Below are 53,793 nucleotides of genomic sequence, written 5' to 3' on the forward strand. Positions count from 1 at the left end.
CGTCGTCGGCTCATCCTTGAGGCGACGCTCGATCAGGATGTGCCGCTCGCGCTCGTTGAGCGAGCGAAGCGCGGTGTTCAGCAGGTCGCGGCGGTTGGACATGTCCTCCCGGTCCGCGAGCTCGCTTTCCTGCGACTCGCCCTCATCCACCAGCCAGTCCTGCCACTCGCCCTCGCTATCGGCGCGGACGGGGGCGTTCAGGCTGTGATCGGGCGAGGCGAGGCGGCGGTTCATCGACACCACGTCCTGCTCCGGCACCTGGAGCACGCGCGCGATCTTCTCCACCTGCTCACCCTGCAGGTCGCCTTCCTCCAGCGCCGACATCTGGGCCTTCAGCCGGCGCAGGTTGAAGAACAGCTTCTTCTGCGCGGCGGTGGTGCCCATCTTCACCAGCGACCAAGAGTGCAGGATGTACTCTTGGATCGCGGCGCGGATCCACCACATGGCATAGGTGGCCAGACGGAAGCCACGGTCCGGGTCGAAGCGCTTCACCGCCTGCATCATGCCGACGTTGCCCTCCGAGATCAGCTCACCGACCGGCAGGCCGTAGCCGCGGTAGCCCATGGCGATCTTGGCCACGAGACGCAGGTGCGAGGTGACGAGCTTGTGGGCCGCGTTGTCGTCGGCGGAGTCCTTCCAGCGCTTGGCGAGGTTGTATTCCTCCTCGGGCGCCAGCATCGGGAACTTGCGGATTTCCTGAAGGTAGCGCGACAGGTTGCCTTCAGGGGCGATCGGAATAATGGAACTGGAAGCCATGGTCGTTAACTGCCTCCTCGCTGGCTCGGAGACCCCCGTGACGGCGGATCTGAGTCAGGGCTTTTCCTGATTCCCGTTCGAAGCTCGGGCCCGGCGTCTCGCGGTTGCTCCGGTCACGTCGGAGCGGTTCGATGCGATAACGCCTGCAAGCGGCACCCGGCTGCGGGATTGGCTGTTCTTTTATACCGTACCTGCGAAGTACGCAAGGAAAACCCGACTGTCACAGTCGGGAAACGTTACATGGCATCGAGCAACATCAACAACTTGGCCATGTCTGGCGGTAGCTCCGAGCGGAAGCTCAGCGTTTCGCCGGTGCGCGGGTGCCGGAAGCTCAGGGTCGCCGCGTGCAGCGCCTGCCGCGGAAAAGCCAGCAGGGCCTCGCGCACCTCCGCGCTCAGCGTCCGTGCCCCGGCCGGCGTCCGGCGCAGGTAGACCGGGTCGCCCACCACCGGGTGCCCGTTGTGCGACAGGTGGACGCGGATCTGGTGCGTCCGCCCGGTCGCCAGCTTGCAGCGCAGCAGCGAGCAGGCCGTTCCCCAGCTCCGCTCCGTGGCGTAGCGCGTCAGCGCCGTCTTGCCGTTGCGCGTCACCACCGCCATGCGCTTGCGGTCCATCGGGTGCCGCCCGATGTCGCCCTCGATCTCGCCCGCGGTGGGGGAGGGCGTTCCCCAGACCAGCGCCAGGTACTGCCGGTCGAGGTCACGGGTCGCGAAAGCCTCCGACAGGGCGTGGTGCGCCGCCTCGGACTTCGCCACCACCATGACCCCGCTGGTGTCCTTGTCGAGGCGGTGGACGATGCCTGGGCGACGCTCGCCGCCGATGCCGGTCAGTTCCTCACCCGCATGGGCCAGCAGGGCGTTGACCAGCGTGCCGTCCTCGTTGCCCGGCGCCGGGTGCACCACCAGCCCGGCCGGCTTGTCCAGCACGATCAGGTCGCGGTCCTCGAACAGGATGGTCAGCGGGATGTCCTGCGCCATCGGCGTGGCCGGCGCCGGCGGCGGCACCTCCAGCGCGTAGCACAGCCCCGCGCGCACCAACTCCGACGGATCGCGCGTCACCGCGCCGTTGCGGCTGGCATGGCCCGCCTCGATCAGCGCCTTGACACGCGAGCGCGAGAGTGTGCCTGACGCCTCCGCCAGCACGCGGTCGAGCCGGGTGCCGGCCTGCGCCTCCGCGGCGGTGAAGTTCAGGGAAGAGTCGGGGGTCGGATTGCGCGCGCTCAAGGTGCTCGTCGTTGTTATGGGTGTGCTGATCGTGGTGGCCACCGTCGGCCTGGTGGCGGTGCTGGTTCAGCGCATCTCCGCCGCCGGGGGCAATACCACGATGTCGCGTATCGAGGGATCGCTGCAACAGCCGGAGGGCACGCGCGTGCTGGGCATCGCCGGCGCGGGCGACCGCCTCAGCGTCTGGGTGTCACGATCGGATGGGGACCACATCCTGCTGGTGGATCCCCGCAGCGGCCGCACGCTCGGCGACCTACGCGTCACCCCGTGAGCCGCCGGCCGTCTGAAAAGCCCGCCAAGACCTGCGTGACCTGCGGTCGGCCGTTCACCTGGCGGAAAAAGTGGGCGGCCAACTGGGAAGCCGTCCGCCATTGCTCCGACGCCTGCCGCAGCGGTCGTTACGCCCGTGCGAAAAAAGAAAAAGAAAGCAGTGGGGTGGCTTGATCACCCGGGAAACCTCCCGTAGAAGCCGCTTCACCGATGGCCACGTCCCCTTCGTCTAGAGGCCTAGGACACCGCCCTCTCACGGCGGTAACAGGGGTTCGAATCCCCTAGGGGACGCCATTCCTGCAGGTTGCTGCGGGTTTGAGCTCCACCAAGCCGAACCACACCATGATCAGCCCTGCACCGGTGGCAAGCTGCCTGTACCCGCCCGGGTGCGCGCTTTGGTGGCAGGTGTTCCCGATCACCTTCGTGATGGCCGCTGGCTGGCCTGAACGGCTGTTCGGGACGGCACGGAAGCTCCCGCCGCGGCGGTCCTGTCCCCGGCGCTTGTGGGTCCTTCCGCCGCTTTGTAGCTTGCGTGGAGAACATTGCAGCTGCTGTCGGGAACGGGGAGCCGCAGAAGCCATGAGCGGCCACCTCATCCACAACGAGAAAACCAAGCTTACCGGGACCTGGCTCAACACCCTGGCTGGCGGCAGCATCCTGGTCGGCGTGATCACCCCCACGGCGGCGGTGATCTACGGAACCGTCCGTCCCGGCGTCGGCATGAGCGTCGCCGCTCTCGCAAGTTTGGTGTTTATCGTGTTCGGAATCGGCCTACATCTGCTGGCACGAGCGGTGCTGGAGGGGTTGAAGGAATGAGCACGCCTGAACTGTTCACGTTCCTGGTCGGTCCGGTTGGTCTGCTGGCGGCTGCACTGACGGGCTATCTCGTCACCCGGCGCTCCCACTAGCTCCCGGCGCGGCCTGGACTGGCAGACGAGAACCGGTACGCCGGTCGAAGCACGGAATTCCAGGTCGGACACCGGCCCGCGCCATCCAGCCATCACACGGCACAATCGCCGACGGGCACCGGTTCCCACTCCGGGACGCTGGAGCGGCGGCACGGCTCGGGCCAGGTCAGGGCGCCGGACGCAGCCCGAGGGCGGTCCAGCCCTGTTCCATGATCTTCCGCACGGCTTCGGCCTTGAGCTCCATCTCCCGACGCGCCTGACCGAGCCGGAAGGCGAAATCGGCATCGCCGTGGTCATGGGCCACGCCCTGCATGACCTGGCAGAGAAGCGCTCTCTCGTTGATCATGCGCGCCGCAGTTTCCAGGGTTCGGTCGACCTGCTGCATCTGGGCCTGGTCCAGTTCCGCGGCGGAAAAGCCGTGTCCCATGTGGCAGATGAAGTTGTTCTTGGGACTCCTGCCCTCGGGGCCGTCGTCGGCGCGCATCGCCCCGCCGCAATGAGGGCAGACCAAGCCGAAGGCCGAGTCGTTCGGGCGTTCGCGATACATTGTGGCCAATCCAAACAATCTGGGTCGCCAGACAGAATGTAGGCGGTTCCGAGGGGAAAGCTACAGAGGGCCGGCCGGAAGACATGCCCCTGGACTTGGAAGCGCACCGAGTTGCGCCCCGTGCGGCCTGCAATGCTCCCGGCGACCCGTCGCTTCCGCCAAGCGGGTGAGCGGCGCCGGCAACAGTGATCATCCGGGCCCTTCCGGCACGTGTCGCAGGGGCGCAGCTTCTTCCCGGCCGGTGAGCGCTGCCAGGTGGCAGCGGCCGGCCTCGACCGGAGATGATCTTGGACCGACGACGTTTGCTGCTGGGCCTGCTCACCGCACTGGGTGCCGCACCGGTGCTGATTGGGGCGGGTGAAGCCGAGGCCCAACCCTTCGACCGCGGCCCGCCGCCTCCGCCGCGTCGTCGGCCGCCCCCGCCGCCACGCCGCCCACCGCCGCGTCGCCGCCGGCGCTACCGCCGGCCGCCCCCGCACCGCTGAACCCGGACGATTATTCGCTGGTGGCCGCCGACCGTGCCGTGCGTGGCGGCCACCCGACGAGGCGTCTCACGCTGCCGGGCACATGGCCTGCCGGTGGCCGTTGCGGCCTCGCGACATCCCCTCAGAACCGCGTGAGTCCCGGCCTTCGACCCTATCATTGCAGTGCAGCATGGGACCAAACAGCCTCTCCGCCGATCAGGAGAGACCATGAGAAAGCCCTTCCTCCTCGCCACGCTGTTGACGCTCGCGGGATGCGGCTACTCGGACTCACGCATGGCGCACCAGGCGCAGATCAACATGGAGGGGATGACGGCCGTTGACCTCCAGAGCTGTGCGGGCGTTCCCGACAAGACCAAGAAGATCGACGACCACACCGAGATCTTCACCTACAACCTGAAGAACGACAGCAGCGGCGGCGTCGAGGTCACGCTGCCGATCGTCGGTGGCGGCTACACCATCGGCGGCAGCGGCTCGCAGTGCGCGGCGAACTTCCGCATGGTCGACAACAAGGTGGCGGCGCTGTTCTACAGCGGCAACAACGATCGCACCGTGGGCGAGGACGGCATCTGCGCGCCGATCATCCGCGGCTGCATGCGCCGCCCGCAGTCGAGCATGATCCCGCTCGACGACGAGACGCGCGCCCTGTCTTCGGGCTTCCACCAACCGCCCGCACCGCCCCCGCCGCCGGTCACGGCCGCCCCGGTGCTCAGCGACACGACGGTGCGGATGCCAACCGTCGGTCGGTAACAACGCCACCGCCGGAGCGATGGGTGGTGCGCCTTGCCGGCATGATCCATCGCGCACGGCAGGCGTTGAAAGGCTGTGAAACGTCCTGTCCTCAGGAGGAGCGAAGATGTCGAAACGGAACAGATCCCGCGTTTTCGCGGTGCTGGCACTGATCCTCACCGCCGGCAGCCTCGCCGGCTGCGGCTGCGGCCCGCTCGGCCTCAGCTGGTGCGGCGGCGGTCCGGGTGGCGGGCCCGGTGGTGGTCGGGGCGGTGGCTGGGGCGGTGGTCCGGGTGGCCCTGGTGGTGGATGGGGCGGCGGACCGGGTGGTGGTCCCGGCAGTGGTCCTGGCGGCGGCTGGCGCTGATCCCGGGACGCGGCGCGGATGACGCGCGAAGCACGGCGCGCCGGAGCACCGAGTCGCCCGGCCGTGTAACGCCGCATGCACCGGCCGCGGGAGGCCGGCGCAACCTTGGGCGTTGTTGCCCGGCGGGTGGCGCAGCAACCTCGCGCCATCCGGACCGGCTACTCCCCACACCGACCGTTCCGGCCGAGCCCAGGACAGAACACGGCTCACACCTGTCCTGGGCTCCCCCTGTCGGGGCGCGCCTCAGGCGGTGACCCTGGATCGAGGTTCCGGGCCGCTTAGTCCCGTTGTTCCCAGCTCCGCCGGCCCTGGTAGCTCGCTTCCAGCCTTTGCCGCAGCCGTCTGATCTGCCGCTGGAGGTCGTCGTTCTCGCGCTGCGCCTGTCGCAGGCGGGACGACGTGGCCTTCAGGGCTTCGGCAGGGTCCTCCGCCGGGCGACGCGAGGCCGCCGGCCCGCGGCTGGCCGCCTGGGCCGGGCCGAGCAATTGCTGCCAGCTCAGGCCCGAGCGCTTGATCAGCCGGTGCGCCGCCATGGCCGCCGCCGCGCGCTCCCCATCGTGTTCGGAGCCGAGGAGCCCCAGCACCCGCACCAGCTTCGCCAAGTCGGATGCCTGCACGCCACCGGCCCTTCCATGCTTCCCCAGGAGAACATCGGGGCGCCCCGCTGATTTTCCCCTGTGCGCCGCCCGCCGTCCTCACATCGCGGGGAGGCGGGTGCCGCCCCGCGATGTGAGAACACGGCTCACCGGACCGCGCCGTCCTCCGCCCCCGGCAGCAAACCGCCATCGCCGCCGCCGAGGCTGTTGGCGGCATCCTCCTTGAGCGCCACGCCCGTCAGGCGCCGCAGGAGGCCCTCCCGCACCAGCCAGGCGATCCGGTCCGCCGCGGCCTCGGTGCCCAGCCCGCCCTGGGGGTGGATGTTGGACACGCAGTTCCGCTCTGAATCCCGCCGGCCCACCCGCGGCGCGTGAGTGACGTAGGCGCCGAGGCTGTGCGCGACGCTCAGGCCCGGCCGCTCGCCGATCAGCATCACCACCATCCGGGCGCCGAGCCCTTCGCCGATCTCGTCGCCCAGCGCCACGCGTGCCTGTTCCGCCAGCACCACCGGCTCCGCCACCAGCGCGCCCAGCCGGGCCCGGCAAGCCTGCAGCAGCGGCACCGCCTGGGCTTCCACCGCCGCGGCGGACAGCCCGTCGGCCAGCACGAACACCACCTGCCTTTCGGCGAGGGACAGCAGCGCCGCCGCTTCCGGCGCGAGACGCCGGCCGAGGTCGGGCCGACGGAGATAGGTGGCCCGGTCCGGCGCGGCGCTGTGCACCCGCAGGAGCGGGGCAGGGGAGAGTGCCGCCTCGACAGCCGCCCAATCCATGGCCCGGTGCACCGCGTCGCGCGCCCGCGCATGCGCCAGCTGCAGCGCCAGGACCTCCGCCACCGGCGGCGCGTCGCCACGGCGCCCCAGCCCGATGCGCGCGCCGGTGGCCTCGCGTAGCCGGGCCCAGATCTCCGCCGCCGGCTCAGCCATGGGGCGCTTCCCCGGACGCCTCGATCACCCCGGCAAGCAGAGCGCTGCGCCCGGGCGGGGTTCGCAGCCGCCGCTGCCCGTCCAGCATCCCGAGCCCTTCCAGCCACGCCTCGAACTCCGGCGCGGCGCGCAGGCCGGTGGTGGCGCGCAGCTGCAGCACGTCGTGGAAGCTCAGGCTCTGGTAGTTCAGCATGATGTCGTCGGTGCCCGGCACGGCGATCAGGAAATTCGCCCCCGCCGCGGCGAGCAGGATCGCCAGGTTGTCCATGTCGTCGGCATCGGCCTCGGCATGGTTGGTGTAGCAGACATCCACCCCCATCGGCAGGCCGAGCAGCTTGCCGCAGAAATGATCCTCGAGCCCCGCCCGGGTGATCTGCTTGGCGTCGAACAGGTATTCCGGCCCGATGAAGCCCACCACCGTGTTCACCAGCAGCGGCCGGAAAGCGCGCGCCACGGCGTAGGCGCGCGCTTCCACCGTCTGCTGGTCGACGCCGTGATGCGCCTCGGCCGAGAGCGCGGCGCCCTGGCCAGTCTCGAAATACATGCAGTTGTCGCCGATTGTTCCGCGCTTGAGCGACAGCGCCGCCTCGTGCGCTTCCCGCAGCACCGCCAGGTCCACGCCGAAGCCACGGTTGGCGGCCTCGGTCCCGGCGACCGACTGGAACACGAGGTCCACCGGCGCGCCGCGCTCCATCATCGCGATCGTGTTGGTGACGTGCGTCAGCACGCAGCTCTGCGTCGGGATGGCGTGGCGCTGCCGCAGATCGTCGAGCATCCGCAGCAGCGTGATCCCGTTCGGAACATTATCACCCGCCGGGTTCACCCCGATCACCGCGTCGCCCGCGCCCAGCAGCAGCCCGTCCAGCGTGGAGGCGGCGATGCCGCGCAGGTCGTCGGTCGGGTGGTTGGGCTGGAGGCGCGAGGCCAAACGGCCCGGCAGCCCGACCGTGCTGCGGAAACGCGTCACCACCGACACCTTGCGCGCCGCGGCAACGAGGTCCTGGTTGCGCATCAGCTTCGACACGGCCGCCACCATTTCAGGCGTCAGCCCTGGCGAGGCGGCCGCGATCGCCGCGCCGTCGGTCTCGTGCCGCAGCAGCCAGTCGCGGAAGCCGCCCACCGTCAGGTGCGACACCGCGGCGAAGGCGGCTTGGTCATGCGTGTCCAGGATCAGCCGCGTGACCTCATCCGCCTCGTAGGGAACCAGCGCCTCATCGAGAAAGCGGGCGAGGGGCACCTCCGCCAGGGCGTAGCGCGCGGCGACCCTTTGCGTGTCGCTTTCCGCCGCCAACCCCGCCAGCTCATCGCCGGAGCGGCGGGGCGAGGCCCTGGCCAGCAGTTCCCGCAAGTCCTCGAAGCGGAAGCTTTCGCCCGCCAGCGTGACGCCGTAGCCCAAGAACAGGACCCTCCCTGGCAAGGGCCGGGGCAAGGGCGCCCGGGCCGGTCGAAGACGGAGCCGGGGCCGCCGCACGGTCCCCGCGTCACCCCGCGGAAAGCTTGGCACGCCCGCAGTGGAAATGCCTCCCCCTGATCGCCCGCTGCCCCGCATCCGGTCCGGGTGGGAACGCGCCCGGCCCTGGTGCCCCGTCCGGGACGCGGGCGCGGGGCGGGGCTTGACGGCCGGGGGCGAGGGCGGGAGGAACGCCGCAGTTTTTCCGCCCGGCACCGCTGCTGTTTCCACGGCGTGGCGCTTCCGCGACGCGGGGCGGGACGGCTTCCATCGGCCGACATGCCGCCAGCACCCGAAGGGCTCCCGCTCGTGCCTCGTTCCCTCGCCGCCGGGCGTGATCCATCCGTGCCTGCCCCGCCCGAACGTGCTGCCGCTTCCCCCACCGGCCCCGGCACCGGGCTCAACGCGGCCGGCCGCCTCGTTCTCGCCTGCTGCCGGCGCCCCTGGCTGGTGGTGTTCGCCTCGCTGATCCTGTGCGCGGCCGCGCTGTTCCAGGTGACGCACCACTTCGCGATGACCACAGACATCGACGCGCTGATCTCGCCCAAGCTGCCCTACCGGCAGCGCCAGATCGCGCTCGATGCCGTGTTCCCGCAAAACAGGAATACCACGGTGGTGGTGGTGGACGGCGCCACGCCCGAGATCGCGGAAACCGCCGCCGCCCGGCTGTTCGAGCGCCTCCAGGCACGTGGCGCCCTGTTCCGCAGCCTGCGCCGGCCCGATGGCGGCCCCTTCTTCGACCGCTACGGGTTGATGCTGCTGCCGCTGGACGAGGTGCAGCGGAACACCGAGCAGCTGATCGCCGCCCAGCCCTTCCTGGGGCCGCTCGCGGCCGACCCCAGCCTGCGCGGCGTTACGGGCGCGATCTCCACGGTTCTCACCGGCGTCGAGCGGGGGCAGGCCAGCCTCGACGACATCCGCCGCCCGCTGGAGTCGCTGGGTGAGACGCTGCAGGCGGTGTCGATGGCGCACCCCGCCTTCTTTTCCTGGCGCGCGCTGTTCTCGTCGACGCCGCCGGGACCGCGCGAAACCCGGCGCTTCATCCTGGTGCAGCCGGTGCTCGACTATAATTCGCTCGCCCCCGGCGCGGCGGCCGACGCCGCCATCCGGGAGGACGCGGCCGCGCTGTCGCTCGACCCGTCGCACGGCGTCACGGTCCGGCTGACCGGCGCCGTGCCCCTGGCCGACGAGGAGGTCGGCACCCTGGCCGAGGGCGCGTCGCTGATGGGCCTGTCGATGCTGGGCTGCCTCGTGCTGATGCTCTGGCTGGCGGTGCGTTCCTGGCGAACCGTGCTCGCCATCCTCGCGACCACGGTGCTGGGCCTGGTGCTGACCGCGGGGCTGGGCCTCCTCACGATCGGCCGCTTCAACCTGATCTCGGTGGCCTTTATCCCGCTCTTCGTCGGGCTGGGCGTGGACTTCGCCATCCAGCTCGCGGTGCGGGCGCGCGCCGAGCGGCGGCTCCATCCCACCCTGCCGGCAGCGCTGGCGGCCGCGGGCAACGGCGTCGGCGGCGCGCTGGCCCTGGCGGCGGCGGCCATCGCGGTAGGCTTCTTCGCCTTTCTGCCCACCAGCTACATCGGCGTGTCGGAACTGGGCACCATCGCCGGCGCCGGCATGGTGATCGCCTTCGCGCTCAGCCTGACGCTGCTGCCGGCGCTGCTCACGATCCTGCGCCCGCCGGGCGAGGCGGAGGAGGTCGGCTTCCGTAGCCTGGCACCGGTGGACCGCCGGCTGGTCCGTCACCGTCGCGCGGTGTTCGCCGGCACCGCCGTGCTGACGGTGCTGGCGCTGGCGCTGCTGCCGCGGCTGAGCTTCGACTTCAACCCGCTGCACCTGCGCGACGAGCGCACGGAGTCCGTTTCCACCCTGGCGGACCTGACCTCCGACCCAGACCGCTCGCCCTACACGGTGGAGGCGCTGGAGCCCTCGCTGGCCGAGGCCGAGGCGGCGGCGCGCAAGGTCTCGGCACTGCCCGAGGTCGCCCAGGCCGTCACGCTCGCGAGCTTCATCCCCACCGACCAGGACGCCAAGCTCGCCGTGATCCGCGATGCCGCCGACCTGCTGTCGCTGACGCTCGATCCGGTAACGACCCGCCCGGCGCCTACGGATGCGGAAACGATCGCGGCGTTGCGGGGCCTGGCGGCGAAGCTGCGCGACGTGGCGGCCCGCGGCGCCGGGCTGGCCACCACGCCGATCGCGACGCCCGCGCCGACACCCGCCTCCGAGGCCGCCCGCCACCTGGCCACGGCGCTGGAAAGCCTGGCCGCGGCATCGCCCGCCACGCGCGCCGCGGCCAGCGACGCGGTGATCGCGCCGCTCGAAACGCTGCTGACCCAGATCCGGACCACTCTGACGGCGGGGCCGGTCACGCGCGACACCCTGCCAGCGACGCTGGTGCAGGACTGGGTCGGCCCGGACGGCCGCGCCCGCATGCAGGCCTTCCCGCGCGCCGGCACGGTCAGCAACGAGGCACTGGCCCGCTTCGGCAACGCCGTGCAGGCCGTGTTGCCCGAGGCCGTCGGCCCGCCGATCTCGCTGCGCGACGCGGGCGAAGCGATCACCGGCGCCTTCCTGCAGGCGGGCGTGCTGTCGGCGCTGGCGATCACGGTGCTGCTGGCCTTCGTGCTGCGTCGGGTGCGCGACGTGGCGCTGGCGGTGGGGCCGGTGATCCTGGCCGGGTTGCTGACGCTGGCCTCCTGCGTGGTGCTGGGGGAGCCGCTGAACTTCGCCAACATCATCGCCCTGCCGCTGCTCTTCGGCATCGGCGTCGCCTTCAACATCTACTTCGTGATGGCCTGGCGGCACGGGGAGCACGGGCTGCTCGCCTCGCCGCTGACCCGCGCCATCGTGTTCAGCGCACTCGCCACCGCCACCGGCTTCGGCAGCCTGTGGCTGTCCAGCCATCCCGGCACCGCCAGCATGGGGCGGCTGCTGATGCTGTCGCTGTTCTGGGTGCTGGCGGTGATCCTGGTTCTCCAGCCGGCCCTGCTGGGCAGGCCGGCGGCACCGCGCGCCCCGGGTCACTGAGGCAGGGGCGGCTGAGGCGAGGGGCTGAGGCCGGGTTGCCGCGACCTCGGCGCCACCAGCCACCTGCCGCGGCGGCGTCAGCCCGGCTGCATCAGCCGGTCCGACAGTTCCTTCAGCCGCTGCACCAGCGTGGGCGCGCCCTGCCGCACCGAGGCCGCGAACTCGGACCGGCGGATGCCGAGCTCACTGATGCTGTCGTGCAGCACGTCGGTGATCCGCCAGCTCCCGTTCGCCTGGTGCATGCGGTAGGTCAGGTCCACCGACTCCTTGCCCGGGTTGAGCAGGCGCGTCGCCACGATCCGCTCCTCGCCGCGCGGCTCCACCCGGTCGGTCACGAAGCTCTGCCCGCTGAAGCCGTTGAAATTGTGGGCGTAGCTTGCCACGGTCATGCGGGTGAAGGCTTCCACCACCTGCGCCTGCTCGGCGGGCGAGAAGCTGCTCCAGCGCGATCCCACGGCAAAGGCCGTCATGGCGGGCAGGTCGAAGGCGGCCTCCACCGCCGGGGCGATCTGACGGTAGCGGCCCTCGATGCCCAGCGCCTGGGCGTTCTTCATGATGCCCAGCACGGCCTCATGGAGGCGCTCGATCTGGGCCGCGGCCGGATCGGCTGCTCCCTGTGCCTGGCCACGGCGCGCGGTCCCGGGCAGGAGGGGCAGGGAAAGCAGGAGGCCGAGGCCGGCGCGGCGTGTGATGGACATGCGGCAAGTTCTTCGTCACCCCCGCCCGCCGCGACAAGGGGTTGTAGCCGTGGCAGGGGGGACACAGCTTCGTGGGCGCCGTCTTCCCCGCCGGCCTATCTCCCGCGAACGTGGCTCCCCGGCGCGTCTTGCGTGGCGCGCGCGGCTTCCGGACGTGCTAGGGCAGGGATCGACTGCCCTTTGTTGCGCCGCGGGAGGGCCCGCGCGAATCGCAACCGGGGCTGCGCGGATCGCTGATCCGCGTCGACAGAACACCGTTTCCGCCCGCCGGAAGCGTCACAGTGCGGATCACGCCGGCGGGCCCAGCGGGCCCCGGCAGGAAAGAACGAGGAGCGTGCCCCTTGGGTATCCCGATGCTGCAGGCGGCCCGGATCGGAGCCTATATCTTCAAGCAGCACGTCACTCGGCGGAAGCGCTACCCGCTGGTGCTGATGCTGGAGCCGTTGTTCCGCTGCAACCTGGCCTGCGCCGGCTGCGGCAAGATCGATTACCCGGCCGAGATCCTGAACCAGCGCCTGACGGTGGATCAGTGCATGGAAGCGATCGACGAGTGCGGCGCCCCCGTGGTCTCGATCGCGGGCGGTGAGCCGCTGCTGCACAAGGAGATGCCGCAGATCGTCGAAGGCTATCTCAAGCGCAAGAAGTTCGTGATCCTGTGCACGAACGCCCTGCTGCTGATGAAGAAGATCGACGACTACAAGCCGCACCCGGGCTTCACCTGGTCGATCCACCTCGACGGCAACCAGGTCATGCACGACAAGTCGGTGTGCCAGGACGGCGTCTACGAGAAGGCGGTGGAGGCCATCAAGCTCGCCAAGAGCCGCGGCTTCCAGGTCAGCATCAACTGCACGCTGTTCAACGACGCCGACCCCGAGCAGACGGCGGACTTCTTCGACGAGATGAAGACGCTGGGCCTCAACGGCATCACCGTGTCGCCCGGCTACGCCTATGAGCGCGCGCCGGACCAGCAGCACTTCCTGAACCGCACCAAGACCAAGGAACTGTTCCGCGGCATCCTGCGTCGCGGCCGGGGCGGGCGGGACTGGCCCTTCACGCAGTCCACGATGTTCCTGAACTTCCTGGCCGGCAACGAGGCTTATGCCTGCACGCCCTGGGGCAACCCGACGCGCAACGTCTTCGGCTGGCAGAAGCCCTGCTACCTGCTGGGCGAGGGCTACGCCAAGACCTTCCGGGAGCTGATGGACGACACCGAGTGGGACAAGTACGGCGTCGGCAACTACGAGAAATGCGCCGACTGCATGGTCCATTCCGGCTTCGAGGCCTCGGCCGTGGCGCACACGGTGCGCAACCCGATCAAGGCGGCCTCGGTGTTCCTGCGCGGCGTGCGGACCGAGGGGCCGATGGCGCCCGACATCTCGATCGCGAACCAGCGCCCGGCGCAGTACGTCTTCTCGTCCCATGTTGAGAAGAAGCTGACCGAGATCCGCCGCACCAAGTCCGCCAAGCACGGGCCGTCGGCCCGCCCGGCCGCCTCAGCCGGGACAGGCGAGGCGGGGTCCCAGCCCACGGTGGCCGCGGAGTAGCGCCCGGAAGGCGCGGCCCGCTTCCATCCCGGTGCGGATCAGCGCCGGGATCTGCAGCGGGTCGCGGATCACCGAACCGAACACGGCCGGCAGGCTCACCCCGCCATCCGGCCGCATCGCCACCAGCGCCGCCTCGGGCAGGCCGCGCTCCGCCCCATCCGAGATGACGCGCGCCGCCGCGAAGGGCAGGCCGTAACGGCGCGCCACCCGGGCGGCGACGTGGCTCTCCATGTCCACCGCCGCGGCGCCGCTGCTCCGACGCAGCATCGCCTTCTGGCGCGGACCGCCCACGATCACGTCGGAACCCAGGATCAGCCCCGGCACGGCGCCGGGCAGCGATTCCAGCAGCGCGTCGCTCCAGTCCGGATCGACCGGTAGCCGCTCCACCCCATCCAGCACCGCGCCACCCACCACCCAGTCGCCGGGCACCAACCCGGGTGCCAGGGCGCCGGCGATGCCGATGCTGATGATGCCGCGCGCTTCCGCCGCCAGGGGCGCGAGCCGTTCCTCCAGCGCCGCAGGGTCGCCTCCGCCGGTCACCACCCGGACACCGGCGCCGCGCAGCAGCCGCGCTTCCCGCCGCATCCCCGTCACCGCCAGGACCGACGGTCCCGGCGCTGCGCTGCGCCTCACAGGCCCCAGGCGGGCAGCTGGGTGTTGGAACGCCGCAGGTTGCGGAAGCGCGCCATGGCCCAGAGCGGAAAGAACCGCGCGTAACCGTGGTAGCGAAGGTAGAAGACCCGCGGGAAGCCGCCGCCGGTATAAACCTCCTGGTCCCACAGTCCGGTCTCGTCCTGCGCCCGCAGCAGCCAGGTGACGCCGCGCTCCACCGCCGGATCATCGACCCGCCCCGCGGCCATCAGCCCGAGCAGCGCCCAGGCGGTCTGGCAGGGGTTCGAAGGCGCCGTCTCGTAGCCGCGGTAGTCGAGGCGGTAGCTCTCGCAGCCCTCGCCCCAGCCGCCGTCGCTATTCTGGATGCTCAGCAGCCACTCCGCGCCGCGCGCCACCGCCGTGTCCTCCGGCCCGAGGCCGGCGGCGGCGAGGCCGCACAAGGCCGACCAGGTGCCGTAGATGTAGTTCACGCCCCAGCGGCCGAACCAGCTGCCGTCGACCTCCTGATCGCGGCGGAGATACTCCACCGCCGCGCGCATCCGGGGCGAGTCCGGTGCCTCGCCCAGCTGCGCCAGCATCCCGACGCAGCGGCCCGACACGTCCACCGTGGGCGGGTCCAGCAGCGCCCCGTGGTCGGCGAAGGGGATGTTGTTCAGGTAGCCGTGGTCGTTGTCGGCATCGAAGGCGCCCCAGCCGCCGTTGCGGCTCTGCATCCCGGCCGTCCATTCGGCGCCGCGCGACACCGCCTCGTCGAAGCCTTCCAGCCCGAGGCGGCTGCGGGCCCGGTCGATCGCCATCACCACCACGGCGGTGTCGTCCACGTCGGGGTAATGGCCGTTGCGGTACTGGAAGGCCCAGCCGCCCGGCCGCAGATCGGGGTGCTCCTCGGCCCAGTCACCGCGCAGCTCCAGCTCCTGCAGAGGCTTCAGCCAGCGCAGCCCGCGCTCCACCGATTTCGCGTGGGTGGCCTCACCGGCTTCCAGCAGGGCATGGCAGGTCAGAGCGGTGTCCCAGACGGGGGACACGCAGGGCTGGCAATAGGCCTCGTCCTGTGCCTCGCGGATCACCAGCAGCTTCTCGATCGAATGGCGCGCGATGGCGCGGTCGGGATGGTCCTCCCCGTAGCCCAGCGCGTCGAACATCATCACGGAGTTCGCCATGGCCGGGTAGATCGCGCCCAGCCCGTCCTCGCCGTTCAGCCGCTCCCGCACGAAATTCTCGCACCAGGCGATCGCGCGCTCCCGCGCGTTGCGCGGCCAGAGCGGCTCGGCACCCTTGAGCACCGCGTCCAGACCGTTGAAGAACAACGCCCAGCCGGCCTTGCGGTGCGAGAGCTGTCGCTGCCCGCGCCGAGTCTTGGGCAGGAACAGCTCTTGGATCGTCACCCCGCGCGGGTTGCGGGCCCGGACCTGCTTGGCCTGCAGCACCAGCAGCGGCACCAGCACGGTGCGCGCCCAGTAGCTCATCTTGCTCAGGTGAACCGGGAACCAGCGCGGCAGCAGCACCATCTCGACCGGCATATTGGGCACGCTCTTCCACGGCACCTCGCCGTAGAGGGCCAGCAGGATGCGGGTGAAGACGTTGCTCGCCCCGGCGCCGCCGGCCGCCAGGATCGCCTCGCGCGCGCGGACCATGTGCGGCGCCCCGGTGCTGTCGCCGATCATCTTCAGCGCGAAATAGGCCTTCACCGAGGCGCTGATATCGAAGGCGCCGCCGTGGAACAGCGGCCAGCCGCCATGCGCGCCCTGGATGCGGCGGAGGTAGTTGCCGATGCGGCGTTCCAGCACGAGGTCGTCGGGTTCGGCCAGGTGCTGGCGCAGCAGGATGTACTCGGCCGGGATGGTGGCGTCGGCCTCGAGCTCGAAGACCCAGTGCCCATCCTCGCGCTGGAGTCGCTTCAGCGCCTCCGCCGCGCGGTGAACGCCGGCCTCGATCCCTGCCAGCGGGTCGGCACCGGTCATGTTGCCGGTTTCCAGCCTCGTCGGTTCAGCCGAAGCATCGAACATCGTCGAACAGTCCTAGTTCCTGCGGAGGGCGGCCGCCAGGGCCGCCGCCGTTTCGCCGGAGCGCAGCGCGCCCTCGATCGTGGAAGGTAGCCCCGTATCGGTCCAATCGCCGGCGAGGAACAGGTTTCTCCACAGGGTGCGGGCGGATGGCCGCCTTGCGGCCTGCGCAGGCGTGGCCGCGAAGGTCGCCCGTTTCTCCCGCACGATGCGGTACGGGGGCAGGGGATCGCTCAACCCGTGCAGCCGCGCGACCTCGCCCCAGATGCGCGCGGCCAGCGTCGCCGCGTCCTCCTCCAGCAGGTGATCCGCAGCGCTCACCGTCACCGAGAAGCGGTCGGCAAAGGCAAAGACCCATTCCGCCGTGCCGCCCACCACCCCGATCATCGCCGTGGCGCCGGCGGGCGGGGCGAGGGCGAAATGCGCGTTGACGATCGCCCGGTGGTCGTCGGGCACGGTGAGGTCCGGCACCAGCTCCGCCGCCACCCAGGCGGGCAGGGCGAGCACCACCGGCTCCTCCGGTGCCACCGCCACGACGCCGTCGGCGAAGTGCAGCGCGCTGACCACGTCGCCCGCGAACTCGATCCGCCGCAACCGCCGGCCGAGCCGCGGCGCCGCACCACCGGCCGTGAGCCGTTCCACCGCAGGCTCCACGAAGGCCGCCGCCAGCGTCGGCGAGGCGATCCGCGGCCGGCAGGCGTCGGAGCCCATCGCCAGGCTCTCACGCACCACCGCGCCTGCAAGGTCGGCTGAGCCTTCTTCCGCCCTTGTGTTCAGCACCGCCACCAGGAAAGGCTCGATCAGCCGCTCCCACAGCGCGCCGCGCGTGGGCATCACCGCGTCGATCCGCCGGCCCGGATGGCGGCGGGTCAGCGCCACCAGCGACAGGTAGTCCCGCACCCGCGTTCCCGGCACCCGTCTCCCCGGCACCAGCACCCACCAGGGCAGGCGCCCGCGGTTGGGCCGCACCGTCCAGCGCGCGCCGTCGCGCAGGTCGGCGAAGTGGAACTCCGCCTCCAGCGGCCCGATCAGCCGCTCGCTGGCGCCGATCGCCTTCAGGTAGCGCCCCACCGCCGCGTTGCCCGACAGCACCAGGTGGTTGCCGTTGTCGATCACCATGCCGAGCTGCGGGTCCCGGTAGGACCGGCACCGCCCGCCCGCCTGGGCGGCAGCCTCGGACAGCTCGACCGGCAGGCCGGCCGCCAGCAGCCGCACCGCCGCCGACAGCCCCGCCAGCCCGGCGCCGAGGACGTGCGCCGTCACCGTCGCAGGCCCTCGCCGAGGCCGTGGCGCAGGATCAGCCAGAACAGCAGCGGCTTGCCGATCCGGACGCGGTGGCGCGGCGGGGCCCAGCCCTGCACCTCCATGCGGTCGAGAATGCGGCGGTACACCTCGGCCATGAGCCTCGGCGCCAGCAGCCGGCCCCTGGGTCGCGAGTCCAGGATCGCGTCGGCACGGCGGAAGTGCTCGCGCGCCTGCGCCGCCACCGCGCGGCAGGCCGCATCCAGGCGCCGGTCCGCCGCCACGGCGGCCGGGTCGTCCCCGGTGATGCCAGCGGCCAGCAGCGCCTCGCGCGGCAGGTACAGCCGGCCGATCGCCGCGTCCTCGTCGATGTCGCGCAGGATGTTGGTCAGCTGCAGCGCTCGCCCGAGATGGTGCGCCAGCCCTTCGCCGGGCGCTTCCTCCATGCCGAAGATCCGCACCGACAGGCGGCCCACCGCGCTCGCCACCCGGTCGCAGTACAGGTCCAGCGTGGCCGCGTCGGGGGCGCGGATGTCGCGCTCCACATCCATGGCCATGCCGTCCACCACGGCCAGGAAGTCCTCCTGCCGCAGGCCCCAGCGCCGCACCGCCTCCGCCAGGAAGGCGGCGCGCCCCGCCGGCATGCCCGCAAACAGCGCCGCCAGGTCCACGCGCCAGCCTTCGAGCTCCACCGCCCGGGCCGCGCGCGGGCGGCTGCCGTCGTCGGCGATGTCGTCCACCTGCCGGCAGAAGCTGTAGATCGCGAACATGCCCGCCCGCTCGGCCGGCGGCATCAGCCGCATCGCGGCGTAGAAGGAACTGCCGGAGACCTGCTTCTCCAGCGCCGCCTGATCCGGCGCCGTCGCCGTTGCCACCGTCATCCGCGCGTCCCCGCCGCCAGCGCGGCCCCCGTCTTCCGTCGCCCGAGCCGCCCCGGCAGCGCCGACAGGGCTGCCAGCATTGCCAGGCTCAGCGCCTCGCCCTTGCGGTGATGCACCCGGTCGCGGAGCGGGTCGCGCACCAGCAGCCGCCCGTTGAGGCTTTCCGCCAGCCGTTGAATCACCGCCACCTCCAGCGCGAGGCGCAGGTCGTCGATCCCGCGCGAGAAGGGCCGCGACCGGTCGAGCAGCCCCGCCGTCCGCCGCGCCAGCCCCGCGATCACGCCGCGCAGCGCCGGCGAGGCGCGCTCCGCCGCCAGGCTTTCCACGCCGATCCCGGCTTCGGTCAGTGCGTCCTCGGGGATGTAGACCCGGTCCAGCGCGCGGTAATCCTTGGCGCAGTCCTGCAGGTGGTTGATGACCTGCAGCGCGTCGCACAGCGCGTCGTTCATCGGCCAGATCGCCGGCGACTCGCCGTGGACGTCGAGCACGAAGCGCCCGACCGGCGTGGCGGAATAGCGGCAGTAGCGCAGCAGGTCCTCCCAGTCGCGGTAGCGCCGCTTGGTCACGTCCTGCCGGAAGGCGGTGAGCAGATCGTGCCCGTGCTGCTCGGTCAGCCCGCGCTCCCGCAGCACCAGGTGCAGGGCCCAGCCCTCCGTCGCCGCCGCGCGGTCGCCGCGCAAGCCCCGCTCCAGCGCGTCGAGCTGGGCGAATTTGTCCTCCGGCAGCGCCGAGGCATGGTCGGCCACATCGTCGGCCGCGCGGGCGAAACGGTAGAAAGCCATGATCGGCGCCCGGTGGCGCGCGCTTACCAGTCGGGAGGCGACGGGGAAGTTCTCGTCCTCGTGCCCCTTGCCGGAGGCGAGTTCGGCCGCGCCGCTCATGCCCGCAACCCTTCGCCACCGGGCGCCCCCGCGGGTGCCGGGCCGTGCCCCTGCGCCGGGCCAGGTCCGGGGGCGTCCCTTGGGTCGTTCCGCATATCCGTCTCCGTACCGCCAGGGACCGCGGCACCGTTGTTCTGGAGCAGCCCGCCGGGCGCGTCGTGGCGGGTTTTCGCCGGCAGCCGGCCCACGGCCGCGGGCTGAACAGTTGCCGGAGCCGCCTGCACCGGCGTGAGCCCGGCCTCGCCAGCCCCGGCCAGCGCCTGCGATCGCCCCTTCCACATGCCGCCCCGCCCGCGCCAAACATCCACCGCCGAGCGGAGGGTGAACACCGTGTAGGTCGCCCCGATCACCGGCAGCGCCGGCGCCCAGAGCCGCGATACGCCGTAGAAGCCGAGGATCGGCGCGAAGCTCACGGTCATCATCGCCCAGGCCACCCAGCCGGCCACGGCTGCCCAGCCGTGGCCGAAGATCGCGAAGCCCACCGGCAGGAGGTAGGTCACCACCATCCCGACCACGGTGCCGAGCAGCAGCACCGGCGAGTAGCCGAGCTGCGCGTAGGCGGATCGCGACACCATCCGCCCGATCTCCGCCACGGTGCGGTAGGGGCGCAGGCTGTGGGCGCGATGCGTCAGGCTCAGCCGGATCGGCCCCTGCGCCTTAAGGCGCCGCCCCAGTGCGCAGTCGTCGATGATCTCGTGCCGGATCGAGGCGATGCCGCCCGCCGCCTCCAGCGCCGTGCGGCGCACCAGCATGCAGCCGCCGGCCGCCGCCGCGACGCGGCTGTTGTCGCGCGACACCCAGCGGAAGGGGTAGAGCATCTGGAAGAAGAACACGAAGGCCGGGATCAGGAAGCGTTCCGCCGCGTTGGAGCAGCTCAGCTCCGCCATCAGCGACACCAGGGCGCAGCGGCCCCGTTCCGCCCTGCTGACCAGGGCGCGGAGGTTCGCCGGCGCGTGGCCGATATCGGCATCGGTGAGCAGCAGGTAGTCCGGTGGCGCCCCGTCGCCACCCGTCTGCCCGCCATCTCCGATGGGCCGCCCCGATGCCTCGCCCGGCGCGGCGCCGCCGCTGGCCCGCTCGATCCCCTGCCGCATGGCCCAGAGCTTGCCGGTCCAGCCCGGCGGCAGCGGCGCGCCGGACAGCACCTCCAGCCGCTCCGCCGCACCCGGCAGGGCACGCGCCACCGCGGCGGTGCCGTCGCTGCTGTTGTCATCCACCAGCACCACACGGAAGGGGCCGGGATAATCCTGCGCCAGCAGGCTGCCGACCGAGCGCGCGATCACGTCCGCCTCGTCGCGCGCCGGCACCACCGCCACCACCGAGGGCCAGCGGGACGGGGCAGGGGCCTCGTCCCGGTCGTCGCGGTCGAGCGCCCGCCAGAAGCCGCCGCGGCCCAGCAGCATCACCAGCCAGATCGCCACCGGCAGCAGCGCGAGGAGCAGCCAGCTCATGGGCGGATCATCCCCGCCTCACGGAACCAGCCCAGCGCGTCGCGAACCCCCTCCTGCCAGGGCCGATAGCTGTAGCCGAGTTCCCGCTCCGCCCGGGCGGAGGTGAAGAACATCCGATAGCGCGACATCCGCAGCGCATCCGCTGTCAGCAGCGGCTCTCGCCCCGTCACCCGTGCCGCGGCCTGCATCGCCCAGGCCACCGGAAACAGCGGCGCGCGCGGCAGGCTGACGCGTGGCGGCCGACGGTTGGTCATGGCGGCGATGGCGGTCAGCATCTCGCGCAGGGTCACGTTCTCGCCGCCCAGAATGTAGCGCCGGCCGACCTCGCCGCGCTCGAAGGCCAGCAGGTGACCGGCCGCGATGTCGTCCACGTGCGCGAGGTTCAGGCCGGTGTCCACGAAGGCCGGCACCTTGCCCAGCGCCGCGTCCAGGATCACCCGCCCCGTGGGCGTCGGCCGGATGTCGCGCGGCCCGATCGGGGTGGACGGGTTCACGATCACCGCCGGCAAACCGTCGCGGAGCACCATCTCCTCCACCGCGCGCTCGGCGATGGTCTTGGAGCGCTTGTACACGCCGATCGTCTCGTCCGGGCGCGACGGCGCGTCCTCGTCCACCGGCGCGGTGGCACCCTTGACCCGCAGCGTCGCCACGCTGCTGGTATAGACGACGCGCCGCACCCCGGCGTCGAGCGCCGCACCCATCAGGTTGCGCGTCCCCTCGACGTTGCCGCGCAGGATCTCGTTCGGGTCAGGTGCCCAGAGGCGGTAATCCGCCGCGACGTGGAACATCGCGTCCGCCCCGGCCACCGCGGGGCGCAGCGAGTTCGCGTCGCGCAGGTCCCCGACCACGATCTCGCACGGCAGGCCCTCGAGGTTGCCGCGCGGGCTGCTGGGCCGCACCAGCACCCGCAGCCGCAGGCCGCGCGCCAGCAGCGCCCGTGCCACGGCGGAACCCAGGAAGCCCGAGGCGCCGGTCACCAGCACCGTGTCGCCCGGGCTCAGCACGTTCCGCTCCAGCACCTGCCGTATGTCCTCCGCCGCTTCCCGACCATCGCAGCCCGCATGGCGCCGGGCGGCGCATGATGGGGCGGGAGGCGATACCGTGCCCGGCCGTCGCCGGAAAGGGCTGGCGGGTGACAGGCCACGCACGAAGCAGCGGGCGACCGCCCCTGACCCGGCAATTCCGCGCCGGCGGGGCGGGCGCTCACTGACGCGGCGTCAGCTCTTCCCGCGCCCGGAGGATGCGTGCGGGCAGGTCGCCACCGGCGGCCTCGATCAGCTCCGCTTCCTCGACACCCTCGTCCAGAGCGTCCTCGACGCAGCGCAGCGCCAGGCTCCGCGCCGCCGCCAGGTCGGTGGGCAGCAGCGCCGCCTCGTCCACGTTCTCTTCCAGCCAGTCCTCCAGGAACTCGCTGGCCATTCCGGCCTCCATGCCGCTCACCTCTGAACCTGACACTGAACTGTTGCGCCGCTCGCCGAGCATGCGGGACGCGAACGGCGCGCAGGATAACGCAAGGCTTCTGCCGGAGGAGCAGGGGAGGACAGCGAGTGCCGATCAACTCCTGCCCAGCCCCCTGCGGGCCGGCGGTTCACCGTGCCCCGATGTCGGCCCGAAGGGCCGGTGGGCCTCGCGTCCGGAACCCTCACCGATGTTCGTTCCGGGCCGGAAAACATGCGGGCCGCCACCGGGCAGCCGCTTACAAAAGGACCACCGCGATCCCATGTAGTGCCGGTCAGTCTCGTCGTGCCGGCCTGTTCTCCTTGCTCCACTGAGCGTCGAGCTCGGTGTCCGTCTCTCTCGATGCCGATCCGGTTCGCATGTCGCGCCCCGGACACCGTCGAAAAAACGGAACACCATCATGCCCACCGGCACCGTCAAGTGGTTCAACAGCACCAAGGGCTTCGGTTTCATCCAGCCGGATGACAACTCGAAGGACGTCTTCCTGCACATCTCCGACGTGCAGCGCGCCGGCATCCAGGAGCCCCGCGAGGGCGACAAGCTCGAGTACGAGCTGGTGCAGGGCCAGCAGGGCCGCGTTTCCGCCGGCAACCTCCGCGCGGGGTAACGGTCCGGGGAGGTCCAACCACCTCCCCGATCCAGGCGGGTGGCCTTGCGCCGCCCGCCCGTTCCGGATCGCCTCGCCCTGCGTCGGGAGCATCCGGCTCTTCCAGGCGGGTCCGAACGACCCGGAAGGACGACCATGGCCAGCCACAGTTTCCAGATCGGCGATCAGGTCGAGCTGGTACCCAACTTGTTCAGCGCGCGCGGGGCGGAGGGCCACTACACCGTGACCCGCCTCCTGCCGAACGACTCGCCTGACCGCGAATACCGCGTCCGGCTGGGCCATGACGGGCAGGAGCGCGTCGTGCGCGAAAGCGAGATGCGCCTGAGCACAACCAGTGTTCTCGGACGGAACGCCGCGCGCGACTGACGCCGCCCGGTTGCCGCCTTTTCTTTCCTCGTCCGCAAGGTAGAGCCCATGTCCCACACCAAGCCCAGGTCCAAACCCGACGCGGAGCCCGCGACTTCTCCGGAAGAGTTCGAGGAGACGGTCGCCTACCTCGCCAAGCGCCACAAGGTTTCGGCCGCCATCGTTCGCGAGATCGCCCGCCGCGCCGAAACAACCGACCGCAGCGCGCTGGCCCGCGCGATCGAGCGCGACAAGTCCCGGCGCTGAGCTGTTGCCGGGCACGGCGTCCGGCGCGCGTCTGCGGAAGATTCTGCCCGCTCCTTGCCCCTGAGTTCGGAGCGGCACTGCCGGAGCTTCAAGCCGGGGGCCCTGATCTGCAGGTGGAGGCCCCGCCTTCGCTCAGGCGATAAAGCTTCTCGCGCGGCGCGGCGGCGCGAACCTGCCGATCAGTGAGCTGTGTCTCGGCCATCGGAGCATCCCGTTACCCGGCTCGGTCGCGCTTACCCGGTGAGTTACCCGGCTTGCCACGCGCTCGGGCACGAAGTTCCGGGAACAGACGAGGACACGCGCAGGCCGAGGTGGAACACCGGGCCCAGCCGCAGCAGGGTCACCGGGAACGTCTGGGAAATCCTGGGACCAGGGTCTGGCGGATGAGGTGGGATTCGAACCCACGATACGCTTTTGACGTATACGCACTTTCCAGGCGCGCGCCTTCGACCACTCGGCCACCCATCCAACGGATGCGGCGGATAGCGGAGGGCGCCAGCCACGGCAAGCCCGCCCACGACGATTTCCGGCCACGACCGTCCTAAAGCTCTCCCGCATATCGTGTCCGCAGCCGCGGCGGCCAAGTCCCCGGCGATGCGATACGCCGGGCGGCGGGCGATTGCTTTCTCCGCCCGCCCGCGCCTCAGCGGCCGTCGCGCCGCCGCCGCACGGTCGCGGCATCCACGCGCGGCAGCTCCACCACGTCGTTCAGGCGGACGTAGCCGCCGCCGCTGCCCAGCCGCCCCACCAGCCGCAGCCGCGCCGTGTCCACGTAGCAGCGCGCGGGATCGAGCACGCAGTCGTCGCGCAGGTGCATCGCCACCACGCGCCCCAGCACGATCACCTGGCTGCCGGCCGGCACCAGCTGGTGCAGGACGCATTCCAGCGCCACCGGGCTCTTGGCGATGCGCGGCGGGCGGACCTTCACGCTGGGTGCGGCTGTCAGCCCGGCCTCGCGCAGCTCGTCTTCGTCCGGCGTCCAATCCGCGGCGGTGACGTTCATCGCCTCCAGCCGGTCCTCGTCCACCAGGCACAGCACGAACTCGCCCAGCGCGCGGATATTGGCGACGGTGTCCTTGACCCCGCCCACCACCCCGCCGGCCTCGCGCGGGGAGCAGCCGATGCCCACGATCATCGGGTCGGAGGAAAACACGTTGAAGAACGAGAAGGGCGCGGCGTTGCGGACCCCCGCCTCGTCCTCGGTCACCAGCCAGGCGATCGGGCGCGGCACCACGCTCGCGGTCACCAGCTTGTAGCGGTCGCGCGGCGCGAGGCCGTCGAAGTCGAAGAACATCCCTGAACCCCGTCACGCCACCCGGTGCGGCGCGGCTTCGCCCCGCAGCAGCACGGCATCGAGGTTGTCGAGGCAGCGGAACCCCATCGCGTCGCGCGCCTCCTCCGTGGCGCTGCCCAGGTGCGGCAGCAGCGTGACGTTGGGCGCCGAAAGGTAGCCCGGAAAGATCGCGGGCTCCCCAGCGAACACGTCCAGCCCCGCCGCGCGCAGGTGCCCCGAATGCAGCGCCGCGCAGAGCGCCGCGTCGTCCACCGTGGTGCCGCGCCCGGTGTTCACCACGATCGTGCCCGGCCGGAGGGTCGCGATCCGCCGCGCGTCCAGCCAGTGCCGCGTCGCCTCGCCGCCGGGGATGTGCATCGACAGGATGTCCACGGTCTCGAGGAACTCCCGCTCATCCGCGTGGAAGCGCGCGCCCGCTTCCTCGGCAGGCGGCAGGCGGCGGCGGTTCAGGTAGTGCACCCGCATCCCGAAGCCCGCCGCCATCCGCGCCAGTGCCTGCCCGATGCGCCCCATGCCCAGGATGCCCAGCGCCTTGCCCTCCAGCGTCACGCCGCGCAGCTGCGTCGGCGCCCAGCCCGTCCATTCGCCCGCGCGCAGCATCCGCTCCGCCTCGCCGGCGCGGCGCGCGCACATCAGGATCAGCGTCATGGCGATTTCGGCGGTGGCCACGCTCAGCACGTCCGGCGTGTTGCTCACCACCAGCCCGCGGCGCCCGGCGGCGGCGAGGTCGATATGGTCGGTGCCGACGCTGAAGGTGGCCAGCATCCGCACGCTCGCCGGCAGGGCCTCGATCGTGGCGGCGTCGAGCGGATCGCCGGCGGCGCACAGGATCGCCTCCATCCCCGCTGCCTCCCGCACCAGCGCTTCGCGGTTGAGCGGCGCGTCCTCGGTGCGCGGGGTGCAGCGGTAGTCGCGCACTGCCCGCGCTTCCACCGCCTCCGGATAGCGGCGGGTGAGCAGCAGCCCCGGCCGGCGGGGCGTGGCAGGGTCGGTCATGGCAGCGGCGTCTCCGAGTTCGGCGCGAGGATGACCGCCCCGGCGAGCCTGCGCCAGGGCGCCCGGGAAACCTCGCCCGCGGCCCACGGTCGGACGGGCCTGGCCCAGGTGCATGGCCTGTGCTCCGTGCCGCCGCGACCGCTCCCCGACCGGACAACCCGGCCACGGCGCCGCTCCCCGTCGCGCAACAACCTCCCGCCGCCCGGCGAGACGGGCAGGGGAGGTTGCCACCGGGGCGCCAAGACGCCAGCTTGCCCGGGAACGCGGCTCGGACGCGCACGGGAGAACGGCATGGACCTCGGTTTGAAGAACAAGCGCGCCCTGGTGATGGGTGCCTCCAAGGGCCTCGGCCGGTCCGTGGCCGAGGCGCTGGCGGCGGAAGGCGCCTCCGTGGTGATCTCGGGCCGTGACCAGGCGAGTCTCGACAGCGTGGCCGCCCACCTGCGCGAACTCGGTGCCCCGAAGGCGCTCGGCATCCCGGGCGACGTGGACGACCTCGGGCAGATGGATGCCCTGGCCGACGGCGCCATCGCCGCGCTGGGCGGGATCGACATCGTGTTCCTCAACCATGGCGGCCCGCCGCCGGGCGCCGCGGTGGACCTGAAGGCCGAGGCGCTGGAGGTCTGGTTCCGCCGCGCCGTGCTGGCGCCGATCCAGGTGGCCAACCGCCTCCTGCCCGGCATGCGCGAGCGCCGGTGGGGCCGCCTGATCACCGTGGGCTCCACCGGCATGGAGCAGCCGATCGCCAACCTGGCACTCAGCAACGTCGTGCGCTCCGCCATCGTGGGCTGGAACAAGACCCTCGCGACCGAGATCGCGGGCGAGGGGATCACCTGCAACATCCTCGCACCCGGCGCCTTCCGCACCGACCGCACGCTGGAAACCGCCAAGGCCACTGCGGCCAAGACGGGCCAGTCGCTGGATCAGGTGGTGGCCGATCGTGCCAAGACGATCCCCGCCGGCCGCATGGGCGAGCCCGAGGAATACGGCCCGATGGCGGCCTTCCTCGCCTCCGACAAGGCGGCCTACCTGACGGGCTGCATCGTGCGCATCGACGGCGGCACGGTCCGCTCGGTCTGAGAATGAGCGGCGTGTCCGACCCGACCGGTGCGGGCGCGCCGCGGCCGCAGATCTACGTGGACGGCGACGCCTGCCCCGTCCGCGACGAGGTGTTCCGCGTCGCCGAGCGCCTGGGGCTCGAGGTCCATGTCGTGAGCAACGGTGCCCGCGGCGTTCGCCTGCCCGAGGCGCCCAACATCCACCGCGTCCTGGTGGCCGAGGGCGCCAACGCGGCCGACGACTGGATCGCCGAGCACGTCACGCCGCGCGACCTCTGCGTCACCGCCGACATCCCGCTGGCCTCGCGCTGCCTCAAGGCCGGGGCGAGGGCGGTGGCACCCAGCGGCAAGGTCTGGGACGACAACAACATCGGCAGCGCCCTGGCCGGGCGCGAGGTGTCGCGCCACCTGCGCGAGATGGGCGTGGAAACCCGCAACCGCTCCTTCGGGGCGGATCAGCGTTCCCGCTTCCTGCAGGCGCTGGACACCGAGCTCCGGGCGGCGCTACGCGGCCCGGCCCCGAAGCGGCCGCCCATGCCGGACTTCTTTTCCTGACCGTCGACCCACCCACCTGGTGAGGGGCGGGTGGTAACATGAACGAATGTCCATCTTGTGCCGCGCTCCCCGCCGCACGACCTGCGGCAGCATGATCGACGCGAAGAACCTCCTCGACCGTTTCCTCGGCGCCGGCAGCACCGGCCAGAACCCGCCGCCCGCCACGCGGCCGGGCGCGGCGCCCTCTCCCTGGACCGATCCCACCGGCTCCCACCACGGCGCGCCGTCGGCGGGTGGCCTGGGCGGGTTGGCGGACACCGCGCGTCAGGCCCTGGGCGGCGGTGGCTCAGGCCAGGGCGGCGGCTTCGGTGGCCTCGCCGATGCGGCACGCCAGGCGCTGGGCTCGGGCGGCCATGGCGGCCTGGCCGCCGGCGGCGCGGCCGGCAGCCTGCTGGGGCTGGTGATGGGCGGCAAGCGGAAGGGCCGGTTCAACAGCACGCTCAGCCATGGCGGCGCGGCGCTGCTCGGCGCCCTGGCCAGCCGCGCCTTCGAGAACTGGCAGGCGCGCCAGCCCGCGGCCCAGGCCCCGGTGGCGACCCCTGCCGAGGCGGAGCGGGTCGCGCCGCGCTTCCTCGCTTCCGCCGCTCCGGCCGGCGACGGGCAGCCCTTCGAGCTCGCCCTGGTGCGCGCCATGATCGCCGCCGCCAAGGCCGACGGCCACGTCGATGCCGAGGAACAGCGCCGGATCTTCGGCCGGGTGGAGGAACTCGGCCTCGACGCCGAGAGCAAGGGCTTCGTGTTCGACGCCCTGTCCCAGCCGCTCGGCGTGGGCGAGGTCGCGGCCTCCGCCACCACGCCCGAGCAGGCGGCCGAGCTCTACCTTGCCGCCCGCCTGGCGGTGGACCCGGACCAGCCGGCCGAGCGCGCCTTTCTCGAGGCCCTGGCGCACCGCCTCAACCTGCCCGACGGCCTCGCCGAGCAGCTGGACCGTCAGGCCGACGGGGTGTCGGCCTGACGATCGGGCAGGGGTAGACGCTACCCCTCGACGCCGCGCGGCATCCCTTCCTCGATCAGCCGCGCGTACATCGCGGCACCATAGGGGATGGAGGCGTCGTCGAACCGGTAGCCCGGGTGGTGCGGCGAGAAGCCTTCCTCGCCGTTGCCGACGTGGAGGTAGGCGCCCGGCACCTTTTCCAGCATGAAGGCGAAATCCTCCGACCCCATCACCGGCGGCTTGCCGAGCACGAGGTTCTCCTCGCCCACCAGCCCCAGCGCCGCGGTCTTCACCGCCTCGACGTGTTCTTCCGTGTTGATCGTGGGCGCGAAGATCAGCCGCCAGTCCACCGTCGCCGTGGCGCCGAAGCCCGCCGCGACGCCGTCCACGATCCGGCGCATCGCCGTCTCGATCTCCTCGCCGACCTCGCGCGAGAAGAAGCGCGCCGTGCCCGACAGCGTGGCCGTCTGCGGGATCACGTTGTAGGCGTCGCCGCCCCCGATCTTGGTCACGCTCACCACCGCGGGCTCGCGCGGCACGAGGTTGCGCGACACGATCGACTGCAAGGCCGTCGCGATATGGCAGGCCGTCAGCACCGGGTCGATGCTGACCTCTGGCCGCGCGCCGTGCGAGCCCTTGCCCGAAACGGTGATGTCGAAGAAGGCGCCGCCCGCCATGGCCGGCCCGACCCGCACGCCGTACTTGCCCACCGCCATGCCGGTGGCGTTGTGCATCCCGAAGATCGCGTCGCAGGGAAAGCGATCGAACAGCCCGTCCTCCAGCATCGCCAGCGCGCCGCCGCAGCCTTCCTCACCCGGCTGGAAGATGAAGTTCACCGTGCCGTTGAAGTCCTTGCTCTGCGCCAGGTACTTGGCGGCGCCCAGCAGCATGGTGGTGTGCCCGTCATGCCCGCAGGCGTGCATCTTGCCGGGCACGGTCGAGCGAAAGGGCAGGTCCGTCATCTCCTGCATCGGCAGCGCGTCCATGTCGGCGCGCAGGCCGATCCGCCGCTCCCCGTTGCCGGAGCGCAGCACGCCCACCACACCGGTCCGGCCCACGCCGCGATGCACCTCGATGCCCCATTCCTCCAGCTTCGCGGCCACGATGGCGGCGGTGCGGTGCTCCTCCAGGCCGAGCTCGGGGTGCATGTGCAGGTCGTGGCGGATCGCCTCCAGCTCATCCTGATAGGTCTTGATCGTCTCGAAGGCGGACATCGGAACTCCTGACACGAAGACGGGCATCGGCGCGGCGCTCACTGGCGCCGGATGCCCCAGAACACGAACAGGCCCTGCACCATGTCGGTGAGGTCGCGGCGATACGCGGTCTTGTAGAGGTACTGCCCCGTGGGAAGGTACGGAACCTCCTGCATCGCCACAGTCTGCAGCTCGGCGGCAATGCGCTTCTGCGTCTCGGTGTCGGGCGCGTCGAGCCAGGCTTCCCGCAGCTGCTCGATGCGCGGGATATTGGCCCAGCCGAAGAAGCCCTTGTCGCCGTTGACGCGCAGCACCTGCTCCACGGCCGGGTTCACCATGTCGAGCCCGGCCCAGGTGGTGTTGAACATGTTCCAGCCGCCCTTGTCGGGCGCGTCCTTGCTGGCGCGGCGCGTCACCAGCGTGCCCCAGTCCGACACCACGTAGTCCACGTTCATGCCGAGGCGGCGGAACAGGTCGTTGGTGACCTCGCCCAGCGCCGCCAGCACGGGGTTGTCGCTGGGCGCCATCAGCACCACGCGCTCGCCCTTGTAGCCGGCCTCCACCAGCGCCTTGCGGCTGGCCTCCAGGTCGCGCTTGCCGGTGATCGCTTCCAGCCCCGCGTCGCTCGCCATCGGCGTGCCCGGCGCGAAAAGACCCACCCCCGCCTTCCACATCGACGGGTCCGCCCCGGCGGCGGCGGTCATGTAGTCCTCCTGCGACATCGCCTGGAGGATCACCCGACGCACCGCCGCTTTGTCGAAGGGAGGGTACAGGTGGTTGAACACGCCGGTGCCCATGGTGCCCAGCGGCCCCGCCGAGCCGGTGCGAATGTCGGGGCTCGCTTCCAGCACCGGCAGCAGGTCGTTGCTCGGGTTCTCCCACCAGTCAGCCTCGCCGCTCTGCATCGCCGCGGTGGCGGTGCCGGGATCGGGCATCACCAGCCATTCTACCCGGTCGAAATGCACCTGCTTCGGCCCCGCCGCCCATTCCACCGTGCCGCCGGGCATGGAACCGCCCGGGCGCGGCACGTAGTCGGCGTTGCGCTCATAAACGACGCGCGCGCCCACCACCCGCTCATCCGCCTTGAAGCGGAAGGGGCCGGAGCCAATGATTTCCCGGATCTGCTGCGCCGGGTCGGTCTCGGCCAGCCGCTCCGGCATGATCACCAGCGCCGGCGGCCCCAGCTTGGCCAGCGCGTCCAGCATGGCGCCGAAGGGCCGCTTCAGGCGGATCACGAAGGAGCGGTCGTCGGGCGCGCTCATCTCGTCGGTGCGCGCCAGCAACGCCTGGCCAAGTGAATCCCGCTGCGCCCAGCGCCGGATCGAGGCCACGCAGTCGCGCCCGCGGACCGGCGTGCCGTCGTGGAAGCGTAAGCCTTCGCGCAGGCGGAAGGTCCAGCGTTTGCCGTCCTCCTCGATCCGGTGTCCTTCCACCATCTGCGGCTGCGGCCGCAGCTGCGCGTCGAGGCCGTAGAGCTGGTCCCACACCATCAGCGCGTGGGTGCGGGTGATGTAGGCGGTGGTGACCACCGGATCGACCACCGTGAGGTCCGCCTGCGGCACGTAGCGCAGCACCCGCGAGGAACGACCTTGGGCCAGCGCCGGACGGCTCAGCCGGGTGGGCAGCAGGGCGGCCGCCCCCGCGGCGGTCAGCAGCGTGCGTCGGAACATCTGGATTCTCGGCTCCCCGAACAGTGTTGAGCGGGGCCCTGCATCCGGCGTCGGCGCGTTTCGCGCTTCTGGGGGCAGAGGAAACAGGCTCCGGCGCCGGCAGGCAAGCCCGTGCGCCGCCTGCCTACGAAGGCCGGCGCCGCGCATGAGGGGCGTGGCGGAACCCTGCCGAACCCACCGGCCCGATTGCCTCTTGCCCGATGCTCCCTTGCTCGATGCCCTCTTGCCCTGGGCGGGGCCCGGCGGCAGGAAGGCCCGATGAAAGCTGCCCGATCCTCCAGGCAGGAGCCCACCGTGGCGCAGACCGCCCGGGCCCGGCTGCGGGACGACCAGGCGCGCGGCCGCGTCCGCTTCATGCGCGCCCGCCTGACCGAAGCCTCCGCGCGCTTCGAGCAGAGCTTCCGTGCCGTGCTGGCGCTGCGGCTCCAGGATGCGGCGGGCGTCGACCCGCGCTTCGCCGAGCTGGCGCGCCGCCTCGCCACCCTGCCGCGCCGGAACTGACGGGCCCGGCCGCGCAGATGCGAGGCCGGGTGCCGCGCAGCCGCCCCGGATGATGCGCTGCGGCAACAGTCTTGGATTCTCCGCTTTCCATCGCATCGCTGTCTGCGGCCCGGCGTTGATCACGCACGCCATCCATTCCGCCACAGGATCTCCAGTGCCATGTCGGACACGACCCAGAAGCGCCCGTCGCTGACGGCCATGAAGGACTTCAGCAAGAAGGCCGTCGCGGCCTCGAAGACAAAGGCCCGCAGTTCGCTCGACCGGCTTTACCGCGGCGTCGCCGCCGGCCTCAGGGTGTTCGGAGGCAAGAGCCTGGCTGATCGCTGAGGGCGCTCTTCCGCCCCTCTCAACCCTGAGCCGCTGCGGGCATCAATCCCGCGGCGGCGCCGGCTTCCCACGCGCGTGGCAGGTGCTGCGGCCAGCCCCGACAGCCTTTTCGGGGCAACTGCCTCCGCTGCTCGGCCGTTTGCATGCCAGGGGCGGGCTGCCCTGGAAGGCGGCCGCTTTCCACACCCGGCAAGCAGCGGAGAACCCAGCATGTCCGATATCAAGGGCCGCAAGGTCGCGATCCTGGCGACCGACGGCGTGGAGCGCGTGGAACTGACGGAGCCGATGAAGGCCCTGCGCGACGCCGGTGCCGAGGTCACCGTGGTGTCGCTGAAGACCGGCGAGATCCAGGCCATGGACCAGGACACCAACCCGTCGGAGAAGATCCGCGTCGACCTCGCCGTGGCCGATGCCAAGCCCGAGCAGTTCGACGCCCTGGTGCTCCCCGGCGGCACCACCAACCCGGACAAGCTGCGCCTCGACAAGGATGCGGTCGCCTTCGCGCGCGCCTTTGCCGAGGCCGGGAAGCCGGTGGGGGCGATCTGCCACGGTCCCTGGACCCTGGTGGAAGCCGACGTGGTGAAGGGCCGCCACCTGACCTCCTATCCTTCCCTCCAGACCGACCTGCGCAACGCCGGCGCCCGCTGGAGCGACGAGACCTGCGTGGTGGACAACAACTTCGTCACCTCGCGGAACCCCAAGGACCTGCCGGCCTTCTGCCGCAACCTCGTGGAAACCATCGGCAAGGCGGCCTGAGCCGCCGCGCCGGCGGGTGGGGGGGCTCCCGGCCATCCTCACCCGCTGGCAACGCCCCGGCAAAGCTTCGACACTGGCTTTGCCGGGCGTTTCCTGTTCCAAGCGCGCCCATGCGCCAGGCCTCGACCACCTCCCGCTTCCGCATCGCCGTCCCGCTCGCCCTCGGCGTCGCGCTCCTGGCGCTGCCGTCCACTCATCCCGCCGGTGCGCAGGACGGGCCGGCGGCGGTGAGCCCGGCACCCGCGAGCCCCGCAGCACCGGACGCGGCCGCCCCGTCGACGCCCCCACAGGCGACCTTGCCGGCAACCCCATCCGCCGCGCCGCCCCCGCCCGCCGCATCCGCCGCGGCCATCCCGACGCTGGCGCAGCTCTGGTCGCACCTGCCCGACCGCGCCGGCCCGTTCCGCCGCGCCGAGGTGTCCCAGCCCCCCGCCGCGCCCGACGGCACCGAGGGGCTGATGGCCCGCTACACCGCCCGCCTAGGCAGCGGCGATATCCTGCGCGATGCCGAGGCCAGGCTGTTCCTGTACGGCCGCCCAGGGCAGCCGGTCGCGGATGGTGCCAACGTCGCCAGCCTCGTCACCGAGCTCGACATCGACACCAACAACCTGCGCGACGAGATCCGCCACCGACCCGCCGGCCGCAACGGCATCAGCAACGAGAGCACCGCCTTTCTCGGCGCCGGCGGCGCGCCGCTGCTGCAATGCCGCGTCCTGGAACTGCCGGTGCAGCCGCACGCGAAGGGGGAGCCCGCGCGGCTGCGCAGCGAAACGCTGTGCATCGGCGGTGCCGCCGGCCGCGCCGTGAAGCTCTACGTGGTGTCGAACTACCGCGAGGTCCGTCGCGCGCAGATGCAGCAGGACATCTCGGAAATGGCGATTGCCCTCCTGCGGGGCATTCGCGACGCGCAACGCTCCTGAGGCGGGCACCATGCGGCACGAATCGGTGCCGCGCCGCACCCTTGCCGCCTTGTGAGGACCCGCCGCCCGCCGGATAAGTCGCGCCGCACACTGCAGGAAGGCGGCGCCCGATGAGCTACAAGATCCTCTTCATCGATCCCCTGGCCCCGTCGCGGATGGAATCGCTGCGCGCCCTGGCCTTCGAGGGCTTCACGCTGGACACCACCACCGGCCGCGACGAGGCGACGCAGCTCGCCGCGGTGCGCGACGCCGACTTCCTGATCTCCGGCGACCTGCCGATCACCCGCGCGATGCTGGAGGCCGGCACCCGGCTGAAGGGCGTCCACAAGTGGGGCGTGGGCATCGACAACTTCGACCTCGACGCCGCGCGCGACCACGGCGTGCGGGTGATGCGCACCACCGGCTCCAACGCCATCCCCGTGGCGGAAACCGCGCTGGCGCTGATCATGGCGACCTCGCGCGGGATCCTGGCCGGTCACCAGGGCATGCAGCGCGGCGAGTGGCTGAAGGGCGCGGTCGGCGTGAACTGCTTCATGCTCACCGGCAAGACCGTGGGCCTCGTCGGCCTGGGCGCCATCGCCAAGAGCCTGGCACGGATCCTCACGGGCTTCGGCTGCCGCATCCTCTACACCAAGCCGACGCCGATCCCCGTCGAGGAAGCGCGCGCCTTGGGCGTCGAGCACGTCGACCTCGACACGCTGCTGCGCGAATCCGACATCGTGTCGCTCCATTGCGCGCTGACGCCGCAGACGCGCGGGCTGATCGCCACGCCCCAGCTGCGCGCCATGAAGAAGACCGCCATCCTGATCAACGTCGCCCGCGGCGGCGTGGTGGTGGAAGCCGACCTGGTGGCGGCGCTGCGTGACGGCACGATCCGTGCCGCCGGCGTGGACGTGTTCGAGACCGAGCCCACCGACCCCGCCAACCCGCTGCTCCACCTGCCCAACTGCGTCTGCACCCCGCATATCGGTGCCGCCGCGGCCGACAACTTCGCCAAGACCGTGACGCGCATGTTCACCAACATCGCCTGCGTGGCGCGCGGCGAGGAGGTCGCGCCCCTCGACCTCGTGGTCTGAACGGGAAGCGGGCAGGGGGCCCGCCGCCCTCGCTTGGCAGGGCCGGGGCGGGGCAGCGGCCGCCGCCTCAGCCGCGTCCGCCCGCCACAACCGGCGCGCGCGTGGCCATCGGAATCGGCATGGCGCGGTAGGCGCCCAGCCCGCGGCCGCGCTCGCCGCCCGCCTCGCCACCCTGCGCCTGCACCCGGGTGATCGTGGCCGGCGCGCCGGCATAGGTGCTGCCGGCGAAGGGCAACGAGCGCGACACCATCCCGCCTGCCGCCGTGGTGACCGGCGCGCGCCCCGCCCCGTTCCATCCCGGGTTCCAGCCCGGCGCCCCGGCCACGTCGCGCTGCCCCTCGGCCATGCGCGACGCCACCGCCGCGCGGTACATCGCGGCGCGTTCGGGCGTGTTGCTGTGGTAGTTCCCGGCCGACACCATCCAGTCGCCGCGCGTCGCCTGGAGGTTGCTGAGGAAGCGTGCGGCGTAGCGGGCATTGGTCAGCGGGTCGAAGGCTTCCTCCAGGCTGCCGAAGGCGTCGCGGTGGTGATGGAGGTTGATCTGCATGCAGCCCACGTCGATCAGCCGCATGCCCCCGGCCTGGAGCTGCCGCACCTCGGCAATCGCTTCCGCCTTGGAGGGGAAGAATTTGCCCTGGCCCTCGGCGTTGATGGTCCAGGGATAGGGGCCGAACTCGCCCGTCGCCGGGTCGCGCCGCCCGGATTCCACCCGCCCGATCGCCGCCAGGAGGCCGGTGGGCAGCCCGTATTCCCGCTCCGCCGTGGCGATGGCGGCCCGGCACAGCGTGGTGGCCGAGGGTGCGCCGGCGAATCCTGCCCCCTGCGCGCGCGACGCGGTGGAAAGCAGCAGAAGCAGCAGGATCGGAAGAAGGAGACGAATCATGCTGCCGGAGCAGCCAGCAGCGTGCCATTTCCGCCGGAAAATTCTGCCTAGCGAGATGCATTTGGTTGCTCTGCACAATCATGGAAGCAGCTTTGCCAAACGGTCATGCTGCACCGCGCAAAAACGCTTGCTTCCAATGCTCTGGGCGCTTAATTTCCGTCTTGCAGCAACACGGCATTGCCGGGTTGTCTGTCTTTCTTGGACGTTTCCTCCCTAAACTCGGCGGTGCTTCTTGCACCGCCTTTTTTTTGCCTGCGCGCTGGCGGGTTCCCGTTCGGAAGCTGGCATCCCAGCGCAACCGCCAGGATGACCGCCGAGCGGACGCGACGGAATGAAGTGGCTGGCGGCTATCACCGCCCATGACCGAGCGTGACCGTCCCGGCTACTGCTCGTGTCCGATCCGTTGCCGGCACGCCCACCACCTCAGGGCCGCAGGAAGCTCCAGTCCGTTTCCGCCAGGTGCCGCAATACCGCGGTGATCTCGTTGCGCACGGCGTGCATGCTGGGCAACGGCGCCACCCGGCGCTCATCCATGTAGAGCGCCCGGGAAATCTCGATCTGCAGCGCGTGCACCCCTTCGCGCGGGCGGCCGTAATGCCGGGTAACGTAGCCGCCCGCATAAGGGTCGTTGCGCCGCACCCGCCGCCCCAGCGCGATCAACGCTTCTTCCACGACCCGCGTGGCACGTGGGGCACAGGCGGTGCCATGGGCATCGCCCAGGATGAACTCCGCTCGCCCGGCCGCAGGGATGCCGGAGGGCATGGAGTGGCAGTCCACCAGCAGGCAGTAGCCGAATCGTGCCCGCGTTTCCGCGATCAGCTCCGTCAGCGCCCCGTGATAGGGGCGCCACAGCCGCTCGATCCGCTCGCTGGCCTCGGCGAAGCTCAGCCGGCGGTCGTAGACCGGCTCGCCCGTGCCGGTGATGCGCGCGATCGTGCCCAGCCCGGCGCCCACGCGCGGCGAGGCCGTGTTCACCCATTCGGGCAGGGGCCCGTCAAACATCGTGGGGTCGAGTTCCCACGCCTCGCGGTTGGCGTCGCAGTAGACGCGCGGAAAGGTGGCCGCGAGCAGCGGCGCGCCGAGGCCGGGCGCCTCGCCGAACAGCTCCTCCACGAAGCCATCCTCGGAGCGGCGCAGCGCGACCGCACTGAGGCGGCTGCTCAGCAGCAGGTCCGCCGGGTAGTTCCGACCGGAATGGGGGGAGGCGAAAACCAGCGGCATCGTTTGACGCACCGGCCGCGTGATCACGAACGGGGGGTCGGGCGGCCGGCCGTCTCTTTCTCTGGGCGACAGCTCCATCTGAACATCGTCATACAATGCCGATCCGCCAGCGTCACGCACCCGCGACAATGCTTCTGGCGGAACATCGCGGCTCGGTTGCAGGAGATGGTGAGCACGACCGACACCCAACAAGGACACCGCGGGCGTCTTGCGAAACCTCGCGGGGCGCGATACAGGGTCGCCACACCGCGAGCGGGCGCGTAGCTCAGCGGGAGAGCGTCCCCCTGACACGGGGAAGGTCACAGGTTCAATCCCTGTCGCGCCCACCATCCGGTTTCCCCGACTCCGCCACACACGATCACGGCCGCCGCGCCGATCCGCGGCCTGCCTTCGTCACGTGCGGAGGGCTGTTCCCCCCGTCGTGCCTGTGCCGCGGTCCGGACCGCTGCCTGGCACCTGTTGGTAGGCGCCGTCCCTCGGCTCCCTTTGCCGGCCGGACCGCCCGCGTTATCCTCGCATTCCTGGGCAGGTCGCACCGGCCCCCATGCCGTGTTCTCGTCTCCTGTCCGGAACCCCACCATGTCCAGCCTTTCCGACGGAGCGCTCCCGCCCACGGAGCTCGCGCCCTACGCCGCCTTTATCGCCCGCCACCTGCGCGTGCCCCTGCCGGCGGGCGGCGGGATGCCGGGCGGCGCGGTGTCGGAAACCGAGGCGCTGATCGACGGCGACCGCTGGTTCTGGGCCGACGACAACGCCAAGGTGCTGGAAATGTTCGCCCGCCCGGACCTGTGGCGGCAGTACCCGGCGGTGGTGCAGGAGTTGTTCGACTTCCTTCGCGCCTGCTGCGACGGCCCCTTCATCTACCGTCGGCTGGGCGTGCTGCGCCTCGATCTGCGCGACGGCGTGCTGACGCACAGCCTCCTGCGCGCCGTGCCCGACCTCGCGCGCGGCACCCTGACTTTGGGGATGCGCTTCCATGACGGGCGCGACGCCCGCAACCTGATCCTTACCGGCAACTACGTGCAGTTCACCCATGCCGGGATCCGCCACACCGTCGACGTGGAGGACGCCATCAGCGGCCACGAGATCCGCCACGAGGGCGAGCGCGTGGTGTATTCCCACTGGAGCGAGCTGTTCTTTCCCGGCGCCTGGGATGCGCCGGAGCGGCTGGGGCTGCTGCGCTACACCTATACCATCCACGGCCGCTCCAACGTCGTGGGCGTCGAGGTGTCGCTGGAGCTGGAACCGCGCCTGGCCGTGTCGGACGTCGTGCTGACGGTCGCGCAGGACGACGCCAGCCATGGCGACAACTACTGCGACTACGGCACGGTCTTCGTGCAGGCTGCCCCCGGCAGCGCGGGCGCGGAGGCAGGCGGCAACAACACCCGGTTCGACGCCGCCGGACCCGGCCACACCACCATTCCGGCCCGCAACAGCCGCTACGTCTGCGTGGCGCAGAACAAGAACATGGCGGGCTTCGCGCTGGCGGTGCACGTCCTGCCGCGCGACGGCATGGCGCCGCTGGACACCGTCGAGGCCACGGTGCGCGACGCCGGGCGGCTGCACTACGTCGTATCGCACTACCGCTTTCCCGGCCGACAGGCCGACACCACGCTGCGCGCGGCGGAAGACCGGATCATCGCGGCCGGCGGCTTCTACGACCAGGTGGATGGCAATGCCGCCGCGGCCGGCCACCTCGTCGCCGGGCTGCCGCATTCCGCCGCACCGCTCGATCTTTCGGTTTCCTACGACTACGGCGCCGAAATCCACGCGCTGGCCCGCTGCGTCCGGGTGCTGCGCGACGCGGAACTGCGGGCGCTGACGCCGGGCGTGGCCGAGTCGGCACGGGAGCTGCTCGACCGGCTGCTCGAAGCCTACCTCGCGCTGGTGGTGCCGGGGCAGCGCGCGGGGGGCCACACCGTCTTCTCGCGCCAGCTCGCCTTCGTGGTGCTGGGCCTCGTCGCCGTCGCGGAACTGCCGGATGGGGAGCGCTACCGCCCCATCCTGCGCGACATGGTGGACCTCCTGCTCACCTTCGAGCAGCGCTTCCCCGGCGACGACGGTTCGGAGCACGGCGCCTTCCTGATGGGCACCGCCGCCCGCGCCGCCCATGTGGACTGCCACAGCGCCGTGCTGGCCGCCCTGTGCCGCGCGGCCCCGCTGGTCGGCGAATCACGCGTGACGGAGGCGATCCGCCGCGCCGTGCGGGTCTACGGCACCACCGCCGCGCCGCCCGAAGGCCATCCCCATAACCCGGAGATCCTGGCGGTGCGCTGGCGCGACACCGACGGCCACCTGCGGGTGGAGCCGGCCTGGTGGAACTTCACGGTGGGGCTGACCCTGCGCGCCTTCGCCGCCCTGCGCGACTGCCCGCTGGACACTGTACGCGCAATCCGGGCGGAACACGCCGCACAGCTCGACCGGCTGGAAGTGCTGCTGCGGCGGCAGGTGGCGGCCTCGATCAAGCCGCGCGAGGATGCGCTGGAAATCCGCACCTCGATCCCCTCGGCGGAGGGGAATTCCGAGACCCAGCCCTGGGTGGCGCTCGGCCTGGCCGGCGACCCGGGCGGGTAAGGAAGTAAGATAGGGAGGCCGGGACGGACGCTGGGTGACCGCAGGTCGGTGCCCACCCTGACTTTGCCCCGCGACTTTGCCTAGGTGGCACTCGGGATGGCGGCCCAGGCTTCAGCTCGGTGGCGGGCCGGACGGCCGGCGAACCGGCTGCGGCGGGGCAGGTGCCCCGTCGCGAAAAATGGCGTCCGGACCGCGCGGCGGTCCAGACGAAGCGGAACTACTCAGGCGGCCTGGGCCAGCGCGGCCTCGCCGTCCAGCGTGGCGGCGGTGGCGTGCAGCACGGCGGCGATGCGCACCGCGGCCTGCACCTGCTCCTGCGTCATGCCGTGCTGGCGCACCACCTTCTCGTGGCTTTCCATGCACATGCCGCAGCCGTTCACGGCGGAGACCGCCAGCGACCAGAGCTCGAAGTCCATCTTGTCCACGCCCGGGCGGGCCATGACGTTCATGCGCAGCTTCGCCGGCATGGTCGGGTAGTCGCCCACCACCATGTGCGTGAAGCGATAGTAGATGTTGTTCATGCCCATGATCGAGGCCGCGGCCTTGGCGGCGGTCAGCGCCTCGGGCGACAGCTTGGGGCCGAACTCGGCCAGGATGTGCTGCGTCACAACGGCATTGCGGGCGGCAAGCGCGCTGGCCACGAAGGTGCCGGCCAGCTGCTGCTGGTTCAGCACGGTCTCGGCGGCCAGGGTGCCGAGGTTCAGCTTCAGGTCCTTGGCGTATTCGGGCAGCATGCTGCGCAGGGCGTCGAGCGACATCCTGTTGGTTCCTTGCTCTTGAGGGTTGAAGCGGTGGGCCGAGCCGGGCCGCGCGGGGGCCGGTTCGGCGCACCGTCCCGGCGACCGAACCGGTCGCCGGGTGGTAAGCACCGCCTGGATCAGGCGGCGGGCTTGAGAACCTCTTCGCCCTGCTTCCAGTTGCAGGGGCAGAGCTCGTCGGTCTGCAGCGCGTCGAGCACGCGCAGAACTTCCTGCGGGTTGCGGCCGACGTTGAGGTCGTTCACCGAGGCGAAGCGGATGATGTTGTCCGGGTCGACGATAAAGGTCGCGCGCAGCGCCACGCCGGCGTTCTTGTCCAGCACGCCGCACTCGGTCGCCAGCTCGCGCTTGATGTCGGCCAGCATCGCGAAGGGCAGGTCCTTCAGGTCAGCGTGGTGCATGCGCCAGTTCATGTGCACGAACTCGCTGTCGATCGACACGCCGTAGACCACCGCGTCACGGTCGCTGAACTCGGTGTTCAGCTTGCCGAAGGCCACGATCTCGGTCGGGCAGACGAAGGTGAAGTCCTTCGGCCAGAAGAACACGATCTTCCACTTGCCGGCCTCGTCGGCCTCGGAGATGTCGGTGAAGGCGGTGTTCATGTTCAGCCCCTCGGGGCCACCCTTCACCGCGGTCAGCTTGAAGGACGGGAACTTGTCTCCGACGGTAAGCATAGGCTGATCCTCTTCGTTCCGGGCATCGGTCGTGTTGCGCGGCGGACGGGTCGGGCCGTGGGGACGCTCGACTCGCCTCGTGCTGCGCCGCAGCGTATGACGCAGGTGCAGCAACACCGCCAATGAATAGTTTTCGACGGAATGATCGACTTCCTCGATGAAGCGCCCCTCGCGCCAGCGCGCCTGCGCGTGACGGCGATGCCGAGCCCGCAGCAGCTCCGCTACCTGGTGGCACTGGCCGAGCACGGCCATTTCGGCCGCGCCGCCACCCATTGCTCCGTCACGCAGTCCACCCTGTCCGCCGGCATCATCGCGCTGGAAAAACAGCTGGCCATCCCGCTGCTGGACCGGGGTGCCGCCAAGCGTCCGGTCTTCACCGCGGCGGGGCAGGAGGTCGTGGCCCGCGCGCGCGAGGCGCTGAACAGCCTGTCCGCCATCGCCGAGATCGCCGCGGCCGAGCAGGACCCGCTCAGTGGTCCGCTCCGCCTCGGCGTGATCCCGACGGTGGGGCCCTTCCTGCTGCCGCGGCTGATGCCGGTGCTGCGCGAAGCCTTTCCGCGCCTGCGGCTGTGGCTGCGGGAAGGCCTGACCCATTCGCTGACCGCCGACCTCGCGGCCGGGCGGCTCGACCTGCTGCTGCTGGCCTTGCCGGCGAGCCTGCCCGGCGCGGAAACCCTGGCGTTGGCCGAGGACCCCTTCCTGGCGGCCCTGCCGGTGGACCACCCCCTCGCGGAGGCCGGGGCGCTGAGCGCCGACAACCTCGCCGGCGAAAGGCTGCTGCTGCTGGAAGACGGGCACTGCCTGCGCGACCACGCCCTTTCGGCCTGCCGCCTGGGTGCTGACCGGGCGGCGGGGGTGTTTCCTGCCACCAGCCTTCACACGCTGGTGCAGATGGTGGCGAGCGGGCTGGGCGTGACGCTGCTGCCGCGCCTGGCGGTGGAGGGCGGTGTCCTGGCCGGTGCCGAGCTGCGCCTGCGCCCGCTGGCCGACGCGCCGGGCCGCACGCTGGGCCTGGCCTGGCGCGCCCGCTCCTCCCGCGCGCGGGAGTTCGCGGGACTCGCCGGGCCGATCCGGGCGGCGCTCGGCGCACCCGCAACCATCCCGGCCTGAGGGACGGCCGGCGCGAATCATTTTACTTAAGTGCAGTTTCCGGCAAACTCCCCGCTTCGGCCGCGTAACGGCCGACAGGAGAATAGTCCGGTGAGCGAAACGCGGCGGGAGGAGCTTGAGCCCGCGGACGAGGACACTGTGCTCGCGCCGCTGACCGAAGCGGAGGAAGGAAGGCCGCACGCCCATCGTCCGTCCTACAAGCCCGAGGAAGGTGCGCCGGACGCGGCCGGCGAGGTGAGCAGCGTGCTTCGCGCCGTGCTCTTCGCGGCGGTGGCACTGGCCGTGGTGGCGGCGCTGATCACCCTTTGGCGCCACTGATCGCCGGCTGAGGACGCGGCCGCGGCGCACCCAGGCGCGGCCGCAGTTCACGGACTGCCGCAGCGAAGGCCGATAACGCCTTGGCAAAGCGAGGCTGCGGGGGTTATCGGTGCCGCATGCGCCGACGTGACCTTTGCCTCGTCCTGGCGGCCAGCGCCGTGCCGCTGGCTGTTTCGGACCAGGCGCACAGCCAGCCACCGGTTCCCGCCTCCACCCGCGCCTCCGTCGATGCCCTGCTGCGGCTCACCGCCCGTCTGCGCCGGCTGGAGGAAGACGGGCTCGACCCCGCCTGGTACGCAATCCCCGCCGATGAGGCCGCCCCCGCCGACCCGCGCGGCTTCGCCAGCTCGGCCCTGCGCGCGGCCGGGGCGGCGCTGTCGGACCTGCTGCTCGGCCGCGTGCGGCAGCCCACGGACCGCCCCGACATCCTGCGCGATCCCGCCGCCGTGCCGATGCCGCGCTGGCAGCTCGACCTCCTCGGCGCAGCCGAGCCCGCCGCCGTGATCGACCGCGCCGCGCTGGTGCATCCCGAGGCGCTGGCGATCCGCACCGAGCTGGCGCGCGCCCGCGCGATCCTGGCCGCCGGCGGCTGGGGTCGCATCCCCGCAGGCCCGACGATCGAGCCTGGCAGCAGCGACCCCGACCGGGTTCCGGCGCTTCGGGCCCGGCTGCGGGTGACCGACCCGGCGCTGGCGGCGGCCGAGGATGGCGGCGCGCTCTACGACCCGCCGCTGGCCGAGGCGGTGCGCCGCTGGCAGGAGGAGAACGGCCTCGAGGCCGACGGCCGTGTGGGTGCCATCTCGCTGGCCCAGCTCAACCGCCCCGTGCTCGACCGGGTGAACCAGCTGCGCGTGGCGCTCGACATGCGCCGCGCCGCCGCGCGTCCGCCGGCCGGGCGCCGCATCGACGTCAACATTCCCGACTACCGCCTGCAGGTGATGGACGGCACCAAGCGCCTGTTGCGGATGAACGTGGTGGTGGGGCGGCCAAGCCGCGCCACGCCGCTGCTGCAGGTCCGCATGACCACGGTGCAGTTCAACCCGCCCTGGGGCGTGCCGGAGCGCAACGCGCGCGAGGACCTGCTGCCCAAGCTGCGCCGCGACGTGAAATCCGTGGTCGCGAAGGGCTTCCACTTCTACACGGTGGTGGGCGGCGAGCGCGTGGAGATCGACCCGGCCACCGTGGACTGGAACACGGTGCCCAAAGAGCGTTTCCCTTACCTCGTGCGCCAGGACGCGGGCGACGAGAGCGCGCTGGGACGGCTGAAGTTCATCATGCCCAACAACGACGACATCTACCTGCACGACACGCCCGACCGCGCCGCCTTCAACCGGCCCGACCGCGCCTTCTCGTCGGGCTGCATCAGATTGGAGCGACCCATGGAACTGCTGACGATCGCCATGGACGGGGTGCGGGGCTGGGACGATGCCCGTATCCGAAAAACCCTCGACGGCGGGCAGACGGTGAACGTGCCCGTGGCCCGGCCAATCCCGGTGCACCTCATCTACAGCACCGCGGTGGTGGAGGACGGGCACGTCCGGCTGCGGCCCGACATCTACGGCCTCGACGCCGCCTACGCCCGGGAGCTCGCCCGCCCGGCCGTCCCGCAGGTGGCCGCGCGATGAGCCGGAGCGCCACCCACCTGCCGCGCCTCGACTGCCCCTGCTGCGTCGACGCCGCCCGCCCGCCCGCCTTCCGCCGGCGCGAGGTCATCCGCGCCAGCCTCGCGGCGATCGCCTGCACCGCCGTGGTGCGGCCGGCGCTGGCGCAGAGCGGGCCGCCGCGCGTGCTGCGCATCCAGCGGGCCGACGCGCCGGAAAACAGCTTCGAGGGCACCTACTGGGAAAACGGCCGCTACCTGCGCCCGGCACTGGAACAGCTCGACTGGGTGTTGCGCGACCTGCCCACCGCCGAGGTGACGCCGATGGACCCGCGCCTCTTCGACGTGCTGCACGCCGTGGCGCAGCAGATGGACTCCTCCGAGACCTATCAGGTCATCAGCGGCTACCGCGCCCCGGAGCGCAACGCGGCGCTGGCGAAGCGGCTCGCCCGCGCTTCCACCGTGTCGCTGCACATGTCGGGCATGGCCGCCGACGTCCGCCTGCCGGACCGGGATTCCTACGGCATGGCCCGTCAGGCGGCGGAAATGCAGATGGGCGGGGTCGGCCTGTACCGGCACGACGGCTTCGTCCACCTCGACTGCGGCCAGCCCCGCCGCTGGTGAGGCACCGGGGCTGAAGGGAGGCCAGGCCGGAAGGTCTCATCCCGGCCTGGCCGCGTCGCGCGGGGCGTCCGCCCGCGCGACAGGGGGACGCGCCCGATCCTCAGCTGCGCGACAATTCCGCCGGCTGCGGGCGCAGGTGGACGGTCAGCTTCAGCACCTGCGGGCCGCGCGACACGCCGAGCTCGAGGTCCTTGCCCGGCGTTTGATCCGCCACCATCCGCGCCAGGCCGCGCGGATCGGTCACCGCCTGTCCGCCGATCGCGGTGATCACGTCGCCCGGGCGGACCCCTGCCTTCGCGGCCGGACCGTCGGCCGCGACCTGCGCCACCAGCGCGCCCTGGCGGTCGCTTTCTTCCAGCCCCGAGACCGAAACGCCGATCCAGCCGCGCTCCACGTGGCCATGCGCGCGCAGCTGATCCACGACGTGCGAGGCCACCTCGGCCGGCACCGCGAAGCCGATCCCGGCGCTGGCGCCGGAGGGCGACAGGATCGCGGTGTTCACGCCCACCACATGCCCGGACAGGTCGAACAGCGGTCCGCCGGAATTGCCGGGATTGATGGAGGCGTCGGTCTGCAGAAAGGAGTCGTAGGGGCCTTCGCCGATGTCGCGCCCCTTGGCCGAAATGATGCCCGAGGTCACGCTGGGGCCGAGGCCGAAGGGATTGCCCATCGCCAGCACCACGTCGCCCACGCGCGGCGCCTGCCCGTCGGCGAAGCTCACGGTGGGCAGCGGCTTGGTGCTGGCGACCTGCAGCAGCGCGAGGTCGCTGCGCTGGTCGGCGCCGATCACCCGGGCCGGCAGCTGCGTCCCGTCGGCCAGGCTGACGGTGATGCGCTGCGCCCGCCCGGCTACGTGGAAGTTGGTCACCACGAGGCCCGACGGGTCGATGATGAAGCCGGAGCCTTCGCCCATGGACACGTTGCCGCCGCGCTCGGCGCCGACCACGGCGATCTTCACCACCGCGGGCGAGACCTGCTGCACGAGGTCGGCGAAGCCTTCGGGGTGCGACAGCAGCGCGGCCGCGGGGGCCGCGGCCTGGGCGTGGGGCATCAGCGCCGGCAGCGTCGTGACGCCGCCGGCGGCGGTGCCGGCCAGCAGCACGGCGGCGAGGGTATTGCGAAGGCGAGGCGACATGGTGTGGTTTCTCCTCCGCCGGCGGGGGAGGGATGCCGGCTTTGTAACAGGGAGGATGAGACCGGCCGCATGAACGTTCGATCCCCGCCGCGCTTAATCCGTCTTCATCACGGATTACCAGGCTGACACATACTTTCCTGCGGAATGGCCCGCCGGGCCAGGGCACCCGCCACCCCGCGCGGAGGGCCCCCGCCGCGCGTCAGGCGTGACCCTGCGCTGATCCGGCTGCTCCCCGAAGCGTGAGAAAAGGGTTGGCGCGGACGAAAGCTGGGGCTAGGTTGCCCCCGCGGAACCTTGGACGGCTTCGGGCCGGTCCAGGCATCGTCGGTACACCGGGCAGGCCAGGCCTCCGGCACCGGCCCACCGCGTGGGATGAACCACCATCGCAAGTCCAGGCCCCGACGCGCCCCGCGCAGCGTCACCAAGGGGCCCGAGCATGAGAGTGCGAACACGACACCCATGAACATGAAGCGCATGCGCGGCCGCGGTGGCCACCGTCACAATGGTGGCGGGGGTCAGGGTGGCGGGGGCGGCAATTTCCGCTCCAACAACCAGCAGCCGATGAACCGCAACCACGTGTTCGACTCGTCCGGGCCGGATATGCGGATGCGGGGCACTGCCCAGCAGCTGTTCGAGAAGTACCTGCAGCTCGGCCGGGACGCGACCGGCTCGGGCGACCGGGTCATGGCCGAGAGCTACTTCCAGCACGCGGAGCATTATTTCCGCATCCTGAACGCCATGGCGCAGGCCCAGCAGAACCAGGGTCCCGCCAACCCGAACGGCCAGAACCACCAGGGGCAGGGGAACCGCCGCTGGCAGAACGGGCCGGACAACAACGACGGCCAGGCCCCGCAGGACAGCGAGGAAATCAACCTCAGCGTCCACGCGAACAACGGTCACTCCGGTAACGGCCATAACGGCAACGGGCAGTCCGGCGCCGACAGCGAGGACGCCTTCGACGGCGACCCCCGCCACTCGGTCCAGTAAGCCGGGAACCCGGTTCCGTCGGGCCGAGCCCGGCGGCAGCCCCGGAGAGCGCGGTGCTCCGGGGTGCGACGCCCCAGAAGGCGGTCAGGTGATAACCGCGACCTCCACGTCCCCGCGGCGACCCAGGACGTTCAGCGACACGGCCCCGTCAGCCCCGTGGCGGCGCAGCACGACGTCCACGCTGCTGTCGTTGAGGCGGAGGTTGTCGATCCGCAGCTCCTCAAGCCAGGACGGCAGGATGGGATGGACGAAGCGGATCACCCCGGCCTCTGGCCGGAACGAGATCCCCAGCATGGCGCCCAGCACCGCGAAGGCGCTCGCCGCCGCCCAGGCCTGCGGCAGGCAGGCAACGGGATAGGCCGTGGGTCCCTCGGCATCGGCGCGCGGGAAGCCGCAGTGCAGCTCCGGCAGGCGCTTCATGTCCACCGCCAGCGCGGTGTCGAAGAGGCCGCTGATCAGCTGCTCCAGCTGGCCGTGGAGGTTGTAGCGCTTCAGCCCCTGCGCGATCAGCCCGTTGTCGTGCGGCCAGACGCTGCCGTTGTGGTAGCTCATCGGATTGTAGCGCGCTTCGCCCTCGGCGATCGTGCGGATGCCCCAGCCCGTGAAGGAACTCGGGTCCAGCAGCGTCGCCGCCAGGATCGGCGCCTTGTCGGCCGGCACGAGGCCGGTCATCAGCGCGTGGCCGGCGTTGCTGTTGCGCACCCGGCAGGGCTGCCGGTCACCGTCGAGGGCGATGGCGTAGGTGCCCAGCTCCTCGCACCAGAAATGCCGGTCCACGGCGTCGCGGACCCGGTCGGCACGCTCCAGCCAGCCGGCCGCATCCTCGTGCAGGCCGAGCGCCGTCGCCATCCGCGCGGCGCCGCGCCAGGCGGCCTCGGCATAGGCCTGAACCTCGATCAGGGCGATCGGCGCCTCGGCCATGCGGCCATCGGCGTGGAAGACGCTGTCGAAACTGTCCTTCCAGCCCTGGTTGATCAGCCCGTTGACCGACTTGCGGTCGTATTTCAGCAACCCGTCGCCGTCCGGGTCGCCGTAGTGGATCATCCAGCCCAGCGCCTTCTCCACCGCGGGCCAGACCGAGCGGATCAGCGCCCAGTCGCCGGTGCGCTCGGCATAGGCCGCCGCCAGCACCACGAAGAGCGGCGTGGAATCGACCGAACCGTAATAGTGACCGAAGGGAACCTCGCCCAGCGCCGCCATCTCGCCTCGGCGCATCTCATGGAGGATCTTGCCCGGCTCGGCATCGCGCTTGGGGTCCAGCTCGGTGGCCTGCTGCGCGGCCAGGAAGCCCAGCGTCCCGCGTGCGAGCTCCGGGTCGGCCCAGAGGCACTGCAGTGCCGAGATGATGCTGTCCCGCCCGAAGGGGCAGGAGAACCACGGGATGCCGGCATAGGGGAAGGGACCCTGCGGCGTGGTGGTGGTCAGCATCGCCAAGTCCGCCTGGGAGCGGTGGATCCAGTCGTTGAAGGCGGCGTTGGAGGTGTGCACCAGCGCGTGCTCATCCAGGCGGCGCATCGACCAGCGGCGCAGGTCGCGCAGGAGGTCATCGAACCCCGGCGCTTCGGCGGGCAGGCCGTCATCCGCGTGGCAGCGCACGGTGATTTCCAGCGTCTGGGAGCCGCCGGCCGGCAGGTCGAGCATCCAGGCGGTTTCCCGCCCCTGGCGCCGATCCGGGGGCGCGGAAAACTCCAGCAGCGTGGTGCGAACCAGGCCGTCGAGGCCGGTGTAGCGCAGGCGCAACCCCGCCGGCAGTTCCACCGGGTTGTCGCGGGTGCCGCGGCCGTTGCCGCGCTTCATGCCGCGCACCTCGAAGATGTCGGCGAAGTCGGCGGCGTGGGTCAGCGAAAGCTCGAGGTGCAGCGGCTGGTCGCCAAAGTTCTCGAGCCGGATGCGTTCCTGCAGCACGGCCGGGCCCAGCACCATCTGACGGATGATGTGAACGGTGTCGCGCTTGAGCGTGCCGCCGCCGGGCAGGAACAGGTCGGGGTTGGTCATGTTGACCGAGAGCAGCGCGTTATCCTGGCTGACGGCGGAGCTCAGCAGCAGCGGCCGCATCCCGGCGAGGCGCAGCGACATGCGCGACAGGTAGCGGGTGTCGTTGTGGAACAGGCCCTCGGCCGTGTTTCCCAGCGCCTGAGCGTCGCCGTAATTGTCCAGCACCAGGAAGGTGTCGCCGCATTTCAGGGTGCGGGGGCGGTAGAGCGCCAGGGCCGTGGCCGCCGTTGCGGCGATCGTCCACTCCTCCTCGGCCGGGCTCGCGACGGGGTTGGCCGCGGGGGCAGGGGAGGCGTCGTTCATTCGGGACTCTGTTTTCCGGATGGCGATAGCGGGCAGTTAGAGCCAGTGGGACCGGCTGCAACCCCGGCCGGCCCCACTGTTTCCATGGCGTATCGTTAAACCGCGGCGCTGGACACGGCGCGCAGCACCGCCGGGCGCTGCTGCGCGATCATGCCGTGGTAGAGGGCCAGGTGATCCTCGGCCATGCGGCGGGCGGTGAAACGCTCCTCGAAGCAGGCACGCACGCCGGCGCGCGGCAGTTCCGCGAGGCGCTTCACCGCGGCCGCGGCGTTGATCTCGTCGTGCACGATGAAGCCGGAGCGGCCTGGGTCGACCACCTCGGGCACGGAGCCGTGGCCGAAGGCGATCACCGGCGTGCCGCAGGCCATCGCCTCGATCATCACCAGGCCGAAGGGCTCGGGCCAGCAGATCGGCGTCAGCAGCGCGCGCGCGTTGCCGAGGAAGCCCGCCTTCTCCTGCTCGTTGATCTCGCCGATGAACTCCACGCCCTCACCGTTCAGCATGGGGCGGACGACCTCGTTGAAATAGTCACGGTCGGCATTGTCCACCTTGGCCGCGATCTTCAGCGGGATGCCGGCCTCGCGCGCGATGCGGATCGCGGCATCGGGGCCCTTTTCCGGCGAGATCCGGCCCAGGAAGGCGAGGTAGCCATCTTCCTTGGCCGAGAAGGGCAGCAGGTCGGCCGGCAGGCCGTGATAGATCGTGCCCGCCCAGTTCACGTTCTGCAGCGGTGCCCGCTGCGAGTTCGAGATCGAGATGTAGGGCGCCCTCGGGAAGGCGTTCATCAGCGGCTGCAGCTCGGGCAGGTCGAGGCGGCCGTGGAAGGTGGTCACGAAGGGCGTGGCGCGATCGCGCATCACCGGCAGCTGGTAATGGTCGATGTGGAAGTGGACGATGTCGAACTCGTCCAGGTGGTCCATCACCTTCGACATCATCAGGATGTGCGGCGAGGTGGTGTCGCGCACCGTCGGGTCGAGGCGCAGCGCCTTGGGCACGATGCCTTCGAGCCGGGCACTGGTCACGCTGTCGCCCGAGGCGAAGAGCGTCACCTCATGACCCATCGCGACGAGTTCTTCGGTCAGGTAGGACACGATACGCTCGGTTCCGCCATAAAGCTTGGGCGGAACGGCCTCCGCCAGCGGGGCCACTTGAGCGATGCGCATTCTCAGGTCTCTCCAACAGGCCGGAACACCCTGTGCGTCCCCGGCCGGCCCCGGGAAACGTCAGGCGGCACGCCATGGCCACCTGCCTCGACGCGCCCTGCTTCCGGTAGCGAGCAGGTGCAGCATCGGTTGCACAGCGTATCGAGTAGGGGTGGCTTTGGCCCTAATTATGGCACCTCTGCCACACGGGCACCAAAGAGGCCGCTCCACCCCCGCAGCGCCCGCCGGCCGCTGCGTCAGACCGGCTCCAGCGCGTCGCCCACGGCGATGCGGCCGCCCTCCACGACGGCGGCGTAGACGCCCAGGTCGGCATGGCCGAAATGCTGCCGCAGCAGCTTCGGCACGTCGCAGTCGCGCTGTCCGGTCTCCAGGTCCACCTGGGTCGCCGGGCAGCGGACGATGCGCTTGAAGACCGACAGCCGCGTGCCGCCCAGCAGCACTTCCTGTCCCACCCAGTCGAACTCCGCCCAGGCAGGCAGGCCGGAGAAGTAGATGTTGGCCCGGAAGCGCAGCGGGTCGAGGCGGCGCCCGATCGCGGCTTCCAGCGCCTGGAGGCTTGCCAGGTTGATCAGCGACACGGCCTTGCGGCGGTGGTCCGTGAAGGCGTGGCCCGGCGCTTCCAGGAAGCGGGGCTCGCCCCGCGCCGCCGTGCCCAGGAAGCGCGTCAGGAAGTCGGCGATGGCGGCGCGGCCGGCGGCGGTGCGGGTGCTGGCGGTCAGGCTTTCCCCGCCCGGTGCCCGCAGCGACAGCGTGCCGTCATGCGCGTCGAAGGCCGAGCGCAGCAGGGCGATGCGGGCGTTGGACATCAGGCAGGCGAAGTTCTGCTTCGGCAGGAAGGTGGGGTGCGCCGGATCGAAGGGGGCATCTCCCTGAGCCAGGGCGAAGCGCCGGTCGTGGGGGATGGTCTCGCCCTCGGTGAGGTAGACCTCCTCGAGGCTCTCGGCGCTCAGCCCCTTCACGGGATAGCGATAAAGATGCTCGACCAGCACGGGGCCGTCTCCCTTGAAGCGCAGGACGTTGAATTACCACATCCCATCCGACAGCGGGGCAGGGCGTTGCCTGATCAGGGACGCCCCGCCCCGGTTGCCTCGGAGAGGGACCATACATGAATCTTGAGAAGCTTACCGAACGTGCGCGCGGCTTCCTGCAGGCCGCCCAGACGATCGCGATCCGCGAGTTCCACCAGCAGCTGACACCGCAGCACCTGCTCAAGGCGCTGCTCGACGACGAGGAAGGTGCCGCGGCCGGGCTGATTCGTGCTGCCGGCGGCGACCCCGCCGCCGCCAAGCGCGAGGTGGACGCCGAGATCGGCCGCATTCCCGTGGTGTCCGGCGGCGGCGCCGGAACGCCGCAGCTGACGCCCGAGCTGGTGCGCCTGCTCGACGCGGCGGAGCGTGCCGCGACCCAGGCCGGCGACAGCTTCGTGGCGCAGGACCGGGTGCTGGTGTCGCTGGCCGCCAGCGACACCCCGGCCGGGCGCGCGCTGCAGCGCGCCGGTGCCACGGCGCCGAAGCTGGAGGCCGCGGTGGCGCAGCTGCGCAAGGGCCGCACCGTGGACAGCCCGAATGCCGAGCAGAACTTCGACGCCCTGAAGAAGTACGCCCGCGACCTGACCGAAGCCGCACGCGGCGGCAAGCTCGACCCGGTGATCGGGCGCGACGAGGAAATCCGCCGCTCGATCCAGGTGCTGGCGCGCCGCACCAAGAACAACCCGGTGCTGATCGGCGAGCCCGGCGTGGGCAAGACCGCGATCGTGGAAGGGCTGGCGCTGCGCATCGTCAACGGCGACGTGCCCGAGGCCCTGCGCAACAAGCGGGTGCTGGCGCTTGACCTCGGCGCGCTGGTGGCGGGCGCCAAGTACCGCGGCGAGTTCGAGGAGCGGCTGAAGGCCGTTCTCACCGAGATCGAGGGCGCGGCCGGCGAGGTCGTGCTCTTTATCGACGAGATGCACACGCTGATGGGGGCGGGCAAGGCGGACGGCGCGATGGACGCGGCCAACCTGCTCAAGCCCGCGCTGGCCCGCGGCGAGCTGCGCTGCATCGGCGCCACCACGTTGGACGAGTACCGCAAGCACGTGGAAAAGGACGCGGCGCTGGCCCGTCGCTTCCAGCCCGTCTTCGTGGGCGAGCCGACGGTGGAGGACACCATCTCCATCCTGCGCGGCATCCGCGAGAAGTACGAGCTGCACCACGGCGTCCGCATCGCCGACAGCGCCCTGGTGGCGGCGGCGACGCTGAGCAACCGCTACATCACCGACCGGTTCCTGCCCGACAAGGCGATCGACTTGGTGGATGAGTCCGCCTCGCGCCTGCGGATGCAGGTGGACAGCAAGCCCGAGGAGCTGGACGAGCTCGACCGCCGACTGATGCAGATGCGCATCGAGCGTGAGGCCCTGCGCCGCGAGACCGATGCCGCGTCGCGCGATCGGCTGGAGCGTCGCGAGCGCGAGATCGCGGAGCTGGAGGAGCGTTCAGCCACCCTGACCCAGCGCTGGCAGGCGGAAAAGGACAAGCTGACCTCGGCCCAGAAGGCCAAGGAGGAGCTGGACCGCGCCCGCACCGAGGTGGAGCTCGCGCAGCGCCGCGGCGACTACGCCAAGGCAGGCGAGCTGATGTACGGCGTCATCCCCAAGCTGGAAGCGCAGATCAACGAGGCCGCGTCCGAGGGCAACCTCGTGAACGAGGCGGTGACCGAGGACAGTATCGCCCAGGTGGTGAGCCGCTGGACCGGCATTCCGGTGGACCGGATGCTGGAAGGTGAGCGCGCCAAGCTGCTGCGGATGGAGGACGCCCTGCGCAAGCGGGTGGTCGGCCAGGAGGAAGCGCTGGAAGCGGTGTCCAAGGCGGTCCGGCGCGCCCGGGCCGGGCTGCAGGACCCGAACCGGCCGATCGGTTCCTTCCTGTTCCTGGGCCCGACCGGCGTGGGCAAGACCGAGCTGACCAAGGCGCTGGCGAGCTTCCTGTTCGACGACGACAAGGCGCTGCTGCGGATCGACATGTCCGAGTACATGGAGAAGCACTCCGTGGCCCGGCTGGTCGGCGCGCCTCCAGGCTATGTCGGCTACGAGGAAGGCGGCTCCCTGACCGAGGCGGTGCGGCGGCGCCCTTACCAGGTGATCCTGTTCGACGAGGTGGAGAAGGCGCACGACGACGTCTTCAACATCCTGCTGCAGGTGCTGGACGATGGCCGGCTGACGGACGGGCAGGGGCGGACGGTGGACTTCCGCAACACCTTGATCGTGCTGACCAGCAACCTCGGCTCCGAGATCCTGGCCAGCCAGCCGGACGACGAGGACGTGGATCTGGTGCGCGGGCAGGTGATGAACGTGGTGCGCACCCGCTTCCGGCCGGAGTTCCTGAACCGGCTGGACGAGGTCGTGCTGTTCCGCCGCCTGGCGCGCCACGACATGGCCTCGATCGTGGACATCCAGCTGGGCCGGCTGCGTTCGCTGCTGGCGGACCGCAAGATCACCCTGCATCTGGACGACAAGGCGCAGGCTTGGCTGGCGGAGGCAGGCTACGACCCGGTCTACGGCGCGCGGCCGTTGCGGCGGGTTATCCAGCGGAGCCTGCAGGACCGGCTGGCCGGCATGCTGCTGGAAGGCACGATCCACGACGGCTCGGTGGTCGAGGTCACCGCGGACGCTGATGGGCTGGAAATCAGCAATCACGACCGTCCGGAGGCCGTGGCTGCCTGAGGTGCCGGTTGCCGGCGGGTGATGAACCCGCCGGCATCGGACTGATCATTTCGTCTGAGGAAAGTGCGACAAGGGTGTTTACAGGTGGGGCTATGGGGCCTATATCGCCGCTCACACCGGGACGGAGCGCTGGTGAGGGTTTCTGGCCTGACTTGCTGAGGCGGGTTGGGCTGAGGAGCTGGAGGCGCTGGTTTGGGT

At 71.3% G+C, this 53,793-nt stretch carries 52 protein-coding genes and 3 tRNA genes (1 of these 55 only partly in view); 27 read left to right on the top strand and 28 right to left on the bottom strand.

The genetic code is table 11. The features are described 5' to 3' along the window. A protein-coding gene (rpoH, locus tag ACFFGY_RS08215; protein WP_377043974.1) for an RNA polymerase sigma factor RpoH crosses the window boundary here: on the bottom strand, window positions 1-756 show its 5' portion. It extends 129 nt beyond the left edge of the window; 756 of the gene's 885 nt are visible here — the first part of the coding sequence; it begins with the start codon at window positions 754-756; its stop codon lies off the left edge, out of view. A gap of 236 nt (window positions 757-992) precedes the next feature. Next, entirely contained in the window at window positions 993-1,979 is a 987-nt protein-coding gene (locus tag ACFFGY_RS08220) for an RluA family pseudouridine synthase (protein WP_377043975.1), read from the bottom strand. Here ACFFGY_RS08220 and ACFFGY_RS08225 point away from each other — a divergent pair. The 4 genes from ACFFGY_RS08225 (at window position 1,966) to ACFFGY_RS08240 (ending at window position 3,065) form a co-directional block, all read left to right on the top strand. Further along, window positions 1,966-2,250: a DUF6476 family protein gene (locus tag ACFFGY_RS08225; RefSeq protein ID WP_377043976.1), complete on the top strand. Its 285-nt coding sequence runs from the start codon at window positions 1,966-1,968 to the stop codon at window positions 2,248-2,250. The two genes, ACFFGY_RS08220 and ACFFGY_RS08225, sit on opposite strands and share 14 nt — an antisense overlap. Further along, window positions 2,247-2,423 (top strand): DUF2256 domain-containing protein, encoded by a 177-nt coding sequence (locus ACFFGY_RS08230; protein ID WP_377043977.1) that lies wholly within the window; start codon window positions 2,247-2,249, stop codon window positions 2,421-2,423. The genes ACFFGY_RS08225 and ACFFGY_RS08230 overlap by 4 nt, the downstream gene beginning before the upstream one ends. 44 nt (window positions 2,424-2,467) lie before the next feature. Continuing rightward, a tRNA-Glu gene (locus tag ACFFGY_RS08235) sits at window positions 2,468-2,543 on the top strand. A gap of 285 nt (window positions 2,544-2,828) precedes the next feature. Next, window positions 2,829-3,065, top strand: coding sequence for a hypothetical protein (locus tag ACFFGY_RS08240; protein WP_377043978.1), 237 nt, complete (start codon window positions 2,829-2,831; stop codon window positions 3,063-3,065). A 258-nt stretch (window positions 3,066-3,323) separates the two neighbouring features. Here the strand turns inward: ACFFGY_RS08240 and ACFFGY_RS08245 are convergent, their stop codons facing one another. Further along, window positions 3,324-3,641: a hypothetical protein gene (locus tag ACFFGY_RS08245; RefSeq protein ID WP_377043979.1), complete on the bottom strand. Its 318-nt coding sequence runs from the start codon at window positions 3,639-3,641 to the stop codon at window positions 3,324-3,326. Between the two features lie 755 nt (window positions 3,642-4,396). On the opposite strand from ACFFGY_RS08245, the gene ACFFGY_RS08250 reads away from it, so the two are divergent. Both ACFFGY_RS08250 and ACFFGY_RS08255 read left to right on the top strand, forming a co-directional pair. Beyond that, entirely contained in the window at window positions 4,397-4,936 is a 540-nt protein-coding gene (locus tag ACFFGY_RS08250) for a hypothetical protein (RefSeq protein ID WP_377043980.1), read from the top strand. 106 nt (window positions 4,937-5,042) lie between these two features. After that, window positions 5,043-5,282, top strand: coding sequence for a hypothetical protein (locus tag ACFFGY_RS08255; protein ID WP_377043981.1), 240 nt, complete (start codon window positions 5,043-5,045; stop codon window positions 5,280-5,282). Between the two features lie 278 nt (window positions 5,283-5,560). Here ACFFGY_RS08255 and ACFFGY_RS08260 read toward each other — a convergent pair whose 3' ends face one another. The 3 genes from ACFFGY_RS08260 to ACFFGY_RS08270 all read right to left on the bottom strand — a co-directional run bounded on the left by ACFFGY_RS08260 (window position 5,561) and on the right by ACFFGY_RS08270 (window position 8,200). Then, window positions 5,561-5,899 carry a hypothetical protein gene (locus ACFFGY_RS08260; protein WP_377043982.1) on the bottom strand — a complete coding sequence of 113 codons (339 nt, stop codon included), beginning with the start codon at window positions 5,897-5,899 and terminating at the stop codon, window positions 5,561-5,563. Window positions 5,900-6,024: 125 nt separating this feature from the next. Next, complete coding sequence (gene eutC / locus ACFFGY_RS08265; protein WP_377043983.1) at window positions 6,025-6,804, bottom strand: ethanolamine ammonia-lyase subunit EutC; 780 nt, start codon at window positions 6,802-6,804, stop codon at window positions 6,025-6,027. Then, complete coding sequence (locus tag ACFFGY_RS08270; RefSeq protein ID WP_377043984.1) at window positions 6,797-8,200, bottom strand: ethanolamine ammonia-lyase subunit EutB; 1,404 nt, start codon at window positions 8,198-8,200, stop codon at window positions 6,797-6,799. The genes eutC and ACFFGY_RS08270 overlap by 8 nt, the downstream gene beginning before the upstream one ends. Before the next feature lie 399 nt (window positions 8,201-8,599). Between ACFFGY_RS08270 and ACFFGY_RS08275 the strand changes: the two genes are divergently transcribed. Beyond that, entirely contained in the window at window positions 8,600-11,284 is a 2,685-nt protein-coding gene (locus ACFFGY_RS08275; protein WP_377043985.1) for an MMPL family transporter, read from the top strand. A 77-nt stretch (window positions 11,285-11,361) separates the two neighbouring features. Here ACFFGY_RS08275 and ACFFGY_RS08280 read toward each other — a convergent pair whose 3' ends face one another. Beyond that, window positions 11,362-11,982, bottom strand: a complete 621-nt coding sequence (locus ACFFGY_RS08280) for an ABC transporter substrate-binding protein (RefSeq protein ID WP_377043986.1) — start codon at window positions 11,980-11,982, stop codon at window positions 11,362-11,364. A 341-nt stretch (window positions 11,983-12,323) separates the two neighbouring features. On the opposite strand from ACFFGY_RS08280, the gene hpnH reads away from it, so the two are divergent. Next, window positions 12,324-13,526: an adenosyl-hopene transferase HpnH gene (gene hpnH, locus ACFFGY_RS08285; RefSeq protein ID WP_377043987.1), complete on the top strand. Its 1,203-nt coding sequence runs from the start codon at window positions 12,324-12,326 to the stop codon at window positions 13,524-13,526. Here the strand turns inward: hpnH and ACFFGY_RS08290 are convergent. The 8 genes from ACFFGY_RS08290 to ACFFGY_RS08325 form a co-directional block, all read right to left on the bottom strand. Next, window positions 13,476-14,111 (bottom strand): phosphorylase family protein, encoded by a 636-nt coding sequence (locus tag ACFFGY_RS08290; RefSeq protein WP_377043988.1) that lies wholly within the window; start codon window positions 14,109-14,111, stop codon window positions 13,476-13,478. The genes hpnH and ACFFGY_RS08290 overlap by 51 nt on opposite strands. Before the next feature lie 44 nt (window positions 14,112-14,155). Then, on the bottom strand, window positions 14,156-16,099 hold the full coding sequence (gene shc, locus ACFFGY_RS08295) for a squalene--hopene cyclase (RefSeq protein WP_377043989.1): 1,944 nt from the start codon (window positions 16,097-16,099) through the stop codon (window positions 14,156-14,158). A 57-nt stretch (window positions 16,100-16,156) separates the two neighbouring features. Then, on the bottom strand, window positions 16,157-17,404 hold the full coding sequence (gene hpnE / locus ACFFGY_RS08300) for a hydroxysqualene dehydroxylase HpnE (RefSeq protein WP_377043990.1): 1,248 nt from the start codon (window positions 17,402-17,404) through the stop codon (window positions 16,157-16,159). Beyond that, window positions 17,401-18,264 (bottom strand): presqualene diphosphate synthase HpnD, encoded by an 864-nt coding sequence (gene hpnD / locus ACFFGY_RS08305; protein ID WP_377043991.1) that lies wholly within the window; start codon window positions 18,262-18,264, stop codon window positions 17,401-17,403. The genes hpnE and hpnD overlap by 4 nt, the downstream gene beginning before the upstream one ends. Then, window positions 18,261-19,145 carry a squalene synthase HpnC gene (hpnC, locus tag ACFFGY_RS08310; protein WP_377043992.1) on the bottom strand — a complete coding sequence of 295 codons (885 nt, stop codon included), beginning with the start codon at window positions 19,143-19,145 and terminating at the stop codon, window positions 18,261-18,263. The genes hpnD and hpnC overlap by 4 nt, the downstream gene beginning before the upstream one ends. After that, window positions 19,142-20,596, bottom strand: a complete 1,455-nt coding sequence (locus tag ACFFGY_RS08315) for a glycosyltransferase (protein WP_377043993.1) — start codon at window positions 20,594-20,596, stop codon at window positions 19,142-19,144. The genes hpnC and ACFFGY_RS08315 overlap by 4 nt, the downstream gene beginning before the upstream one ends. Next, window positions 20,593-21,615, bottom strand: coding sequence for a hopanoid-associated sugar epimerase (gene hpnA, locus ACFFGY_RS08320; RefSeq protein ID WP_377043994.1), 1,023 nt, complete (start codon window positions 21,613-21,615; stop codon window positions 20,593-20,595). Before hpnA ends, ACFFGY_RS08315 begins: the two co-directional genes overlap by 4 nt. A gap of 184 nt (window positions 21,616-21,799) precedes the next feature. Then, on the bottom strand, window positions 21,800-22,015 hold the full coding sequence (locus ACFFGY_RS08325; protein WP_377043995.1) for a hypothetical protein: 216 nt from the start codon (window positions 22,013-22,015) through the stop codon (window positions 21,800-21,802). A 439-nt stretch (window positions 22,016-22,454) separates the two neighbouring features. Here ACFFGY_RS08325 and ACFFGY_RS08330 point away from each other — a divergent pair, with 439 nt between their 5' ends. The 3 genes from ACFFGY_RS08330 to ACFFGY_RS08340 all read left to right on the top strand — a co-directional run bounded on the left by ACFFGY_RS08330 (window position 22,455) and on the right by ACFFGY_RS08340 (window position 23,273). Further along, window positions 22,455-22,661: a cold-shock protein gene (locus ACFFGY_RS08330; RefSeq protein WP_377043996.1), complete on the top strand. Its 207-nt coding sequence runs from the start codon at window positions 22,455-22,457 to the stop codon at window positions 22,659-22,661. 135 nt (window positions 22,662-22,796) lie between these two features. Continuing rightward, entirely contained in the window at window positions 22,797-23,027 is a 231-nt protein-coding gene (locus tag ACFFGY_RS08335; protein WP_377043997.1) for a hypothetical protein, read from the top strand. Window positions 23,028-23,075: 48 nt separating this feature from the next. Then, window positions 23,076-23,273, top strand: coding sequence for a hypothetical protein (locus ACFFGY_RS08340; protein ID WP_377043998.1), 198 nt, complete (start codon window positions 23,076-23,078; stop codon window positions 23,271-23,273). A 377-nt stretch (window positions 23,274-23,650) separates the two neighbouring features. Here the strand turns inward: ACFFGY_RS08340 and ACFFGY_RS08345 are convergent. The 3 genes from ACFFGY_RS08345 to ACFFGY_RS08355 all read right to left on the bottom strand — a co-directional run bounded on the left by ACFFGY_RS08345 (window position 23,651) and on the right by ACFFGY_RS08355 (window position 25,563). Continuing rightward, window positions 23,651-23,741: transfer RNA gene (locus ACFFGY_RS08345), tRNA-Ser, on the bottom strand. A 175-nt stretch (window positions 23,742-23,916) separates the two neighbouring features. Beyond that, the gene (locus tag ACFFGY_RS08350) at window positions 23,917-24,567 is read right to left on the bottom strand and encodes a flavin reductase family protein (RefSeq protein ID WP_377043999.1); all 651 of its coding nucleotides are present in this window, start codon (window positions 24,565-24,567) and stop codon (window positions 23,917-23,919) included. Window positions 24,568-24,579: 12 nt separating this feature from the next. Beyond that, window positions 24,580-25,563: a 2-hydroxyacid dehydrogenase gene (locus ACFFGY_RS08355; RefSeq protein WP_377044000.1), complete on the bottom strand. Its 984-nt coding sequence runs from the start codon at window positions 25,561-25,563 to the stop codon at window positions 24,580-24,582. A gap of 291 nt (window positions 25,564-25,854) precedes the next feature. Between ACFFGY_RS08355 and ACFFGY_RS08360 the strand changes: the two genes are divergently transcribed. From ACFFGY_RS08360 to ACFFGY_RS08370, 3 genes are all read left to right on the top strand, one after another. Continuing rightward, entirely contained in the window at window positions 25,855-26,643 is a 789-nt protein-coding gene (locus ACFFGY_RS08360) for an SDR family oxidoreductase (RefSeq protein ID WP_377044001.1), read from the top strand. A gap of 11 nt (window positions 26,644-26,654) precedes the next feature. Next, a complete protein-coding gene (locus ACFFGY_RS08365; protein WP_377044002.1) occupies window positions 26,655-27,176 on the top strand; it encodes a YaiI/YqxD family protein in 522 nt (173 codons plus the stop codon). 91 nt (window positions 27,177-27,267) lie between these two features. Further along, window positions 27,268-28,131, top strand: a complete 864-nt coding sequence (locus ACFFGY_RS08370; RefSeq protein ID WP_377044003.1) for a tellurite resistance TerB family protein — start codon at window positions 27,268-27,270, stop codon at window positions 28,129-28,131. A gap of 20 nt (window positions 28,132-28,151) precedes the next feature. Here ACFFGY_RS08370 and ACFFGY_RS08375 read toward each other — a convergent pair whose 3' ends face one another. Together ACFFGY_RS08375 and ACFFGY_RS08380 are read right to left on the bottom strand one after the other, a co-directional pair. Beyond that, window positions 28,152-29,324 carry a M20 aminoacylase family protein gene (locus tag ACFFGY_RS08375; protein WP_377044004.1) on the bottom strand — a complete coding sequence of 391 codons (1,173 nt, stop codon included), beginning with the start codon at window positions 29,322-29,324 and terminating at the stop codon, window positions 28,152-28,154. 38 nt (window positions 29,325-29,362) lie between these two features. Beyond that, on the bottom strand, window positions 29,363-30,973 hold the full coding sequence (locus ACFFGY_RS08380) for an ABC transporter substrate-binding protein (RefSeq protein ID WP_377044005.1): 1,611 nt from the start codon (window positions 30,971-30,973) through the stop codon (window positions 29,363-29,365). A 258-nt stretch (window positions 30,974-31,231) separates the two neighbouring features. Between ACFFGY_RS08380 and ACFFGY_RS08385 the strand changes: the two genes are divergently transcribed. The 5 genes from ACFFGY_RS08385 (at window position 31,232) to ACFFGY_RS08405 (ending at window position 34,553) form a co-directional block, all read left to right on the top strand. Continuing rightward, a complete protein-coding gene (locus ACFFGY_RS08385) occupies window positions 31,232-31,474 on the top strand; it encodes a hypothetical protein (protein ID WP_377044006.1) in 243 nt (80 codons plus the stop codon). A 159-nt stretch (window positions 31,475-31,633) separates the two neighbouring features. Continuing rightward, a complete protein-coding gene (locus ACFFGY_RS08390) occupies window positions 31,634-31,801 on the top strand; it encodes a hypothetical protein (protein WP_377044007.1) in 168 nt (55 codons plus the stop codon). 210 nt (window positions 31,802-32,011) lie between these two features. Further along, entirely contained in the window at window positions 32,012-32,557 is a 546-nt protein-coding gene (locus ACFFGY_RS08395) for a type 1 glutamine amidotransferase domain-containing protein (protein WP_377044008.1), read from the top strand. A gap of 110 nt (window positions 32,558-32,667) precedes the next feature. Then, window positions 32,668-33,477: a hypothetical protein gene (locus ACFFGY_RS08400; RefSeq protein WP_377044009.1), complete on the top strand. Its 810-nt coding sequence runs from the start codon at window positions 32,668-32,670 to the stop codon at window positions 33,475-33,477. A 110-nt stretch (window positions 33,478-33,587) separates the two neighbouring features. Next, window positions 33,588-34,553: an NAD(P)-dependent oxidoreductase gene (locus ACFFGY_RS08405; protein WP_377044010.1), complete on the top strand. Its 966-nt coding sequence runs from the start codon at window positions 33,588-33,590 to the stop codon at window positions 34,551-34,553. Window positions 34,554-34,620: 67 nt separating this feature from the next. On the opposite strand, the gene ACFFGY_RS08410 is transcribed toward ACFFGY_RS08405, so the two are convergent. Both ACFFGY_RS08410 and ACFFGY_RS08415 read right to left on the bottom strand, forming a co-directional pair. Further along, complete coding sequence (locus tag ACFFGY_RS08410) at window positions 34,621-35,436, bottom strand: transglycosylase SLT domain-containing protein (protein ID WP_377044011.1); 816 nt, start codon at window positions 35,434-35,436, stop codon at window positions 34,621-34,623. Between the two features lie 423 nt (window positions 35,437-35,859). Further along, window positions 35,860-36,735: an N-formylglutamate amidohydrolase gene (locus ACFFGY_RS08415; RefSeq protein ID WP_377044038.1), complete on the bottom strand. Its 876-nt coding sequence runs from the start codon at window positions 36,733-36,735 to the stop codon at window positions 35,860-35,862. A 176-nt stretch (window positions 36,736-36,911) separates the two neighbouring features. On the opposite strand from ACFFGY_RS08415, the gene ACFFGY_RS08420 reads away from it, so the two are divergent. Together ACFFGY_RS08420 and ACFFGY_RS08425 are read left to right on the top strand one after the other, a co-directional pair. Continuing rightward, window positions 36,912-36,986 (top strand) — tRNA-Val (locus tag ACFFGY_RS08420). 250 nt (window positions 36,987-37,236) lie between these two features. Beyond that, a complete protein-coding gene (locus ACFFGY_RS08425) occupies window positions 37,237-39,231 on the top strand; it encodes a hypothetical protein (protein ID WP_377044012.1) in 1,995 nt (664 codons plus the stop codon). A 221-nt stretch (window positions 39,232-39,452) separates the two neighbouring features. On the opposite strand, the gene ACFFGY_RS08430 is transcribed toward ACFFGY_RS08425, so the two are convergent. Continuing rightward, window positions 39,453-39,989, bottom strand: coding sequence for a carboxymuconolactone decarboxylase family protein (locus ACFFGY_RS08430; protein ID WP_377044013.1), 537 nt, complete (start codon window positions 39,987-39,989; stop codon window positions 39,453-39,455). A 119-nt stretch (window positions 39,990-40,108) separates the two neighbouring features. Beyond that, complete coding sequence (locus ACFFGY_RS08435) at window positions 40,109-40,663, bottom strand: peroxiredoxin (RefSeq protein WP_377044014.1); 555 nt, start codon at window positions 40,661-40,663, stop codon at window positions 40,109-40,111. 189 nt (window positions 40,664-40,852) lie between these two features. Between ACFFGY_RS08435 and ACFFGY_RS08440 the strand changes: the two genes are divergently transcribed. The 4 genes from ACFFGY_RS08440 to ACFFGY_RS08455 all read left to right on the top strand — a co-directional run bounded on the left by ACFFGY_RS08440 (window position 40,853) and on the right by ACFFGY_RS08455 (window position 44,315). Then, window positions 40,853-41,773 (top strand): hydrogen peroxide-inducible genes activator, encoded by a 921-nt coding sequence (locus ACFFGY_RS08440; RefSeq protein ID WP_377044039.1) that lies wholly within the window; start codon window positions 40,853-40,855, stop codon window positions 41,771-41,773. Window positions 41,774-41,863: 90 nt separating this feature from the next. Further along, the gene (locus ACFFGY_RS08445) at window positions 41,864-42,091 is read left to right on the top strand and encodes a hypothetical protein (protein ID WP_377044015.1); all 228 of its coding nucleotides are present in this window, start codon (window positions 41,864-41,866) and stop codon (window positions 42,089-42,091) included. A gap of 116 nt (window positions 42,092-42,207) precedes the next feature. Beyond that, the gene (locus tag ACFFGY_RS08450; protein ID WP_377044016.1) at window positions 42,208-43,716 is read left to right on the top strand and encodes a L,D-transpeptidase family protein; all 1,509 of its coding nucleotides are present in this window, start codon (window positions 42,208-42,210) and stop codon (window positions 43,714-43,716) included. Beyond that, window positions 43,713-44,315, top strand: a complete 603-nt coding sequence (locus ACFFGY_RS08455; RefSeq protein ID WP_377044017.1) for a YcbK family protein — start codon at window positions 43,713-43,715, stop codon at window positions 44,313-44,315. Before ACFFGY_RS08450 ends, ACFFGY_RS08455 begins: the two co-directional genes overlap by 4 nt. A 100-nt stretch (window positions 44,316-44,415) precedes the next feature. Here the strand turns inward: ACFFGY_RS08455 and ACFFGY_RS08460 are convergent, their stop codons facing one another. Continuing rightward, complete coding sequence (locus tag ACFFGY_RS08460; RefSeq protein ID WP_377044018.1) at window positions 44,416-45,450, bottom strand: S1C family serine protease; 1,035 nt, start codon at window positions 45,448-45,450, stop codon at window positions 44,416-44,418. Between the two features lie 459 nt (window positions 45,451-45,909). Here ACFFGY_RS08460 and ACFFGY_RS08465 point away from each other — a divergent pair, with 459 nt between their 5' ends. Continuing rightward, a complete protein-coding gene (locus ACFFGY_RS08465) occupies window positions 45,910-46,437 on the top strand; it encodes a DUF4167 domain-containing protein (protein WP_377044019.1) in 528 nt (175 codons plus the stop codon). An 84-nt stretch (window positions 46,438-46,521) separates the two neighbouring features. Here ACFFGY_RS08465 and ACFFGY_RS08470 read toward each other — a convergent pair whose 3' ends face one another. From ACFFGY_RS08470 to ACFFGY_RS08480, 3 genes are all read right to left on the bottom strand, one after another. Next, a complete protein-coding gene (locus tag ACFFGY_RS08470; RefSeq protein WP_377044020.1) occupies window positions 46,522-48,735 on the bottom strand; it encodes an amylo-alpha-1,6-glucosidase in 2,214 nt (737 codons plus the stop codon). 95 nt (window positions 48,736-48,830) lie between these two features. Then, window positions 48,831-49,898, bottom strand: coding sequence for a glycosyltransferase family 4 protein (locus tag ACFFGY_RS08475; protein WP_377044021.1), 1,068 nt, complete (start codon window positions 49,896-49,898; stop codon window positions 48,831-48,833). Between the two features lie 236 nt (window positions 49,899-50,134). Continuing rightward, the gene (locus ACFFGY_RS08480) at window positions 50,135-50,887 is read right to left on the bottom strand and encodes an MOSC domain-containing protein (RefSeq protein WP_377044022.1); all 753 of its coding nucleotides are present in this window, start codon (window positions 50,885-50,887) and stop codon (window positions 50,135-50,137) included. A 116-nt stretch (window positions 50,888-51,003) separates the two neighbouring features. Between ACFFGY_RS08480 and clpB the strand changes: the two genes are divergently transcribed. After that, window positions 51,004-53,595 (top strand): ATP-dependent chaperone ClpB, encoded by a 2,592-nt coding sequence (clpB, locus tag ACFFGY_RS08485; protein ID WP_377044023.1) that lies wholly within the window; start codon window positions 51,004-51,006, stop codon window positions 53,593-53,595. Window positions 53,596-53,793: the final 198 nt, after the last annotated feature.

The organism is Roseomonas elaeocarpi, from assembly GCF_042433915.1.
In the GTDB taxonomy this organism is placed as follows: Bacteria; Pseudomonadota; Alphaproteobacteria; order Acetobacterales; family Acetobacteraceae; genus Roseomonas; species Roseomonas elaeocarpi.

Excerpts from the sequence above, each read along its gene's own strand:
- ACFFGY_RS08375 (WP_377044004.1), bottom strand. The coding sequence starts at position 29,324 with ATGTCCGCCTTCGAGACGATCAAGACCTATCAGGATGAGCTGGAGGCG.
- ACFFGY_RS08415 (WP_377044038.1), bottom strand. The coding sequence starts at position 36,735 with ATGGAGCTGTCGCCCAGAGAAAGAGACGGCCGGCCGCCCGACCCCCCG.
- ACFFGY_RS08425 (WP_377044012.1), top strand. The coding sequence starts at position 37,237 with ATGTCCAGCCTTTCCGACGGAGCGCTCCCGCCCACGGAGCTCGCGCCC.
- ACFFGY_RS08250 (WP_377043980.1), top strand. The coding sequence starts at position 4,397 with ATGAGAAAGCCCTTCCTCCTCGCCACGCTGTTGACGCTCGCGGGATGC.
- ACFFGY_RS08245 (WP_377043979.1), bottom strand. The coding sequence starts at position 3,641 with ATGCGCGCCGACGACGGCCCCGAGGGCAGGAGTCCCAAGAACAACTTC.
- ACFFGY_RS08475 (WP_377044021.1), bottom strand. The coding sequence starts at position 49,898 with ATGCGCATCGCTCAAGTGGCCCCGCTGGCGGAGGCCGTTCCGCCCAAG.
- ACFFGY_RS08400 (WP_377044009.1), top strand. The coding sequence starts at position 32,668 with ATGCGCCAGGCCTCGACCACCTCCCGCTTCCGCATCGCCGTCCCGCTC.
- ACFFGY_RS08460 (WP_377044018.1), bottom strand. The coding sequence starts at position 45,450 with ATGTCGCCTCGCCTTCGCAATACCCTCGCCGCCGTGCTGCTGGCCGGC.
- ACFFGY_RS08405 (WP_377044010.1), top strand. The coding sequence starts at position 33,588 with ATGAGCTACAAGATCCTCTTCATCGATCCCCTGGCCCCGTCGCGGATG.
- clpB (WP_377044023.1), top strand. The coding sequence starts at position 51,004 with ATGAATCTTGAGAAGCTTACCGAACGTGCGCGCGGCTTCCTGCAGGCC.
- ACFFGY_RS08315 (WP_377043993.1), bottom strand. The coding sequence starts at position 20,596 with ATGAGCTGGCTGCTCCTCGCGCTGCTGCCGGTGGCGATCTGGCTGGTG.
- ACFFGY_RS08370 (WP_377044003.1), top strand. The coding sequence starts at position 27,268 with ATGATCGACGCGAAGAACCTCCTCGACCGTTTCCTCGGCGCCGGCAGC.
- ACFFGY_RS08335 (WP_377043997.1), top strand. The coding sequence starts at position 22,797 with ATGGCCAGCCACAGTTTCCAGATCGGCGATCAGGTCGAGCTGGTACCC.
- ACFFGY_RS08355 (WP_377044000.1), bottom strand. The coding sequence starts at position 25,563 with ATGACCGACCCTGCCACGCCCCGCCGGCCGGGGCTGCTGCTCACCCGC.
- ACFFGY_RS08410 (WP_377044011.1), bottom strand. The coding sequence starts at position 35,436 with ATGATTCGTCTCCTTCTTCCGATCCTGCTGCTTCTGCTGCTTTCCACC.
- eutC (WP_377043983.1), bottom strand. The coding sequence starts at position 6,804 with ATGGCTGAGCCGGCGGCGGAGATCTGGGCCCGGCTACGCGAGGCCACC.
- ACFFGY_RS08385 (WP_377044006.1), top strand. The coding sequence starts at position 31,232 with ATGAAAGCTGCCCGATCCTCCAGGCAGGAGCCCACCGTGGCGCAGACC.
- ACFFGY_RS08325 (WP_377043995.1), bottom strand. The coding sequence starts at position 22,015 with ATGGCCAGCGAGTTCCTGGAGGACTGGCTGGAAGAGAACGTGGACGAG.
- ACFFGY_RS08455 (WP_377044017.1), top strand. The coding sequence starts at position 43,713 with ATGAGCCGGAGCGCCACCCACCTGCCGCGCCTCGACTGCCCCTGCTGC.
- ACFFGY_RS08350 (WP_377043999.1), bottom strand. The coding sequence starts at position 24,567 with ATGTTCTTCGACTTCGACGGCCTCGCGCCGCGCGACCGCTACAAGCTG.
- ACFFGY_RS08255 (WP_377043981.1), top strand. The coding sequence starts at position 5,043 with ATGTCGAAACGGAACAGATCCCGCGTTTTCGCGGTGCTGGCACTGATC.
- ACFFGY_RS08450 (WP_377044016.1), top strand. The coding sequence starts at position 42,208 with ATGCGCCGACGTGACCTTTGCCTCGTCCTGGCGGCCAGCGCCGTGCCG.
- ACFFGY_RS08360 (WP_377044001.1), top strand. The coding sequence starts at position 25,855 with ATGGACCTCGGTTTGAAGAACAAGCGCGCCCTGGTGATGGGTGCCTCC.
- ACFFGY_RS08395 (WP_377044008.1), top strand. The coding sequence starts at position 32,012 with ATGTCCGATATCAAGGGCCGCAAGGTCGCGATCCTGGCGACCGACGGC.
- shc (WP_377043989.1), bottom strand. The coding sequence starts at position 16,099 with ATGACCGGTGCCGACCCGCTGGCAGGGATCGAGGCCGGCGTTCACCGC.
- ACFFGY_RS08465 (WP_377044019.1), top strand. The coding sequence starts at position 45,910 with ATGAACATGAAGCGCATGCGCGGCCGCGGTGGCCACCGTCACAATGGT.
- ACFFGY_RS08340 (WP_377043998.1), top strand. The coding sequence starts at position 23,076 with ATGTCCCACACCAAGCCCAGGTCCAAACCCGACGCGGAGCCCGCGACT.
- hpnD (WP_377043991.1), bottom strand. The coding sequence starts at position 18,264 with ATGACGGTGGCAACGGCGACGGCGCCGGATCAGGCGGCGCTGGAGAAG.
- ACFFGY_RS08390 (WP_377044007.1), top strand. The coding sequence starts at position 31,634 with ATGTCGGACACGACCCAGAAGCGCCCGTCGCTGACGGCCATGAAGGAC.
- hpnC (WP_377043992.1), bottom strand. The coding sequence starts at position 19,145 with ATGAGCGGCGCGGCCGAACTCGCCTCCGGCAAGGGGCACGAGGACGAG.
- ACFFGY_RS08240 (WP_377043978.1), top strand. The coding sequence starts at position 2,829 with ATGAGCGGCCACCTCATCCACAACGAGAAAACCAAGCTTACCGGGACC.
- ACFFGY_RS08330 (WP_377043996.1), top strand. The coding sequence starts at position 22,455 with ATGCCCACCGGCACCGTCAAGTGGTTCAACAGCACCAAGGGCTTCGGT.
- ACFFGY_RS08290 (WP_377043988.1), bottom strand. The coding sequence starts at position 14,111 with ATGCGGCGGGAAGCGCGGCTGCTGCGCGGCGCCGGTGTCCGGGTGGTG.
- ACFFGY_RS08280 (WP_377043986.1), bottom strand. The coding sequence starts at position 11,982 with ATGTCCATCACACGCCGCGCCGGCCTCGGCCTCCTGCTTTCCCTGCCC.
- ACFFGY_RS08380 (WP_377044005.1), bottom strand. The coding sequence starts at position 30,973 with ATGTTCCGACGCACGCTGCTGACCGCCGCGGGGGCGGCCGCCCTGCTG.
- ACFFGY_RS08435 (WP_377044014.1), bottom strand. The coding sequence starts at position 40,663 with ATGCTTACCGTCGGAGACAAGTTCCCGTCCTTCAAGCTGACCGCGGTG.
- ACFFGY_RS08470 (WP_377044020.1), bottom strand. The coding sequence starts at position 48,735 with ATGAACGACGCCTCCCCTGCCCCCGCGGCCAACCCCGTCGCGAGCCCG.
- ACFFGY_RS08430 (WP_377044013.1), bottom strand. The coding sequence starts at position 39,989 with ATGTCGCTCGACGCCCTGCGCAGCATGCTGCCCGAATACGCCAAGGAC.